The sequence below is a fragment of the Neorhizobium sp. P12A genome, from assembly GCF_008365395.1.
Taxonomy (GTDB): domain Bacteria; phylum Pseudomonadota; class Alphaproteobacteria; order Rhizobiales; family Rhizobiaceae; genus Rhizobium.
The window spans coordinates 1-52821 of sequence record NZ_QOVX01000028.1; the positions used below are offsets into that span (position 1 = coordinate 1).

The following is a 52821-nucleotide window of genomic DNA, read 5'->3' on the forward strand; positions in this document are numbered from 1 at the left end:
ATTGCGCGCCAGCAAGGCTTTCAATGGAAGCGCGCCCAGATCGTCCGCCCGCACAGCCGCAAGCGAGCCGCCGAAGCGGCCGATGGGGGTTCGGATGTAGTCGCAAATGAAGGCTTCAGTCATTGCGCGGCCTCCCTGTCATGTTGATCTGTCGTCCTGACGGCCCTTTTCGTACGCGCATCGATATCGCGCAAGGGCCGGTCATGAAATATCAGGACAGTTGCTTGGCCTTGAGGACGGAGACGGCCATTTCGCTATTGTGAACATATTCATTGGCATCCGACTGTCTCTGCACCAGCAGGATGAACAGCAAATCCGTCAGCATGAGCTGGGCGTCGCGCGCGGTAATCGCCGAAGAGCGGACACGCTCCTCGTCACCGACAGTATAAAGACGAATGTCGGCGGCCCGCGCCAGCGGATTGTCGGAAAGACCCGTTACCGAAATCACCGTGGCGTTCCTCTGGCTTGCCAGCTCGGCAATGCGCAAGGTCTCGATGCTCGCGCCCGAATAGGAAAGTGCAAACAGAACGTCGCCCGATCCAAGCGTCGAGGCATTGGCCATCTGCACATGGCTATCGCTGTCATGGAGGACATTTCGGCCGAGCTTCATCAGCTTGTAGGAGAAGTCGCGGGCCACCAGCGAGGAGGCGCCGACGCCCGCGAGATGAATGCGACGCGCCTCGTTGAGCGTCGTGAGTGCTGCGTCGATGTCCTGCTCGTTGTTGACGGCGATCGTCTGCTGCATCGATTGCAGCTTGCTGCCGATCAGCTTCTGCAGGATCGTGAGATATCCGTCGCCCGCTTCGATCGTTCCGTGGATCATGCCGGCCGGCGCCTGCCATTCCTGCGCCTTGGCCTCGCTGACGGCGAGTTTCAGTTCCTGATAGCCCGCGTAACCAAGCTTCTGGCTGAACTTCACCACGCTCGACTGACTGCGGCCTGTTTCGGCCGCCAGAGCAGCGGACGAAAGCCGCAGCATCTGATCGGGGTTCTCGACAATGAACTGGCCGATCTGGCGATCCGCCGGCGCCATCACGTCGAGATTAGCACTGATCTTCTTCAGGATAGACATTCGCCCCTTCGCGATGCCGCTGCCGGTTTTGGCTTGATGATCGCGCAGTCACCATAACATCGGAACCGAAGCCGGCAAACCATGATCTGGAATAAAAAATTCCTCTCCTATTGACAGAAAGGAATGACCCAATAATCATTCCCTTCCGAGGAATCCCATCGGTGTTCCCTCTACCTTCCTCCTGGTGGAACTCATATTCATGGAAAGATTGCGGATCATCGGCGGAAAAAGCCTACAGGGTGCAGTGACGATTTCCGGCGCAAAGAATGCTGCCTTGCCGCAGATTGCGGCCGCCCTTCTCAGCCCCTACCCGGTGGAGCTGACCAATCTTCCGGCTGTCACCGATGTCGAAAACATGCTGGGTGTGGTGCGGCTTCACGGCGCCGACGTGACCGGATCCGCGCACAGCACGACGATCGATGCAAGCGCGATCGTATCGAAGGAAACGTCCTACGACACGGTGCGCAAGATGCGGGCCACCGTTCTGGTCCTGGCGCCGCTGCTTGCGCGCTTCGGCGAGGCGCGCGTCTCCTTGCCCGGAGGCTGTGCGATCGGCGCGCGACCTGTCGATATTCACATCAAGGCGCTCGCGAGCCTCGGCGCCGATATTGCGATAGAAAACGGCCTGATTGTCGCGTCGGCACCCTCCGGTCTCACCGGAACAAGGATCGTCCTGAGCTCGCCCTCGGTCGGCGCAACCGAAACCGCCATGATGGCCGCCACAACGGCAAAAGGCGAGACGGAAATCCTGAACGCCGCCCGAGAGCCTGAAGTAGCCGACCTTGCCGCCTGTCTTGTCGCGATGGGCGCCCGGATCGAGGGAGCAGGCACGCATCGGATTCTTATAGAGGGCAACACGACATGGCGACCCGCCAAACACCACGGAATCCCTGACCGGATCGAAGCCGGGACCTATGCAGTCGCGGCCGCGATCACGGGCGGCAGGCTGGAACTGATCAACGCTCGCCTCGACCATCTTGCCTCGGTCGTGCAGGTGCTGGAGACCGTTGGCGTCAGCCTGTGGCCGAGCGATCGCGGGCTGGTCGTCTCGCGGGATGGACCGCTGAAAGCGACGGATCTCACCACGGAACCCTATCCGGGCTTCCCCACCGATCTGCAGGCGCAATTCATGGCCCTCGCCTGCTGTGCCGACGGCGCTTCTCTTATCCGCGAAACGGTGTTCGAAAACCGCTTCATGCATGTTCCGGAACTGATGCGTCTCGGCGCCAATATCAAACTGCAGGGAACGACCGCACTTGTACGGGGCGGCAATGCCCTTAGGGGCGCCCAGGTCATGGCAACCGATCTGCGCGCTTCCGTGTCGCTCGTTCTGGCGGGACTGGTGTCGGAGGGCGAAACGATCGTCAACCGCGTCTACCATCTCGACCGCGGCTATGAACAGCTGGACCGCAAGCTGCGTCTCTGCGGCGCCGACATCGAGCGGCTGAGCCCATGAGCGAGGCACCCGATCGTCCGATATATTTTCTCGGCGTCGACGGCGGCGGAACGGGCTGTCGGGCCCGGATCGAGGATCACTCGGGTACCGTGTTAGGACAGGGCCTTTCCGGTCCGGCCACGACCCGGCTCGGGATTGAGGAGGCATGGGCTTCGATCGCAAGAGCCTTTAGTGCTGCTATCGAGGAGTCAGGGTTCGCCGATGGCCAGATCGCTCGCACGCATGTCGGCATCGGCCTTGCCGGCATCGGCCGCAAAGGTGCGCTGGAAGCATTGAAGGCGATTCCTCATCGTTTCGCCGGCATCGAATTTGTCAGCGATGGAATGGGGGCCTGCCTCGGCGCTCATTCGGGCAAGGACGGCGCGATCGTCATTGCCGGAACAGGCTCGATCGGTCTCGGCTTCGTGGATGGACATGATCTGCGCGTCGGCGGCTATGGCTTTCCCATCTCCGATGACGGAAGCGGCGCCGAACTCGGACTGAAGGCGGTGCAGGCGGCGTTGCGCGCCCATGACGGTCGCCAGGAATGCACGGCCTTGCTGGCAGAGATCATGCAGCGGTTCCAGAACGATCCGATGGAGGCAGTCGCATGGATGGATCGGTCGTCGGCGACCGACTATGCCGCACTCGCGCCGATGGTGATGCGCCATGCCGACCAGGGCGACGCCGCGGCCCGCCGCATCGTCCAAGGTGCCGCCGAGCATATCGACACTCTGGTCCGCGCTCTTTTCGACAAGGGCGCGCCGCGCGTGTCGCTTCTCGGAGGACTGGCCAGTCCACTGGAGCCATGGCTTTCCCCTGATGTCCGCCGTCGCTTGAAGCCCGCAGACGGCGACGCCGTGTCGGGCGCAATCATACTTGCCAGGAAATCACAGCCAGCTTCCTAGTCGGTCGAGGTAAGGCTTTCATCGTCGCCGATTTGGAATATATTATTCCTTTTCGTGTTGACATAAGGAATAGACGATCCTAAGACTTTAACGAAAGGGAAATGGGAGAGGAGCAGAGGCGGACGGCCAGCGACGGTGACGTCGCAGGGCGGGATAAAGCATCAGCCGTGATCTCGTAAATCGCCGGATCGGCGCCAATTTATTGTGAGCGGACAAGTGCTTGCGTGCCTCGCTTTACAATCTTCATTTGTCCAAGATGACAATTCGAGAACAGGTCGATGACTGAGCAAAGGTTGATATCCGAGTTGGAAAAGCTGGTTTCGGAAGGCCGGAACCCCAATACGATGCATATCGACCTATTGCCGACATTCGACATCCTGCGCGAGATCAACTACGAGGATCGCGGCGTCCCTGTAGCCGTCGAAAAGGTCATTCCAGAAATTGCCGCCGTCGTCGACGAGATCGTGAACGCCTTCCAGAAAGGCGGCAGGCTTGTCTATATGGGTGCCGGCACCAGCGGTCGGCTTGGCGTCCTGGATGCCTCGGAATGCCCGCCGACCTTCAGCGTACCGGATACGATGGTCGTTGGCCTCATTGCAGGCGGCCCGGACGCGCTGCGGCGCTCGATCGAAGGGGCGGAAGACGATCCGGCGCTTGGCAAACAGGCGCTTGAAGAGATAAATCTGACCAACAAGGACGTGGTCGTCGGCATCGCCGTTAGCGGCCGCACGCCCTATGTGATCGGCGGATTGAACTATGCCAGGAGCGTCGGCGCAAAGACGGTGGCACTCTCTTGCAATCCCAACTCGGTCATAGCCGGCATTGCGGATCTTGCCATTTCTCCGGTCGTCGGCCCTGAAATTTTGACCGGCTCGACGCGGCTGAAGTCCGGCACGGCGCAGAAGCTCATTTTGAACATGCTGACGACGGCCAGCATGATCCGCATCGGCAAGAGCTACCAGAACCTGATGGTCGACGTGAATGCGAGCAACCAGAAGCTCGTCGCCCGCGCCTCAAGGATTGTCATGCAGGCGACCGGCTGCACGCCTGCGGAAGCGCGGCGTGTTCTCGACCTGACAGGCAATGACGTGAAACTTGCCATTTTCATCGAAATAACCGGCGCAGGCATTGAAGAAGCGCGCGACGCATTGCAAAACGCTGGAGGATTCCTGCGAAAGGCGATCAGCGCCAAGATCGTTTAAGCTGTTCGGGCATTCGTCAACATAGACATAAGCGGCAGCATAGCCGCAGGATCAACGAAGGTGCAGAGGGTGAGAAAAATGAGAAGGCATTTCGCAGGTAAGATGATGTCGTGCATCGCGCTGGCAGCGCTGATGGGTGTCGCAACCGTGTCTACCCCCGCAGCCGCCGCAACGCTGCGCCTGGCCTGGTCGCAGGATGCAACGGGCCTCGACCCGCACAAGCAGACTGCCTTTTCCTCGCTGAGATTGCTCGAACTCATCTATGAACCGCTCGTCAGGCTCGACAGCAATCTGCAGATCGCTCCGGCCATCGCGCAGTCCTGGGATTTCTCCGCCGAGGGAAAGGACCTGACCTTCAAGCTTGACCCGAAGGCCAAGTTTCAGAACGGCGCTGCGGTAACGTCTGCCGACGTGAAGGCTTCCTTCCAGCGCATTCTCGACCAGGCGACAGGGGCAGCGGCGCGCGCCAACTTCCTGTCGATATCGGGTATCGATACCCCTGACGTGACAACCGTCGTCTTCCATCTGTCGCAGCCCGATGTTCCGATCCTGACGGCGATGTCCAACATCAACGCGGCCATCGTTCCGGCGGCTGATATCACGGCCGGCACGATCGGTACCAAGGCGATCGGCTCCGGTCCCTTCAAGCTCGACAGCTGGGTTCCGAATTCCAAGGAAGTACTGTCCGCCAACAAGGATTGGGCCGGTGGCGCAGTCGGCGTCGATGGCATCAACGTCAGCGTTCTGCCGGATGAAACCGCGATCCTGGCTGCAATGCGCACCAAGCAGGTCGACTTCGCGCTTCTGAACGACCCGCTGGTTGCCACGCTCGTTCCCAAGGAACCGAGCCTGGTGCTGACGCGCACACCCGTTCTTTCCTACAATGTCCTGCAGCTCAATCCCGCGCACAAGCCGATGGACACGCTCGCCGTGCGTCAGGCGATCTCCTGCGCCATCGACCGCCAGGACGTTCTCGACACGGCCGCCCTTGGCGAGGGCAAGGTGACCGGACCGCTCACCATGCCTGCCTATGCCGCCGATCCAAGCCAGCTTTTCTGCTACAAGCGCGACGTTGAAAAGGCCAAGAAGCTCATGTCGGATGCCGGCTTCGCCAACGGCTTTTCCGCAACCGTCATCGCCGCAACCGGCGAGCCGCCGACTGCCGCTTCCGAAGCACAGGTCATCCAGGCGCAACTCGCCGAAATCGGCATCAAGCTCGATATCAAGCTGATGGAATTGAATGTCTATGTCGACGCCTGGCTGAAGGGCAATTTCGACATGGCTGTTGCGCTCAACGGCGGCAGTGCTGATCCCTACACGATGTACAACCGCTACTGGACGAAGAACGGCAACCTGCAGAAGGTCGCGAACTATACCGACGATACGCTCGACAGCCTGCTGCAGAAGGGCCGCGCTGAAACCGACCCCGCCAAGCGCAAGGCGATCTTTGCCGACTTCGAAAAGCACATTGCCGAAGTGTCCCCCTGGGTCTGGCTCTACACGTCCTATGGCTACACCGCCGCCCAGAAGAACATCGAAGGCTTCGTGCCGTCTCCGACGGGTTCTCTCTTCGGCCTCAGCAAGGTCTCCATCAAGTCCTGATCCGATCAGGGCTCGAGTGCGAACGGTCGCGAGGTTTATGGTCCCATGAATTATCTGGCCCGCCGGTTGGCGACCTTTCCGCTGGTCATGATTGGGGTTTCGATCCTCGTATTCGTTGCGATCCGCCTTGTGCCGGGCGACGCCATCACGGCGATGCTCGGCACGGAGGCCGGTCTTCTGACGCCTGAGCAGCGGGCGTCGCTGGCCGCCTATTTCGGCATCGACCAATCCTGGTTCATCCAGTACTGGCGCTGGCTGCTCGGCGTGCTTCAGGGCAATCTCGGCATTTCCGTCACCTACGGAAAGCCGGTGCTGGGGGTCATCATCGAGCGTTTTCCGCTGACGCTTGAGCTGGCGCTGCTTTCGATGATCATCGCCCTGTTGGTCGGGCTTCCCGCCGGCGTGTTTGCGGCCACTCACAAGGAAAAATTCTCCGATCTCGGCGTCCGGGTCATCGCGATGATCGGTCAGTCGACCCCGAATTTCGTGTTGGGATTGCTGATCATCTATGCGCTTTCAGCCGGCTTCGGTGTACTGCCGACCATGGGGGCGTTCACGCCGCCCTGGGAAGACCCGATCGGCAATCTCGGGCAGATGATCTTGCCTGCCATCACCCTTGGCTTTGCTTTCGCCGCATCGGTAACGCGGATTTCGCGCTCCGCCATGCTCGATGTGCTGAGCGACGACTATGTCAGGACCGCACGCAGCCGTGGCGTTCCGGCGCGCGGCGTCATCTGGCGGCACGCGCTGCCGAATGCGCTGATCCCGGTCGTCACCTTGAGCGGCGTCGAGTTCGGATATCTCCTCGGCGGGGCGGTGCTGGTCGAGCAGATCTATGCGCTTCCGGGCCTCGGACGCCTCGTGCTCGATGCCATCCTGCAGCGCGACTATGCGCTGGTTCAGGGCTGTGTCCTCTTCATCGCCTTCAATTTCATGGTCATCAACCTCCTCGTCGACCTTGCCTATGTCGCGCTCGACCCGCGTGTCCGCTTGGGGGAAGGCTGATGCGTATCCTTCGTGCAATCCTTAGCCATATGAGCGGCAGGATCGGCGGTGTGATCGTCCTGATCTATCTCGTCGTCGCCATCCTCGGGATGCTCGGTGTGACGCCCCATAATCCACTGACGCAGAACCGGATCGACCGCCTGCATGCGCCGAGCGTGGTCTACTGGATGGGCACCGACCTCTTCGGCCGCGATGTGGCAAGCCGCCTGATGCAGGGGATCGGCCAGTCCTTCACGATTGCCTTCCTCTCCGTTGCCCTCGCAAGCCTGATCGGCACCATACTTGGGCTGACTGCCGCCTGGTTCGGCAAGCGCTGGGATGGCATCATCATGCGCCTCATGGACGTGCTGCTTGCCTTCCCGGCTATCCTTCTTGCCCTGCTCATCATTGCGATCGTCGGCCCGGGAACCTGGACCAGCGTTACCGCCATCGCCATCGTCTATACGCCGATCTTCACCCGCGTCGTCCGTGGCCCGGCCCTGTCACTTAAGGCCCGCGATTTCGTCGATGCCGCCCGCACCTTCGGCAGCAGGAAACGCTATATCCTGACGCGGCATCTCCTTCTCAATCTGGTCGCGCCGCTGACCGTGCAGGTCACGCTTGCGCTTGCATGGTCGCTGCTCACGGAGGCAGGCCTCAGTTTCCTCGGTCTCGGCACGCAACCGCCAGCCGCCTCGCTCGGGCTGATGCTCAGCGACAGCCGCAACCTGATGGAGACCGCACCCTGGCTGCTGATCTTCCCCGGCGTGGCGATCATGATCAGCATTTTGGGCTTCAACCTGCTGGGCGATGCGTTGCGCGATATTCTCGACCCCAAAATGCGGAGGACGGCATCGTGAACCCGCTCCTTTCCGTTTCCGACCTGCGCGTTGGCTTCGGCCGCAATCCTGAAGCGAACGAGATCGTGCGCGGCGTGAGCTTCGATCTCGCGGGAGGCGAGACGCTGGCCATCGTCGGTGAATCCGGCTCCGGCAAATCGGTCACTGCTCTTTCCATCAACCGCCTGGTCGACTTCAATGGCGGCCGCATCATCGGCGGATCGATCAAGCTGAAGCGCTCCGACAATAGCCTTCTCGATCTGACGACGGCGAGCGAACCACAGCTCGAGAAAATCCGCGGCGCCGAGATCGGCATGATCTTTCAGGAGCCGATGACATCGCTCAATCCCGTGCTGACCATCGGCCGGCAGATCGAGGAATCCTTCCGGCTGCATCGCGGACTGAGCGGCCGCCAGGCAACAGCGGCAGCCAAGGATGCGCTGGACCGCGTGCGGATTCCGGATGCGGCGCGCAGGCTGAAATATTGCCCCAACCAGCTCTCCGGCGGCATGCTGCAACGGGTGATGATCGCAACCGCGCTTGCCTGCAATCCGCGTCTTCTGATCGCCGATGAGCCGACGACGGCGCTCGACGTCACGGTCCAGGCGCAGATCATGGCACTGCTTGCCGAGCTGAAGCGCGAGACCGACATGTCGATGATCTTCATCACCCACGATATCGGCCTGGTTGCGGGGATCGCCGACAAGGTCATGGTCATGCAGGGCGGCACAGCGGTCGAGCAGGGCGAATTGAACCAGGTGCTGGATCACCCAAACCATCCCTATACCCAACATCTCCTGCATTCCGTTCCGCATTTCGCGGCCGGACGTGCGACACGGGAAGACTTCAAACGTGATGAGACAAAGATCGTCGCCCCGGCCCTTGCGGTCGACGGCCTGACCGTTCGTTTCCCGGTGTCCTCGGGTCTGTTCAGAAGACAGGCAGGGCAGGTTCATGCCGTCGAGAATGTGTGCTTCGACCTTGTGCCCGGCGAAACGCTTGCCATCGTCGGCGAGAGCGGTTCCGGCAAATCGACGACCGCGCGCGCTATCCTTGGGCTGGTCAAATCCACGCGGGGCAAATTTTCCGCCCATGCCGAAAGGGCATCCCGAACGGGTCAGCGTCCGGTACAGATGGTTTTCCAGAACCCCTATGCATCGCTCAATCCTAGGCTTCGCGTCGACGGCATTTTGGCCGAGCCCGTGATCGCCGCAGGTGAACGCCTTTCGACCAAGACGCGGGAGCGCATGGCCATGCTTCTGAAGCGCGTCGGCCTGCCGGAAAACAGCCTTGAGCGATATCCGCACGAATTTTCGGGCGGCCAGCGCCAGCGGCTTTGCATTGCCCGCGCGCTCATGCTCAATCCGTCCGTGCTTGTGCTGGATGAGGCAGTATCCGCGCTTGACGTGTCGGTGCAGGCCAAGGTTCTCGAACTGCTGATCGACCTGCAGCGCGAATATCGGCTTGCCTACCTCTTCATATCGCATGACATGGCTGTGGTGGAACGCATTGCCCATCGGATCGCCGTGATCTATTCAGGCGAGATCGTCGAAATCGGCGATGCGGCATCGGTGCTCTCGGAGCCAAAGCACTCCTACACGAAGAGGCTGATTTCCGCCGTGCCGACCATCGATCGCCGCAATGAGAACTTCACCTTGGATACGCGGCAGGTTCCCTCGCTGGTGCGCCCGATCGGCTTTGAACCCGCTCCAGCGGACTGGAAGCAATTCGGAGCGGACCACATGGCGCAGGCCGAAGGCTGAGGCCAGCCAATCGGGGGAGAGGAAGGAAGGCCATGGGCACAGTCGATCAAACCGAATACGAAGCCGATGCCGATCTCATCAAGCTCTTCGACCGGGCCTTTGAACCTTTGGAGGCAGCCATTGCCGCCTCGCGTATTCCCGGCGGCGTGCTTGGAATTGTCGATCTGAAGCGCGGACGCCTCATCCGCGCCGTCGGCTCCGCGCAAATCGTTCCCATCAGAAGGCCGATGCAGACCGACACCTGGTTCGACCTCGCATCCCTGACCAAGGTCATCTTCACGACGCCGCGTATTCTGGCGCTGGCTGAAGCCGGCATCATCGACCTGGATGCACCGCTTGTCTCGGTCCTACCGGATCTGCGCCAATATGATCCGAACGCCTGGGAACGGAGAGTGACATTCCGCCAGTGCCTCGGTCATCAGACGCCGTTTCCGGCAGTCGAGCCGATCTATACCTACGGCCAGGATCCGGATTTGCTGCGGGCCTTCATCCTGCAGCGGGAATGGCGGGCCGGGCCGCCGGTTTACTCCGACATCAATTTTATCCTGCTTGGTTTTGCGCTGGAGAGGCTGGAGCAAAAGACCTTTCGGGAGCTGGATCCCGGCGCGGGCTTCGCCTTCTCCGCGGCCCCGGAAATGTCCGCGGCAACAGAGGATTGTACCTGGCGTCACCGCGTTCTCTGCGGCGAAGTGCACGACGACAATTGCTCGGCGCTGCGCGGATCCGGCCATGCCGGATTGTTCGGCACGGCGGCATCCGTCCTTGATTTTGCGGAGGGACTGCTCAACTGCACCGGGGCCTCGAAGCAGTCCATCGCGCTGATGCGAACGCCTCTGTCGTCGACACGCACGCATGGCTGGGAGCGCCCTTACGAAAACTGGTCCGGCGGAGATCTCTGCTCGCTCGAAACCATCGGCCATACCGGCTTTACCGGCACCGGCCTCTGGGTGGATTTCGCCAAGGGCAGAGCCTGGACATTGCTGACCAACCGTATCCATCCGACCCGTCATTTCGACAGCGGCATCCTGCCGCTTCGTCAGGCGGTCGGCAATCGCATCAACGAATCCTAGGAGCTTGATCATGGAACCAATCTGGGCCGTCGGCCTGATGACCGGCACCGTTCTCGACGGCAATATCGATGTCGCCCTGATCAAGACGGATGGCGAGCGCATCGAAAGCTTTGGCCCCTATGCCCTGATGCCCTACGAGCAATCTGTTAGGACCCTGCTGGAGAAGACGCTGGCAGAAGCAAGGACTTGGAATTTCAATGGACCCGAGCCCTCAATCTTCCGCGAAGCCGAGGAAGCTTTAAGCCGAGCCCAATCCGCCGCCGTCAGGGAATTCGTCGAAGCAAACGGCATGACCATGGCGGATATCGGCATCGTCGGCTTTCACGGTCAGACCGTGCTGCACCGCGCACCCCAGAAGGATCGGCTCGGACAGACACGCCAGCTTGGTGACGGTGAATTGATGAGCTCACTTCTCGGCACCAAGGTCGCCTATGACTTCCGCTCGGCCGACATGCGGGCCGGCGGTCAGGGCGCACCGCTCTCCGCCGCCTATCATGCGGCACTCCTTCACCAGGCCGATGCCAGCGGCGACAGCGCAATCCTCAACCTCGGCGGCGTTGCCAACATCACCTGGTGGGACGGCGGCGAGAATTTCATTGCCTTCGATACCGGCCCGGCAAACGCGCCACTGAACGACTTCGTCAAATCCCTCGGCCTCGGCGATATGGACTATGACGGCGCGCTCGGGCGGGCGGGCAAGGTCGACGAGGCGCGGTTGTCCAAGCTGCTTGAGCACCCCTATCTCAGCGCACCCTATCCGAAGTCGCTGGACCGTTTCGATTTTACCGCTTCGATGGCCGACGGCCTCGGCGCCGAGGATGGGGCAGCGCTGCTTTCCGCCTTCACGGCCTCGGCGGTCGGCAAGGCGCTCGATCTGCTGCCCCGCCGCCCGAAGAAGCTCGTCGTCAGCGGTGGCGGTCGCCATAACCCGACGATCATGGCGATGCTGGCCGAACGCGCCGGTGTGGAAACCACCTTGGCGGAAACGCTCGGCTGGCGCGGCGACGCCGTCGAGGCGGAATGCTTTGCCTATCTTGCGGTTCGCGTTCTGAGAGGCCTGCCGATCAGCTTCCCGGCAACCACGGGCGTGCCGGCGCCGATGCAAGGCGGCCGCCTCGCTGGCTAGCGGCGAGTGCCGATCTGGCTCATTCCGAACAATTCCGCGCGAAATTGGGACATGCCGGGCGGCATGCCGCCAAAAGATGCGCCGAAATTTTTACGCTAGCGGCAGTCGTGACCGGATCAAGCTGCAAATCGGCGAACCATAGCTGATGGATCATGTTGGTCGGATGCTACCGTACCTTTGGAGGAACGTACGGGAGGTATCTGATGCAACAGAGGAAGTGTAAATGACCCAAACGATTTTAAACGCCTTGGGCGAGCCACTTTATTATAGCGGAACCTCAACGGCCTGGTTTTCCGCAACCGGATCCGGTGCGCAGCTTTACGGAACCGCCGGTAACGACTCCATGTGGGGCGACAGTTCGGTCAACGTCACGATGATCGGCGGCACCGGAGATGACATCTATTATCTCTATTCCGATATCAACCATGCCTCTGAGGCAGCTAATGGCGGTGTCGACACGATCAACACTTGGATGGACTATACGTTGCCGGCCAATTTCGAAAACCTTGTTGTAACCGGCGATAACAGGCACGCATTCGGCAACGCCGAAGACAACATCATTACCGGCGGGACTGGCAGCCAGACTATCGACGGCGGCGCCGGCAATGACGTTCTGACCGGCGGCGGAGGCGCCGACACTTTCATCTTCACCAAGGGCAACGGAAGCGATCTGATCACGGATTTCGGCGCTGACGATACGGTCCGGTTGAACCAATACGGCTTCAGCTCATTCGACCAGCTGGCCAGCCATCTTACCCAGCAGGGCGCAAATCTGCACCTCGACCTTGGTGGCGGCGAAAGCCTTGTCTTCGCCAACAAGACCGCGGCAGACCTGCATGCCAATCAGTTCGATCTCAGCATCGATCTTTCCCATCTGACGCCAACCTTTTCTGATGATTTCAACACGCTGTCGCTGAGGAACGGCTCCACCGGCACGTGGGATCCGAAATTCTTCTGGGCGCCCGACAAGGGGAGCACGCTCAACGTCGGCGAACTGGAATGGTACGTCAATCCATCCTATGCCCCGACGGCCTCGGCAAATCCGTTCTCCGTCGAAAACGGCGTACTGACCATATCGGCGAAGCCGACGACGGACCCGATGAAATGGGCGCTGGACGGCCATGAATATACGTCCGGCTTGCTGACGACGCACTCCACCTTCTCCCAGACTTATGGCTACTTTGAAATGCGCGCCGACATGCCGGAAAACCAGGGCGCATGGCCGGCTTTCTGGCTGCTGCCGGAAGACGGTTCCTGGCCGCCGGAATTGGACGTGGTGGAAATGCGTGGGCAGGATCCAACGACGGTCAATGTGACGGCTCATACGAACGAGACCGGGCAGCACACGATGGAATCGACAGCGGTCAAGGTTCCGAGCACGGCCGGTTTTCACAATTACGGTGTGCTCTGGGATGCGGACCAGATCGTCTGGTATTTCGACGACGTTGCCGTTGCCCATGCAGCCACCCCCGCAGACATGCACAAGCCCATGTATATGCTTGTCAATCTCGCGGTCGGCGGTCCGGCGGGCGACCCGGGGGATGGCATGAAGGACGGGGCACAGATGAAGATCGACTACATCCATGCCTATTCGCTTGACGACCCGACTGTCAGCGCACTTGCGAATACGACGCATACGTCGGACTGGCACATCTAGCGCCAAAACAAGCGGTGTGGCGGCATAGGCCGCCACACCGTTCTTCGTTCATTCCTCGCGAAACGCCCTGTGCATCTGATCGGTCAAAGGCTTCGTGAGATATGCCATTACGGTTCGCCGACCCGTTTGCAAAAACGCCTCGATCGGCATGCCCGGAACCGGCGTCAGCTTTCCAAGGCGGCTCCATTCCGAGACGGGGATTTCGGCGCGAACGATATAGTAGCTCTGGCCCGAATGTTGGTCGGTCGTGAGATCGGCCGAAACCTCGCTGACGCGTGCGTTAAGCTCAGGTGTCGCACGCTGGTTGAACACGGAAAGCCTCAGGATGACAGGCTGGCCGACCGCGACCTGATCGATATCCCGCGGCGAGAGTTTCAGTTCTGCTACGAGCGCATCCTTGTCCGGAACGATCCGCAAGATCGTTTCCCCCGGCCCGACCACGGCGCCAGCGGAATGGACGGTCAAGTGATCGACGATACCGGCCTGCGGTGCACGTATGTCGATGCGCTTCAGGTCATCCTCTGCAGCCGTCAGCCGCTCAAGGAATTGCCCCTCGTCGCTTTGCGCCTGCCGGAGCTGATCTGAGACCTCGCTGCCGTGATCGTCGTCGACCTGGATGATCTGAAGCTCGGTCTCCGTTATTTTTCCGTGCGCCTGCGCGATTTCGGAGACGAGCGTGCCGAGTTCTCCCGTCACGCTCGCACTCTCCCTTTGCAGCGCATATACCTTCGTCGCCGCAACGCTGCCCTGATCGGACAGGCGCTGGAGGCTCGCCAACTCCTTGTTGACAAGATCGACTTCGATCTGCTTGCCCTTTTGCTGCGCGATTAGCCCATCGATTTCCTGGTTCAGCTGGCCGATCCTTTCGTGCAGTTGGGCCTTGCGCCCTTGTTGCGACGCCATCCGGTCGTTGAACAGGCGCTGCTCACCGGCCATCATGCTCGCAACCTCGGACTCTCCAGCCTTGGCAAGCAGCGCGGCGGGAAAGGTGATCGTCTCCTTGCCGTCGCGTTCTGCGACCAGCCGCGCCGTTCTGGCAGCCAGTTCGTTCAGTCGCTTGCGCACGATCGCAAGGCTCGTCCGGGTCTGGGTATCGTCGAGATGGATCAGGATCTGGCCGACATCCACATGATCGCCGTTGCCGACATTGATTGTGCTGACGATGCCCCCCTTGAGGTGTTGAACGGGTTTTACATAGCTGCTGACGACGAGCGTGCCTGACGCAATGACTGCGCCCGAAATCCGGACCGTCGCGGCAAGCCCGCCCATCACTCCGAAAAGAAGCAGCACTGTCGCAAGAGCAAGCATTGAGAGGCGGCGAATGGCTCGTTCCGAGGCCGAGATTGGTGCGAAAATCATGCGCTTGGCTCCTCTCCGGCAACAAGTAGACGGATAGGTCCGGGCATCAGCGATGGCCTCGTTGTATTTCTGAGAACGGCGTCCTTAGGTCCGAACGCCTGCATCTGCCCGTCAGTCATGACCAGCACCTTGTCGGCCGCGGCAAGGGCGCTGGGCCGATGGGCGACGACGATGGCGATGCCGCCGCGGGCGCGCACGCCAAGCAAGGCCGATGTCAAGGCCGCCTCGCCATCGGCATCCAGGTTAGAATTCGGCTCATCGAGCACGACAAGAAAGGGATCGCCGTAGAGTGCCCGGGCAAGCGCGATGCGCTGCCGCTGGCCGGCGGAAAGCCGGGCGCCGCCCTCGCCGATCAGCGTATCGAAGCCGTCGCTCAACTGCACGACCATTTCATATATGCCGGCGGACTTCGCGGCCGATATGATCGCCTCAGACGTCGCCTGCTCGTCGAAACGGGAGATGTTTTCCGCAATGGAGCCCTCGAACAGGCCGACGTCCTGCGGAAGATAGCCGACATGCCGACCGATATCCGACCGCTTCCATTGCGACAGAGCAGCCTGATCAAGGCGGACCGTTCCGATAACAGTGGGCCATAACCCGACAACAGCCCTGACAAGGGACGATTTGCCCGAGGCGCTTGGGCCGATGACGCCGAGCACTGTTCCGGCCGATACCTTGAAGGAAACGTTGCGAACGATCAATTCGCGGCTGCCCGGCGAAGCGATACTGACATTTTCAAGCGTCAGTTCCCTAGTCGGGTTCGGCAACGCAATGCCCCGATGCTCTGTCGGCATCTGCTCCAGCAGTTTGCGAAGGCGTGTCCAGCTCTGCCGGGCGGAGACGAAGGCGCGCCACTGGCCGATCGCGAGCTCGACCGGAGCAAGGGCCCGGCTCACCAGGATCGAGCTTGCGATCATGATGCCACCGGTTGCTTCCTGCCTGATGACCAGTATTGCCCCGACACCGAGTACGGTCGACTGAAGCATCATCCGCAGAATTTTCGATGCGATGGCGAGGCTGCCGACAACGTTTCCGGCGGAGAGTTGGCTTCTGCGATAATTCCCGCTCATGGCATTCCACTTGCCCACCAGCCGGCCACTGAAACCCATCGCGACAACCGCCTCCCAGTTGCGGCGCGCACTTTCGGCAAAGGCAAGGCGCTCTGTCGAAAGTCGGGCGGATTCGAGATTGGGGCGCTGCGACAGCACCTCGGCAAGAACCGTCAAAACAATGAGAACGACAGTTCCCGCGAGCGCCGCAAAGCCGATCCAGAAATGAAACAGGAAACACAGAACCAGATAGAGCGGAATCCAGGGCAGGTCGAATAGAGCCGTTGGGCCGACCCCGGAAAGGAACGACCGCACCTGATCAAGGTCGCGGACGGGCTGCAGCCCACTCCCCCCATTCTGCGTCCACGTCGCCGGAAAGATGAGGGAGTCGAAGACACTTCCGCTCAATCGCTCGTCCAGGGACATACCGATCCGCGAAAGCAGCATAGTGCGCAATAGTTCCAGCACGCCCTGAAATGCAAAAAGCGTGGCAGCGATGATTGCCAACCCGGCAAGCGTCGGAAGGCTGCGGCCGGGAATAACCCGGTCGTAGACCTGTAGCATGAAGAAGGAGCCTGTTAGCGCCAGCACATTTATGGCGGCGCTGGCGGCAGCGAGACTGAGGCAGGCTTGCCGAAGTGAAGAGAGAACGGCGGCAAAGAAAGTGGAAGGCAGTCTTCTTGAAGAAGCAATCACGCAGCTTCAATCCTTTTTTTGTCAGCCTCGTGCCGGCAAGCTATTGTAATCTCGGCACGAGTGCGGCGGTCTCTATCACGCCGGTCGCTTAGAAAACGAACACGAGACGTGACGCTAGGTCGAGGCGGCGATGCCGCCGGCGGAGTCGGTTCGTCAGGCTTCGCACTTTGGACGGCGCGGCCTCGCAAATAGTTTCCACGTCTTAGCAAGTTAAGAAAGTCACAAAAATTGCGATTGAACTCGGCCTTAACGCTTCGCCAAAAATCGCGATCGATGTCTCAAATTGATACAGGTTCCGCCTTAGCGGCCGTCCGGCTGGCTAAGGTCGACCAAGTTTGGAGCATGCTGCCCTCTATCGGATCATGACGATCTGCCGTTGAGCGTCAGCCGACGACGTCAGAAATCACGCGACAGCCGGATAATTCAGGCGATCGGCTTCGCGTTCGAATTCCGCAAGAGGCTCATAGTCGGCATCGGAAAGAACGGCGAACTCTGTGAGCGAAAGCGTGGCGCGGGTTTCTGCAAGCGCCGGATCGGTGACCGCCTTTTCGAGCACGCGCCTCAGGCCGGCGACTTCCTCGTCGGAGGCGTTCGCCCGGGTAATCAAGGGCAGTCCCGGCCCCCTGGCGGTCTGCGAGAGCACGCGGATGCCGGAAAGCGCCTGCGGATCGAAACGCTGAACATTGCCATATGTGATGCAGTCGATGGCGGCCACGTCCGCCTCGCCTGTCCTCACGGCATCGATGCTGCTGCGATGGCCGCCGGTCGCGATGACTGAGGAGAGAAACGGTCGCCCCCCGGCAATCGGCGCGATTGCAGCACGAAATAGATTGGCACCGGAATTGCTGCCCGGATCATTGATCGCTGCCCTGGCGCCGCGCAAATCCTCCAGTGAACGCACCTCGGAGCCGCTGCGCACAATGATAAAACTGCACATGTTCGGCCCGTCGCAGCCGGCATGCGAATAGGCCGGCGTTGCCACGAGACGCACCTTACCGCGCAGATGCCTTACATAGGGATAGCCGCAGGTTTGGGCGAGCAGTAGGTCTGGATGGAGCCACGCTTCGTTATAGGGCAACTCCGCATCCAGTGCCTCTGGCACATCCGCAAAACCTTCCTGCCGCAGACCGTCACGGAGGAAATTCCATAGGGCATTGGTGGCAGCGGCAACAGGCGGAGAGGTTGTGTACATGGCAAGGCTTGCGAGACGCATTCAGGCTCTTTCACGTTCCGGCAGAGACGCTTGAAGTCGATATCTAACCCGCGCCGACTGTCAATCCTGCATGACGTGTCTCGCAACGATGACACACTCGCCAATGTCGAGATTGGGCAATGGAGCGTCGAGTTTTTCCAGGAGATCTTGAATAGCTTACGTCTCGTCGGCAGGCGGCTCCCAGCCGAAGACGCTGCGCCCGCCGAAGGCTGCCGATTGACGGAATTCGCCCGCAACGATTTCCTTGAGATCCGGGCCGGTCACATAGCGCTCGAGCTGACGCGACTGGTCATCCAGTCGCCTCAGAGCCTGCAACTCCTCCTCACGCCCCAGCTTGCCCTTCAAGACTGCCGACTTCATCACTTTGATCGTCTCGTCATAGACTTTCAGCGGCACCGGAAAAGGATGACGATCCTTGCCACCATGGGCGAGCGAAAAACGAGCCGGATCGGAGAAACGGCAGGGAGCGCCATGCACGACTTCAGCGACCATCGCCAACGCCTTCACAGTGCGGGCGCCCACTCCCGGCGTGAGCAGCAATTCCTCAAAGTCCCGCGGTCCGCGGTCGGCGGCAGCGGCAAGATTGCTATGCAAGCGCTTCATGTTGACGTCGCTTTCCCTGACATCGTGATGGGCCGGCATGATCAGGTGCGGCAGAAGCGGCTGCTCGGGAAGAGGCAATGCGCTCCTGGCGTCAATGGCGAGAGCGGCAGCTTCGCGCACAATTCGATCAGGACCGAGCGTGGCCAAAAGGTCCAGTTGTCCCCGGCGGGACCGTTCGGCTCGCACGTCGGCAAGATTGATGATCTCGCCCTGGGTCCGGCCTTCGATTGCGCTATGGGGCGAATCGACGAAGCTTTTCAAACCCTCTGACAGCCAATGGTATCGTCGCGCCTGCCGCTTGTCCTCGTTCATTCCTTGCTGGACAACGACCCAATGCCCATCGTCTGTCACGATGAAGCCATGGAGATAAAGATCGAAGCCATCCTGCAGAGCCGCGCTGTCGACCTTGGCCACTAGCCGGCTGACATTGGCGAGCCGGTTGCCATCCAGACCGACGCGGTCGCCGATCGAAAGGAGCTCGCCCGGCGTCTTGCGCGATTGCGCGCCACGTCCGCCGCAGACATGGATGCCGAGCTCTCCGGATAGCGGCGTCAGTCCCCGCTTCAGGGCACCGAGCACGCTGGTGGTAATCCCGGAAGAATGCCAGTCCATCCCCATGACGGCGCCGAAGGATTGAAACCAGAAGGGATGAGCAAGACGGCGCAGCAATTCGTCGCGACCATAGTGGATGACGATCGCCTCGGTCATGACGGCGCCGAGCTTGGTCATGCGGTCGCCGAGCCATTTCGGCACCCTGCCTCCATGGAGTGGAAGGTCCGCACTGCCTGATCTGTTTGCCATATTGCCTATCTGTGGTGACTATCCCGCGATTATAAGCGGGGTTCGCTGAAATAATACGGTAGATCGCAACAAATCCGGGCAACGGAATACTATTGCGCCGCTGCCGGCGTGACGCGCCAGATGGTATTGCCGACATCGTCGGCGACCAGCAGCGCGCCTTTGAGATCGATGGCGACGCCGACCGGCCGGCCCATCGCCTTTCCGTCGGCCCCGACGAAGCCGGTCAGGATATCGCGTGGCGGACCGGAGGGTTTCCCGTCCGTGAAGGGTACGTAGATGACCTTGTAGCCGCTCCGGGGCCTGCGGTTCCAGGAGCCATGCTGGCCGACGAAAGCACCGCCGACATAGGCCTTGCCGAAGAGATTGCTGGTGTTAAAGGTCAGTCCAAGCGAGGCCGTGTGGGGACCGAGCGCATAGTCCGGCATGGTGGCCTTCGCAACCATGTCCGGGTCCTGCGGCTTGACGCGGCCGTCGACGTGCTGACCGAAATAGCTGTATGGCCAGCCATAGAACGCGCCGTCCTTTAGCGAAGTCATGTAATCAGGAACGAGATCGCTGCCGAGTTCGTCGCGCTCGTTGACTGCTACCCACAGCTCACCGCTCTGAGGCTGCCATGACAATCCGTTCGGATTGCGCAGTCCGGTCGCAAACGGCCTGATCTGACGCGTCGCCAGATCGATCTCGATCACGCGGGCACGGTCGCCTTCGACCTCGAGGCCGTTCTCGCCGACATTGCTGTTCGATCCAACCGTGGCATAGAGCTTCTTGCCATCAGGGCTGGCGATCACATCCTTGGTCCAGTGATGATTGATCGGGCCGGCCGGGAGATCGACAATCTTTTCGCCTGGCGCAGTGATCTCGGTTTCTCCATCCTTGTAGTGATAGGCCATGATGGAATCGGTGTTGGCGACGTAGAAAATGCCGTTCGACAGCGTCATTCCGAAAGGCGAATTCAGTCCCTTCAGGAAAATCGTGCGCAACTCGGCGACGCCATTGCCGTCAGCATCTCTGAGCAGCGTTATCCGGTTGGCGCTCTCTACCTTCGCGCCCACCTGCTTCATGACCAGCCCCGCAATCCAATGCTTGAGACTGAAGCCGGTATCGTCATGTTCCGCCGGCTCGTTGCTCTCTGCGACAAGCACATCGCCGTTCGGCAGCACATGCAGCCACCGCGGATGATCGAGCCCCCTCGCGAAGGCTTCAACCTTGAGCCCGTCACCGACTTTCGGCGTCACGCCATCAGGCCATGCGGATGCCGGCGCCGCATTGACGGTGGGGATGAGAGTGCGATTGGGACCGGGCAGGGTCGGCGATGGCCCATAACCCTGCTCGATAGGAACGGTTGCGGATTCACGCTGGAAAAGGAAAAGGCCCGTAACCCCCGCAGCCGCGAGAAAGAGAAGGATGGCGATAGCGCCAACAAGCCTTTTCATGCAAAAATCTCCTGCCATGCCTCGAAAAAGCAACTCTCGGCTTAAGATTTCCCCATCACTTGCGGTCGTCAATCACAGATCAAAAACTTTCATCCTTGCAGTCGAGCGCAACGATTGATTTGAAGCAGAGCTTTGCCTATGAAGCCAAAAACAACATTGGGAGGACTATCAATGCGATCGATACTGCTTGCGCTTGCAGCCACCTTGGCCCTGTCGGTCTCGGCAAAGGCCGCCGACACCGTAACCGTCGCCATCACGGCGATCGTCGAACATCCGGCCCTCGATGCGGCCCGCAAGGGCGTTCTCGATGCGCTGACGGCAGCCGGCTACAAGGAGGGACAGAACCTGAAGTTCGTCTTCCAGTCGGCGCAGGGCAACCCCGCGACGGCGGCCCAGATTGCCCGTCAGTTCGCCGGCGACAATCCGAACGTCATCGTGCCGATCTCCACGCCGTCTGCCCAGGCGGTCGTCTCGGCGACCCACGACATTCCGGTCGTCTTCACCGCTGTTACCGATCCGGTCGGCGCGCAGCTCGTCAAGAGCCTGGACAAGCCCGGCGGCAACGTCACCGGCCTTTCCGACATGTCGCCGGTCGGCGAGCATCTCGCTCTGATCAAGGAGATCCTGCCGAACGTCAAAAAGATCGGCTATCTCTATAATGCCGGTGAAGCGAATTCGGTATCGCTGCTCGCCGTCCTCAAGGCCGAAGCAGCAAAGGCCGGCGTGACCGTCGTCGAATCCGCAGCCGCCAAGTCTGCAGACGTTCAGGGCGCCGCTCGTGCGCTCGTCGGCCGCGCGGATGCGATCTACATCCCGACCGACAACACGATCATCTCGGCGCTCGAAGGTGCTGTCGCCGTTGCCGAGGAAGCAAAGCTGCCGCTGTTCACCGCCGATACGGACTCCGTCTCGCGCGGCTCGATCGCCGCTCTCGGCTTCAATTACTACGACGTCGGCAAGCAGACGGGTGATATCGTCGTGCGTATCCTCAAGGGCGAAAATCCGGGCGACATCCCGGTCAAGATCGCCTCCGGCAGCGATCTCGTCGTCAACAAGGCGTCTGCCGCAAAGATGGGCGTGACCGTTCCTGACAGCGTGTTGAAGCGCGCTTCCAAGGTTATCGAATAACGCCTGGCGACTGCCGCTATCGATAAAATACAGCCGTTTCCGTTTTCCGACGGGAACGGCTGATGGTATTAAGAGCTTACTTCCCGAAGGCCGGGAAGGGATGAAGGGCGAACAACTTGAGTCAGATCGCATTCTGGGGAGCTGTTGAACTGGGGCTGGTCTATGCCTTTGTCGCACTCGGCGTCTACCTAGCCTTCCGTGTCCTGGATTTCCCGGACCTAACCGTCGACGGATCCTTTCCTTTGGGCGCCGCAGTCACGGCAGTGCTGATCACCGCCGGCGTCAATGCGTGGCTGGCCGCCCTCGTTGCCATGGCGGCAGGTTCTGCTGCCGGCCTTGTCACGGCGATGCTCAACGTCCGCTTCCGCATTCTCAATCTGCTGGCATCGATCCTGACCATGATCGCGCTTTTCTCGGTCAATCTGAGGGTGATGGGCAAACCCAATGTCGCGCTGATCAACGCCGACACGATGATCAGTCCGTTCTTCGGCCATGGCCTTAGGGATTTCTACGTGCGCCCGCTCTTCGTGGGCGTTCTGGTTGTTGTCGCCGTCATTGTGGTCTGGCGTTTTCTCGAAAGCGATGCCGGGCTTGCCATGCGCGCAACGGGCGCCAATGCACGCATGGCCCGCGCGCAAGGCGTGGATACCAGTCGCCAGATCTATCTCGGCATGGCGATCTCGAACGCGCTGGTTGCCCTCGGCGGTTCGCTTTTTGCCCAGACCAACGGCTTTGCCGATGTGACATCGGGTATCGGCACGATCGTCGTCGGTCTTGCCGCTGTCATCATCGGCGAAACGCTGCTTGGTCGCCGCGGTCTGCTGATTGCCCTGATCGGCTGCGTGCTCGGCTCTATCCTCTACCGTATCGCTATCCAGCTTGCCCTCTCGTCTGATGTCCTGGGTTTGCAGGCCTCGGATCTGAATTTCGTGACGGCTTTCCTGGTCACAGTCGCACTCGTTCTGCCCCGGCTTCGCCGCGGAGGTGCCGCAGCATGATCAATCTGAAGAATATCAAGGTCGTCTTCGGACGCGGCACACCTCTGCAGAAACAGGCGCTGAACGGCGTCAACCTGACGATCGAGGAAGGCTCCTTCGTCACCGTCATCGGCTCGAACGGCGCGGGCAAATCAACCTTGCTCGGTGTGCTGGCCGGCGACGTGCTGGCAACAGAAGGCCAGGTATTGATCGGCAATACCGATGTCACGCGCAAGACCACGTCTGCGCGCGCTGGCCTGGTGGCCCGCGTTTTTCAGGACCCACTGGCGGGCAGCTGCGGTGCTCTCTCCATCGAGGAGAACCTGGCGCTTGCGGCGAGACGTGGAGAACGGCGCGGCCTGGTGCCGGCGCTCGGCGCAAAGCGGCGCGACCATTTTCGCGCCCGAATTGCGGAGCTCAACCTCGGTCTCGAGAACCGCATGAAGGACCGCATGGACCTTCTCTCGGGCGGTCAGCGGCAGGCGGTATCGCTTGTCATGGCGACCTTGGCCGGATCGGAAGTGCTGCTGCTTGACGAGCATACGGCAGCCCTCGACCCTGGCATGGCTGAGTTCATCATGACCCTCACGCAGAAGATCGTCTCGGAGCGAAAGCTGACGACATTGATGGTGACACACTCGATGCGCCAGGCGCTCGATTACGGCCACAGGACGATCATGCTGCACGGCGGCGAGCTTGTTCTCGACGTCCATGGCGATAACCGCAAGACGCTCACGGTCGAAGACCTGATCGACATGTTCCGCAAGATGCGCGGCCAGACCTTGGACGACGACGCCCTTCTGATCGGCTAGCACGCATTTGCGATGTCGATCGGCCGGTCGGCGTCTGTGATACCTAGGCCTGCTTAGTTGAGCCGCCTGCAGCCGTCTCGCGAGCAGTCGTTATTGCCGCGCGGGCGCCTGCTCGAAGCTGGGCGCTGTCGCCGCCAGCGATGACGAAGTGAAAGCCGAGCTTCAGGAGCTGACCTGCCCTGACCCCGTCGCTGCCGAACGCACAGATGAACTTGCCATGATGCTGGCAGCGCTCCAGCGCCTGAGCCATGACACGATCGATTTCGGCCGAGTTCGGGGCAAGTGCTGCACCGTCCGATAGCGCGATCGAAAGATCAGAGGGGCCGATGAAGATACCGTCTATGCCGTCGACGGCAAGAATTTCATCGATGGCCTCAAGCGCTGCGCGCGTTTCGACCATGGCGATCGTGACTGTTAGCTGGTTGGCTGATTTGAGGTAGGCATCCGGCGAAAGACCGTTGTAGTTGAGCGCCAGCGCCGGTCCCCAGCTCCGTTCGCCGAGCGGCAGATACTTCGTCGCCTTGACGAACTGCTCCGCATCGCTGGCCGAATTGATCATCGGCGCGATGATGCCGGAAGCGCCGGCATCGAGAAGGCGCGAGGCGGAGGCGAAATCGCCGACCGGAATGCGTGCTACGGCCGGCTTGCCGGCAAGACGAACCTGACCGATAGCGGTGGCCGCGGAGGCGATGTCCCACATCCCGTGCTGCAGGTCGATCACGACAGCATCGAACGGCTCCTGGGCAAAGAAATTTGCAAGAAGCGGGTCGGGGATCCCGATCCAGGCGGAGATCATGCCGTCGGTCTTACGCTTCTTTAGCTTTTCGGCAAACGCCTCACTAGTCGATGTGCTGATCATGCCCTTCTCCTCCGTTCGGCCAGTCCTCTGCGTTGTGATATTGCCTGTGCTGGATAATTTGCGCGAGGACCAAGCGCCTCCATGCGATAATATGCTGCAGCCTCATCATATCGGGTCCGGCACAAGATCGATACCGGTCGCGGAGCTGCTCAAGCGGATGCGCTCCCTGTCTTAAAAAAAACGTGCGTTTCCTTCTATTATGGCATGAGTGCCTATGGTTTAGTCTCCCCCATCCTGAATCAGCGAGACCTTGATCATGTCCTCCGAATCCAGTCGCAGCTTTCAAACGCCCCGCCGTGAAGAGCTTGGTCTCTTCACGCTGAACAACGAAGCCGGCCTGTCGGTATCAGCATTGCCGAATGGCACCCTGTTTTCGATCGATTATGGCGATCCCAAGGGATCCGTCATGATAAACCAGGTGCTCGGCTCGCCGATCTATGGTGGTATCGGACGGCTCTATCTGCGGATTGGCGGGGCTGAACCCCGCGTTGCGCAAATCGTCGGCCCAAAGGCGGCGGTCCAGTTCAGCAAGGATGCAGGTGGTTTTTCCTGGACCGGCGAGACCAGCGGCGTTCGCCACACCGTCCGGCTGGAGCTGCTTCCGAAGGAGGCGACCTGGTTCTGGCGCGTTTCACTTGAAAACCAGGGCAAGACGGCTGTACCGGCCGATCTCATCCTCGTACAGGATGTCGGCCTCGGCGACCGCGGCTTCCTGATGAACAGCGAGGCCTATGCCTCGCAGTATGTCGATCATCATATTGCCGTGCATCCGACCTTCGGCGCCGTCATCATGAACCGCCAGAACCTGAAGCAAGGCGGCGGACGCAGTCCCTGGTTGGCCCAGGGCTGCATCGACGGATCGGCAGCCTATGCGACCGATGCGATCCAGCTGGTTTTTCCGGCGGGCAGCAACGACGGTGAGATGGTTCCGGCTTTCGGCACCAGCCTGCCGAGCGAGCGCCGCCAGCATGAAGTCGCCTGCCCCACGATACAGTCGAAGACGCTGACGCTTGCGCCCGGCAAAGCCGTCTCCACTGCATTTTTCGCGCTGTTCCTTGCGGACCATCCAGAAGCATCCAGCGATGCCGATCTTTCGCGTCTCGATGGGATCTCGCAAGCTGCGAAGACGCCCGTAACTGCAAGCACCGCCGAGACAGTTACTGTCCGCAGCCTCGTGCAGGACGCACCGCTGGCGCAGGCATCGTCGCTGGACGAGGCGGCGATTGGGCGGCTCTATCCGGCCCGGCAGCTGGAGGAGCGTGTCGATGGCCGGTTGCTTTCCTTCTTCGTCCCCGATGGCCTTCAGAACCGTCATATCGTCTTGCGCGACAAGGAACTGATCGTTGCGCGGCGGCACGGCTCGATCGTGCGCAGCGGCCACAACATGTTGCTCGACGACAAGACGCTGGCTGCGACCTGCTGGATGCAAGGCATCTTCGCGGCACAGCTGACGATCGGCAATACCTCATTCCACAAGCTGTTTTCCGTTTCGCGCGATCCCTACAATCTGACGCGCGCAAGCGGCCTGCGCATCCTCGTCGAGACAGCGCAGGGCTGGCAGCTGCTCGGCGTGCCGTCCGTCTTCGACATGGGCCTCAGCGATTGCCGCTGGATATACAAACTTGCAGACAGCACCATCACCGTGACGGCAATCGCTTCCGGAGACGATCCGGCGATGCAATGGACGGTCAATGTCGAGGGTAATCCTTGCCGCTTCCTGGTCTTCGGCCAACTGGTGCTTGGCGAGCGCGAATATGAGGCAAGCAGCCGCATCGAATTCGAGGCCGGACGGAAGAGCGTTACCTTCACGCCGGACCCGAACTGGCTCTGGGGCCAGCGTTACCCCGAGGCCTCCTACTCGCTGGTAACGTCGACGCCTGACGCGATCGAGGTCATCGGTGGCGACGAGCTTCTCTATACGGATGGCGTCGCTCGCAACGGTCCCTTCGTTGCACTCAGATCCCACGCGACGCGGACGCTGACCTTCGCAGTCACCGGCTCGATGACCGATGCCGGAGAAGCCAGAGATCTCGCCCAGCGCTATGCGGCCGGCGTGGACAGCAAAGCTATGCTGGAGCCAGCAATGCGCTTCTGGGACCATGTCACGCGCGGCTTCCAACTTACGGGCACAGGGGAGCATGCGGCTGCCCAGGCGACGATGGTCCCATGGCTTGCGCATGATGCCCTCGTGCATCTCACCGTGCCGCATGGTCTTGAGCAATATACGGGCGCTGCGTGGGGCACCCGCGATGTGTGCCAGGGACCGATCGAGTTCTTGCTGGCCTATGAACATGATGCCGAGGTCAAGGACATCCTGCGTACCACCTTTTCGGAGCAGTACCGCGACCGCGGAGATTGGCCGCAATGGTTCATGCTGGAGCCCTATGCCAACATCCGCGCAGGTGAAAGCCACGGCGATATCGTCGTCTGGCCGCTGAAGGCGCTTTGCGACTATCTCGAAGCGACGGACGATCTCGGCTTCCTCGACGAGGCCGTCTCATGGCGCGCCGACGACACCATGCAGAAAACGGATGAAACCGCCACCATCGCGGACCATATCGACAAACTGCTTGCGACGGTCCGCGACCGCTTCATTCCCGGCACATCGCTGATCCGATATGGCGAAGGCGACTGGAACGACTCCCTGCAGCCCGCCGACCCGCATCTGCGCGACTGGATGGTCAGCAGCTGGACAGTGTCGCTACTCTACGAGCAGGTTGTTCGCTACTCCGTCCTGATGGACCGGATCGGCAACGACCAACAGGCAAAGACGCTCGCCGAGACGGCGGCGGCGATGAAGCTGGATTTCAACCGCCACCTCATCCGCGACGGCATCGTTGCCGGCTATGGCCTGTTCGATCCGAGCCATGACGGCGTGGAGCTGCTGCTGCATCCGGAAGATCAGCGCACGGGCCTGAATTATTCCCTGATCTCGATGACACAGGCGATGATCGGCGGCCTGTTCACGCCGGAACAGCGACACAGCCATTTGAAGCTGATCGGGGAGCATCTGCTCTTCCCCGACGGCACCCGGCTCATGGAAAAGCCCGCCACCTATGCCGGCGGCCCGGAAACGCTATTCCGCCGCGCCGAATCCTCGTCCTTCTTCGGTCGCGAGATCGGCCTGATGTATGTCCACGCACATCTTCGCTATTGCGAGGCGCTTGTGATGGATGGCGACGCGGAAGAGGTCTGGAACGCGTTGGCGCTGGCCAATCCAATCGCCGTGACGGACCGTCTGCCGAATGCCTCGTTGCGCCAGCGCAATACGTATTTCAGCAGCAGCGACGCAGCCTTTCATGACCGCTACAAGGCATCAAGCGACTGGGATCGCGTCAAGAGCGGGACGATCGCCGTCGACGGCGGCTGGCGCACTTATTCGAGCGGGCCGGGACTGTTTACCAAGGGTCTCATTTCCAACGTGTTCGGCTTCAAGCGGCAATTCGGCGAGCGAATCCGTACCCCCTTGCTGCCCGCTTCGGCCGCCGTCTCCGAGATCAAGTTGGCGCTCGATCAATCCTGATCGAGTGCAGGCTAATTGAGGGGAAGGACATTCGATGGCAGGAAGCGGAAGGCTCTCTATAGACGTTCCGCTCGTGCGCAGTCTGGTGGCAAGGCAATTTCCGCAATGGGCCGACCTGCCCATACAGGCAGTCAAATGGAACGGATGGGATAACGCAACATTCCATCTCGGCGACCGCATGAAGGTGCGGTTGCCAAGCGCTGAGCGTTATGTTCCCCAAGTCGAGAAGGAACATCGCTGGCTGCCGAAGCTGGCGCCATATCTGCCGCTTCCCATCCCCGTCCCTCTGGCAACAGGCGTACCGGGTGAAGGCTATCCCTGGCCCTGGTCAATCTATGAATGGATAGATGGTGACACGGCTTCCCTCGAACACATCTGCAATCTCCCGGAATTCGCCGTCGATATCGCCGAATTCCTGATTACTCTTCAGCGGATCGACGCGACAGACGGCCCGCGTGCGGGTCAGAAGAATTTCTTTCGCGGCGGACCGTTGAGCGTCTACGATGCGGAAACCAGAGCGGCAATCAAGAGATTGCGCGACGAAATCGATGTGGGTGGAGCGACAAGCGTCTGGGATGCCGCCTTGTCGGCGGAATGGCGAGATAGGCCCGTGTGGGTGCATGGAGACGTGAGCGTCGGTAATCTCCTTGTCAGGAATGGGCGCCTGAGCGCTGTCATCGATTTTGGCAGCTGCGCGATCGGCGATCCTGCCTGCGACCTCGTTATTACGTGGACATTTCTGAGAGGCCAGAGCCGTGAAGCCTTTCGTGCGGCCATGTCAGCGGATGATGCGACATGGGCACGCGCCCGTGGCTGGGCCTTATGGAAGGCTTTGATTACATATGCCAATGGTGGCGGGGCACACCCGGCGGAAATCAGCGCTCGCCGGATCATCGAAGAGATCGTGGCCGAGCATAGGCAGGCAGCCTGATGTTTCGCATCTCGCCTGCGCTATCTGCGATCGATATATCTACTGATATCTGGAGGACAAAATGACGGACGATCACAACCATGACCACGATCACCACGCACCGATCGACTGGCGTGATAACGGCGTGAAAGTCATTCCCGGCAATTCGCTTGATCCGAATACCGCCCAGACGCCCGGCATGAACCGCGCAACCGCAATCAGCAACGCCCGGGCCGGTGCCGAGAAGATCTGGGCCGGCACGGTAACCATCCACGCCAATGCGAAGACCGGCGCACATCATCATGGCGATCTGGAAAGCATAATCTACGTCGTCAAGGGAAAGGCGCGGATGCGCTGGGGCGAAAGCCTGGAATATGTGGCTGAAGCCGGTCCCGGCGATTTCATCTATGTGCCGCCCTACGTCCCGCATCAGGAAATCAATGCCAGCCGCGACGAGACACTGGAATGCGTGCTGGTTCGCACCGGTCAGGAGCCCGTGGTCGTAAACCTCGATATAGATCCGGTCGAAAAACCGGAAGAGGTTTTATGGAAAGACCCTATCCATCGTTGAGACGGCCGGCGCCATCCGCCCCCGAGACGGCGGCAGTGCGGAAGGCACATGTCGTCAGTTCTACCCGTACTGCCGAATGGATCTAGTGCGAAGACGCTACCGTTGTTCGGACCGCCTGCACTGCACCGACCGGCAGAGTGACGGTGTGGTGAGAGACCCCATCCGCTCTTTCGGGGCGACCGGCTCTTGCGGCATGAAGCTCCTCGTCGACGACAGCTCGCATTCCCTCCTTGAACCGCTCCTGGTTGAAGTGCGTAGCATGCAAGCGAATTCGCTGGGGCCGGAAGACGGCCTCCTTTTCCTCGAACTCCTGAACTGCCGTCATCAGCGCATCGACAGATTGCTCGTAGAATAGCACACCGCTCAGATCGGGAACGACGGTTTCCAATGCCCCGCCCTGTCCGAATGCGATGACCGGCTTGCCGCTTGCCATCGCCTCGACCGGCACCATTCCGAAATCCTCCTCACCCGGAAAGATGAGAGCGCGGCAACGCGCAAGCGCGTCCTGTAGGACAGGAAACGGCGCCCTTCCCCAGAACTGAATTGTCGGTCCGGCCATCTGCTTGAGGCGGTCGATATCCTTGCCCTCGCCGATGACGACGAGGTTGCGATTTAATTTGGTGAACGCGGCCACGGCAAGATCGATGCGCTTATAGGGAACGATCTGCCCGGCGCAGAGATAGAAATCATCCGATTCATTGGACAGCTTGAAATCGCCGACGGCAACGGGTGGATAGATGACCGTTGCAGAGCGACGGTAGTATTTCTGGATGCGCGCAGCGACATGATAGGAATTCGCAACGAACCGATCCACACGCATGCTGGTGCTGACGTCCCATGACCGAAGCATGGGCGCAACAATCGGCAGCATCATGCGCGGCAGATGCCCGGCATTGGCGCGATATGTCTGGTAGTGATCCCAGAGATAACGCATCGGCGAGTGGCAGTAGCATATATGCGGCGCGTGCGGCGGCGGAATGATCCCTTTCGCCGGGCCGGATTCGCTCGATATTATCAGGTCGTAACCGCTGAGATCGAAGCTTTCCAAAGCAAAGGGCATCAAGGGGAGCAGCGATTGATAATTGCGCACTGCACCCGGGATATGTTGAAGGAAGGAGGTCTTTACGTTGCGGCTTCTGATCTTTTCGGAGACGCGCTCCTTGTCATAGACGAGCGTGAAGATGTCGGCCTCGGGATAGAGGTCGCAGAGGGCTTCTATGACTTTTTCTCCGCCCCGCATCGAGACGAGCCAGTAGTGAACGATCGCCACGCGCATGCTCGATTCTCCATTGAAGTTATCGCTTAGAAACAAAATGCAGAAGCCGTTTGACCAAGCCCCCTTACTCATGCTTCCAAGATCGAGGCGCATGCCTCTTCCTCAGGAATGCATTGCAGAGGTCTCGACGTCTTCCCTTCCCCATTCAAACTGCTTCGCGTGGGAGGACGGTCCGGCGACTGCCTCCAAGAGCTGTGAAACGCCTTCCCATGTCTCCCAAAGCACCTGCTTGCGCCTCTTCTCGCAAATGCCTTCCGCGGCGGTGCGGCAAGCAAGCTCGACCGCTGATTGCGCCGTCGTTTTCTCCAGGTCGCAAAGCCAATTTTCTCGACTGACCGACATCAGGAAGAAGCGCAATTTTCGGTCCCAGGAGAGACCAAGTGCCGGTACGCCGTAGGAATATGCTGCAATTATCGCGTGCAGCCTGTGGGCTATAAGAACATCAAGGCCGGAAATGACCGCGCAGAGCTCCTTCGGCGTACGCGGCTGCTGAAACGTGACAGCGGCCCCGCCAGCGGCAGCCAGGTAGGGCCGCAACTGCTCCAGGTAAGACACATCCTCCGGGCTGCCATTCGTAAAGACAACGGTCTGGAACCCCTTGGAGACGAATGACCGCACGAGCTCGATATACCAATCTCTCAGATAGGCCGGATCCGGCGCGGAGTTGGTGTGGTATCGGATAGCAAGATGGCTTGTCACGCCGATGCCCGCCACAGGCGACCGTCGCTCGCTGCTCTGGGACGAGCGTGGAAAGAAATCCGACGCCAGCAGGCCGGGATCGCGCACGATCCGAGCCTCGATACCAAGAGATTCGCCGAATCTCTGATCCCACAATACCTTGGACTGGTGATCCCGCATGAAGACCTTGCGCAGGAGGCTGCTTGAAAATGCCTCCCTCAACATGCTCGTGCCCTGCGATGTCCACCCCAGAGTAACGCCAGTGGCATATATGACGAATGGCAGTGACAACCGTTCCAGTTCCGCTACGGCGAAGGTGAGCTTTGTCGGGAAGTTGAGATCCAGATCCGATATGAGATTGCCGCCCCCGATCGCGGCGCCCGTTGCGCCCTTGAGGCCATCGGCATAGTGGGGACGCCACTTTCGCCGGGCCTGCGCTGCAAGCAGAGGGCGGATGATCCGATGGCGCAATGTTTTCGGCATGCGGTCGAGCGCCAGCAGGATCTGCGCGCGACCTGCGGATGCCTCGCCATAGCGCTTGCGTCCGGCGAGGTCGACCGACCAGGTATCATTGCCGGCACCCAGCGCAATAGCTGCTCTTTCCAGGCATTCCGCGATGAGGCCGTCGCCGAGATTGGGACTATACTTCACATTCAGGAGCCTGAGGCGTGGTGGCTCGTCGGTACCCCGCGCATATCGCAACCCGGCAATATCAGTCTGAACAGCCCAGGTGTCTTCCTTGCGGCCGGTGACCGATGGCAGATTGGAAACAGACGCCAAACCGGGATTGTCAGTCATGCCGGATCCTTCTGCTCTAGCAAGTTCTGATAGTGCCCGATAAGTCCATCCCGCCATTCGGTTGGGGTCGTGGCGGGTCGCACGACTGCTTCAAAGGCCCTGATGCTCATTGCCCGGATCTCCTCGCGAGGCATGTAGGCAACGCGCCGTAGCGTTGCCTGGAATGCCTCCGAATTGGTCGTATCGCAGCCTATCGCGACACCGGCTGAGACCATTTCGTCCGCCAGATATGCCTTGTCGGATAAAATGACCGGAATTCCGCTGAGCGACGCCTCCAGCGCCACGAGACCGAAAGGCTCCGGATACCGTGTCGGCAAGATAACCGCCCTCGCCTTTCGGATACGGGCGGCGATTTCCTGGTGCGTGTGCCAACCGAGGAGACGGATGGACGGGCCGTATTTAGCAAGGTTTTTTGCCAACGGCCCATTTCCGATGACATTCAACCTGATACCTGCTCCAACCGCGGCAGCAGCGACATCCTCGATTCCCTTTTCCGTGTCGAGCCGGCCGACGAAGAAGAATTCCGAATTCTCTTCGGCGCGAACCCGCTCCTTGGTGAAGGGAACGACCGGATTGCGCAGGGTATGAAGCGAAGCTTCGGGAAACCCCGAACGCTCGAAGAGCGGCGCCATTTTTTCGTGGATCAGAATGATATTGCTAAAAGGCGCTTTCCCATTCGACAGCAGAGCGTGCAATCTCGACGAACGGGCCGCCCTCCACAACTTTTGGGCGTAATTGCGCTTATCGCACTGGGTCGTGATGCACTTGAGGCTCAGTGGCTCCAGATCGCATAGCTTCTGGGAAGGATAATCGTAGAAAGCGCCATTTGGGCAGGCCAGGAAAAAATCATGCGCGTGGATAACGGTTCGAGCCGCCACCCGCGACAGCGCGACGAAAATTGCCGGCGACAATATCTTTGCCCAACCGTGAACGTGATAGATCGTGCGCGGCGTATCATGTGCCTCGATCCACCGGGCAACCATCGCCTTGGCAGCGGCATTGTGAATGCCTTTCACAATGCTCGAGCCCGGATCTGCCGTCAGAATGGATTCACCGCCGAGCGCCACCACCTCGACGGCCGGACCGGCCAATTGTGGATCGCCCTCGTCGCCGCAGATATACGTGATCGGAATGCCGAGTTGCCTAAACAGCCGCAGTGAAAGCAGCGCCAGGCCGCTGCAGCCGCCATTCGTTGCCGAAAAGTCGTTGATAATGACGACCCGGTCGATATCAGCCACGCGAACTGCCGCTTGAGCACCGTCCGCACCAACCTCATCGTCGATAACGCCGTGAAAATTGGTATGCATCATGGAAGGACGGGCGGCTTCGCCGGTGCGGCGATATTCACGCTGTACGACCATGGGCAACACTGGTTGTGACATCGGGCGATCCGTGGCTATCAGGAAGATGTTCGACTTGGAATACTCCGCCCGGCGAACCAGGCTGAGGAATCGTCCGATACTGAAAAGCCACCAATGTCGTGCTTCGGCACGATGGCTTTCCTGTAGAGGCTGACTACGTGCTGGCGCGGCTTTGCCATCTCCAGCCGGATCAACAGACCGCGTAAGCGTGCAATGCGCGTGGGTTTGTGATCGTGATTGCGCCGGGCGCCAGATCGACTATCCGACTACGCTCCCACTCTCTCAGACACCTGTTCACCTTTTCGCGCGACGCCGGCAACATGGACGCCAGTTCGTGCTGCGACAGGTTGATCGTCCTCGTCATGCATTCGGGACCGTATGATGCCTCACCGGTGCCGTACTGCGTCTCGCCGGCCGATAAGCGGAGCAGCGTATTGGCGAGGCGAGATGAAACACTCAGCTTCGCAAGATTGATGAGCCGGTCTTCCAGTTCAGTTACCCGGCGTACCACATAATATAAAAGACTTGCGCACAGGCTCGGGTCCGTCTCGACGGCATCGCGAATGAGCTTTCCATCTAGCGACCAGATTTCGCAGGAGGTCAAAGCGTGGACCTGGAAAAGCGGCTTCGTGCGCCGCAGGACATCGATCTCGCCAAATATGCTGCCGGGCATCAGCGTGTCGACCACGAATTCCCGCCCATCGAGGAGGTATGTTAGCACCTTCACGGCACCACTTTGCATAAACAGGATATGGTTCGAAGGTTCGTCCCGCTGGGAGATTAACGCGCCTTTTTCATAGCAGCGGACAGTTCGCGTCTTGAGCAGCCTCTCCGTCAAATCAGAGCCTATTACAGAAAAGAATCCACATTGACTTATACGGAGCCGATCCTGGGTGCTCTGAACATCATCCTGCATAACAATCTCCTCAACATATTGCGGAGTCACAAACGCCTAAGTTGCAGACTCTGAAGTTCAACGGGATAAATTTGGCATGACGGTTGGCACAACCCCGTAGAAGATAAAGGTGAATCTTGCCGTTGACTATGACCTTGGTCACAGACAGGGGAAGTGGAATGACGTTATGTATGGGGTGACCGATAGTAAGTGTGTAGAAAATAGGAGGTTTCGCGTGAGAAGAAATCTTCGAGAGCCTTCCGTATCCAAGCCCTCCGAGGGATATATTACGAGCAAAATAACAGGCAAAGGTATGATGAATACTTCCTTTGCGGTAGGTGGGTTATTCAAAAGGACTATGGATGTCTTTCTTGCATCTTTAGCATTATTTTTTATCCTGCCAATTCTCATCATGGTTGCACTCATCGTCAAACTTCAGGACGGCGGCCCAATCTTATTCGTGCACCAGCGAATAGGCTTCCAAGGTCGCATGTTCGGATGCCTCAAATTCCGGACTATGTGCTGCAACGCCGAGGCCCGTCTTGATCAATATCTGCACGCAAATCCGCAAGCCGCTCTTGAATGGAAAACGACGCAGAAGCTGAAGACAGACCCGCGCGTGACGGTGGCGGGCAGCGTTCTGCGCCGCCTAAGCTTTGATGAGCTGCCGCAGCTGATCAATGTCATCAAAGGTGAAATGAGCCTCGTCGGCCCACGCCCCATAACAGCCGACGAATTGCGCAGGTATGGCCGCGACGCGGTCTATTATCTGGCTGTCAGGCCCGGTCTGACAGGAGCTTGGCAGGTGAGCGGCCGAAACGACGTCTCCTATGAGGAGCGCGTCCGGCTGGATACCGACTATTGCAAGACCTGGTCCGGAGCGAAGGACATGAACATCATGCTTCGCACCTTGCCGGTTCTCTTTTTCAGACGTGGTTCCTATTGAGATGGTTGGGCCCGTTAGGGCCCCGCCGACGCAGTCTTCATTTGAATTCTCACGACAGGTCAGGACATGAGTGTTGAGCCGATCGGAATAATTGTCGCCATACTTGGAATAGCTACGATTTTCCTCGGCCTGAACTTAGGCGCCTATGTACTTTGCCTCAGTGCGCTTCTCGGTTCCGCCGCCGCTCTGCTTATGCCGGGGCTAGGCGGCACCAGTATTCAGCCGTTTCACTTCGTTCTGCTGTTTCTCGCCTTCGCGGTCGCGTTGCGGCCAAGGACGCTGTCGGCGTCCTTTTCCTCTCTTTCCTATCCGGGGCCGGGCTTCTGGTACACGCTTTTCATCATCTACGGCGTTCTGACGGCCTTCTTTCTTCCGCGAATCTTCACCGGCGTGACCCTCGTCTATTCGTTGGCACGTGGCGAAGGCATGCACGGCATTGTCGTGAACCCGCTGACACCGAATGCGAGCAATCTGACCCAGGCCGTTTACATGCTGGGCGGGCTTGCCTGTTTTGCGATCGTCGCCGGCATCAGCCGGCTGGGCGGCCTTGTCATTTTCGCGCGGGCGCTGATCGTCGCGGGCGGCGTTTGCATATTTTTCGCAATCGCCGACATGGCCACTTACCTGACCGGCACCAGCTTTCTCCTCTCGCCCATCCGCAATGCCAATTATCGCATGTTGGACGATGGTGATGTCGAGGGATTCAAGCGTATTGTCGGCTCATACACGGAAGCGGGCGCCTTTGGTTATGCGGCGCTGGCGCTGTTTTCTTTCCTCCTCATTCTCAAGCTCGAGGGCTTTCAAGCCCGCTTTCTTGGGACGATCACCGCGGCACTAGCGGTATCTCTCGTCCTGTGCACCTCGACGACTGCCTATCTGGCGACCGGGCTGACAGGGCTGATCGTGCTTGCCTTTTGCATTAGCCGCGTCTTGCAACGCAAAGCCAGCTACCGACACCTGACCTATATTGCAGCATGCCTCCTTGCCTTGCCTCTGCTCGTCATGGCCGTGATGCTGATCCCCTCCGTCTCCGAGAGCGTCAGCAACCTCATCCACGCTACGATGACCACGAAGCTGGAATCACAATCCGGCGAGGAGAGGATGCGGTGGAACCAGCAGGCGATCGCGTCCTTCTTCGATACCAGCGGAATGGGTGCGGGGCTTGGCAGCATCAGGACATCAAGCTTTCTCATTGCCCTGCTCGCCAATGTCGGCATTCCCGGGACAGTGATCTGCCTATTTTTCTTCCTCAGCCTCATCCGCTTCGTCCTCCAGCGTGACCAGAAGGAAGGACCGGACGGCATAATAGGCCTTGCCGCTCTCCTTTCCTGCATCTCCCAATTCGTCGCCGCGTCCATAGCCGCCGGCGCGATCGATCTTGGGCCGCTCTTCGGCATTACCGCCGGCCTTGCGGCCGGCTACGGCCTCGGCCCCGTTTCAAGCCTGGCACATGGCGGTCGTGATGACCGGCGTCGGCACGGCCTTCCCTGGCCTCCGCCCAATCCCGTGCTTCAATCCTCCATTGCGGCAACCATCGAAGCACCTTCTGGCATTCCGCCCCGAACCCGGGAGGTGAGCCGTGTATAATCAGCCCATTACCCTTGCCTATCCGACATCGACGGAAACCGTTCGCGAGAAGCCGCTTCAGATCAGCCGGCTCATTCGCTTCCTGTTCGACAACTGGATGCTTATTGCGGGCTGCACCGTATTCTTCTCGCTGATAATGCTGCTCTACGTCATCATCACGCCCGCCACTTACGTCGCAAGCGTGCAGCTTCTTTTCAGCCCGCAAACCGTACAGGCTGAGGGCTCTCAACGACCCTCGCTCGATGAGGCACTCGTCGAAGGCGAGTTGGAAATCGTAAAATCCAGCGATGTCCTGCGAGGCGTCATCCGGGAAATGAACTTGGATGAAGACCCGGAATTCACGGCCCGCCGCGCTTCGGTTTCAAGTGGGTTGCGCTCCCTTGCCTCTGCCATATCCTCTGGCGGTACGCCGGAGGTGAAGGTTGAGAAGACAGGTTTCAACCTCGACGATCCCACCGAAAACTACATCATTTCCGCTCTTCGGGGCCAACTCTGGGTGCGCCAGGTAGGCCAGTCGAATGTGATGGAGATAACTGCAAGCTCCATCGACCCCAAGAAGTCGGCCCAGCTCGCAAATGCGATCGCTGAACAGTATATCGCCCATGACGTGCTGATGAAATCGCAGTCCGCCCAGCAGGCGAGCGAATGGCTGGAGCAACGCGTCGCGACCCTTAGAGAGGAAGTGTTTACCGCCGACCGTGCGGTGGTCCAGTTCCAATCCTCGGGTAATCCCGGTGACCAATTCAAGCTGTCCGAGCTCAAAAGCGTCGCGGACACCTACCGGCGCCTTTACGAGACCTATCTTCTGAATTGGACGGAAGCCAAGCAGAAGATTTCCTATCCTGTATCCGACGCGATGTTTGTCTCGCGCGCGATCGTGCCGGTGTCCAAGAGCCAGCCGAAGCGTGTTCTTCTGATGGCATTTGCTGTCGTCCTTGGCCTCAGCACCGGCCTGATCGTTGCCATCATCCGACACTTTGCGAGCCGCGTCGTCACATCGATGGATCGCATCACGGTTGAGACCGCAGTGCCCTGCATCGGCGCGGTAGCGCTGGCGGGAGGCAAACCCAACCAGAACGGCCCCATATTGAGCCTGCCGCGCGTTCAGGGACTAGGCCAGGAAAATGCCGCCTGGAACCGCGGCTTCAACCGCGACCTGCGCAATCTCAAAGCGACCGTCACGGGAATGCGTCGCAGCCGCAAAGCCAATCTGATCGGCGTCGTCGGCGTGGATTCCAAGGCCGGCGCAACGACGATCGCCTACAATCTCGCAATTCTTGCCTCCTCCTCGGGCTCGAAGACGCTGCTGATCGACGCGAGCGCAGCCAACCCGACGCTGAGCAGAACCTTCACGGCGGAGCAGTCGATCGGCCTGATGGAAATGCTGGACGACAGACAGGCCTACATCGATTTCATGAGCCGGGTGGAAAGACGGCTTACGATACTTCCCGTCGGCGCGTTTCAGGATGTGACGCCGGGCGAACGGATCGGCTCCGAACGCATCGCCTTCAGCTTCGCCGACCTGAAGGATCGCTTCGATCTCATCCTCGTTGACCTTCCCTCCATGCCGGGCTCGTCCGATGCCAAGGCGGTCGCGCCGCATCTCGACGGCTCGATTATCGTGGTCCGCAGCGGCCAGACACCATTCGATGCGCTCGATCGCGCTGTTGACGCTCTTCGCGAAGTCAACGCCGAACTCCTGGGTATCGTTCTCAATGCAACTTCGTCCAGAAAGACAGGAAGGCGGTAATATGAATATCGAGCTCATTCGCAGACATCCCCAACTCAAGGATCGCCTTCGCAAGACATTGCATTCCATCGGTTATGAGACCGATGATTGGGTTCGCGTCATGCTCTATCGCGACGCCTTTGCCTTCATTCGCAAACTTGGTCCCGAAAATCTCGATGTCATGGAAGTATCGGGCGGCGTCCAATGGCAGCGCCAGTTCACATTCAAATCCTATCTGGCAACCGAATATCCCGGCTTCGACATCTGCAGCGAAACTCTTCCAGACCGTTTCGACCTCATCATCGCCGACCAGGTCTTCGAGCATCTGAAATGGCCGATGCGGGCTGCGCGCAATGTCTACGAGATGCTGCGGCCAGGCGGATATTTTATCATCGCGACACCCTTCCTGCTTCGGGTGCACGCATCGCCGATCGACTGCAACCGCTGGACCGAAACCGGTCTCTCCTGCCTCCTGCAGGAAGCCGGATTTCCCGAGGATGCGATCACGACGAAATCCTGGGGCAACCGCAGCTGCGTTCAAGCAAATTTCAAGCGCTGGCCGAAGGGCGGCTTCCTGGGATCCATGAAAAACGAGCCGGACTTTCCTGTGATGGTGTGGGCCTTCGCACGAAAACCTGCATGAACCGACGGAGTAACAACGAGTATGGGTGCTGAGTTCATATCTGACCAGGTTCTGCGATCGGCTGCAAAACAGATGCGGATCGGGATCGCAATAGCGACGGCAGGTCGCGCTGACGTCCTGCTGCAAACCATAGCTTTCATCGGACAACAGACGCGCGCACCGGACGCTATCTTCGTATGCGCGCCGAGCGAAGCCGATATAGCCGGGCTACGATCGGCATATCCGAAAATCAGCTGCCTTCTTGCGCCGAAGGGGCTGCCCCATCAGCGCAATCGCCTGATGGACGCCGCCAGCGCTATCGACGTCCTCCTTTTCCTCGATGATGACTTCATCATGGCGCCAGACTATCTCGCGGAAATGGAAGCTATTTTCCGCGAGCATTCCGAGGTCGTGATGACAACGGGACGCGTCGTGGCGGACGGCGTCACGGGAGCCGGCTTATCAGCTGACGAAGCCGAGGAACGACTTGCGGCGGCCGGCGCTCCGCGACCCGTTCCCCTGTCGGTTGTCTATAACGGCTACGGCTGCAACATGGCCGTCCGCATGGCGGTCGTCCGGACGCAGCGGCTGCGTTTCGATGAGGAACTGCCTCTCTATGCCTGGCTAGAAGATGTCGATTTCAGCCGCAGCATGGCGCCCTTTGGCTGGATCGTTCGCGTCGAGCGCGCACGCGGGGTGCACCTCGGCGTAAAATCCGGCCGGCAACCCGGCGCTCGCCTGGGATATTCGCAGATTGCCAATCCCTGCTACCTGATCGCAAAGGGAACATGCTCCTGGAAAATGGGCCTCCTGCAAATGGCAAGGAATCTCGCGGCCAACATCTACGGCACGTTGAGACAGGAGAAAGCGATAGATCGCAGAGGACGTCTGCGCGGCAACGCAATGGCCGTGATGGACCTCGTGCTGCAACGCATGACGCCGGCGCGCGCTTTGCAGCAGCAATGACCACATCGTCTATTCGAAGAATACGCTTGCACGGAAAATTTCATCCACCGCGGCTTTAACGGAGGAAATCAGATGCGTCATGCGACATGGAATGCGATCGAGGCAAATCCCTTTGCCATGCGGATCTATCAATCCTACCGACGGCTTCCGGAAGAAGTCCGGGCGCCCACCCGCTGGGTGGTGACGCCCCGCTGGCAAGCGGCCTGCGCAATCGTCAGGCGGACTGCAGGCAACGAGGTGCTTTCAGGACCGTTTCGCGGCATGAAACTCCACCTCAGCCCGCTTTCGAAGCGGCAGCTCCTAGGATATCTGCTCGGGACACAGGAACTGGAGCTGTTTCCCATCATCGAGGACATCGTCAGCCGGCCCTACAGCACCGTCATCAACATCGGCGTTGCCGACGGCTACTATGCGATCGGTCTGGCACGGCGCATGCCCTCTACGCCTGTCATCGGCTTCGAAGGCCTCCCGGAACATCATGAGCCATTCTGGCAAACCGCCCGTGCAAACGGCGTCGCCGATAGAATTACTCTCAGGGGGTTCTGCACGGCGCCGGACCTGCGCGATGCGTTGGATAGAGCTGGGCCCCGCCCCTTCATCCTTTGTGATATCGAAGGCGGCGAAAAGGAATTGCTCGACAATTCCGCCATTCCAGAACTCAACAGGGCCGATATCCTCGTCGAAACCCATGACGGCCTCGTTCGGGGATGCACCGAGCGCCTGGTCCAGCGTTTCAGTGCGACCCACGACATAAAGTCTGTCTACGCGCGCCCACGCACGATGGCTGACTTCCCCGCCAGGGAACTGCCTTTCCTGGCAAGATGGATGTCGGGCACGGCAGTCGAACTCATGAACGAGCGGCGCACAGGTGTTCAGGAATGGCTGTTCATGACACCCCGGCGGACCGGGGAGACGGACAAGCAATAGGAGGATGGCCCCCATGCGCATCCTTCTTGCCAGCGGAACTCCGCACTTGCCGCAACTTATCGGCGGCCTCGAGATCAACACGCATCACCTCGCGCTCGAACTTAACGAGCGCGGATGCAGCACGGGCGTACTCTCGAAACTCTCGCTCCGGGATTCTTTCGGCGCGATGCGTTTTGCCGCGAGTTGTGCGCAATTCAAGAATGTGGTCGTCGATCGGTCGCTGGGCTATGAGGTCTATCGTTGTCTGAGACCATGGAAGGATTTGCGCGGTCTCGTCTTGCCGCAAGTCGTGGTGATCCAGAACGGAAACATGGTGCAGATGGGCCGCGCCTTTCGAGAGAAAGGCATAGCCAGTATCGCCTATCTGCACGGACTGGAATTCGACGGAGAGTCGGGTAATTGGCCTGATAAGGCAGAGGATCTGCCATTCTCAGCCTATATCGGCAATTCACTTTTCACCGCGGCCAGGTTCAAGGCACGTTACGGCATCGATACCGCGGTCATTCCCCCCATATTTCGGCCGGATGTCTACCGGACCTATGGCGAGGGGCGGCACGTCACCTTCATCAATCCTATCCAGGCAAAGGGGCTGGACATTGCGCTCGCCGTTGCAACGCTCTGCCCTGATATCCCCTTCCTCTTTGTTCGCGCCTGGCCGCTCTCCAAGAAGGAGGAGGCAGAGCTTCAGCGGCGTCTGGCAATGCTTGCGAATGTCCGGCTGGTTGATCGCACAACGGACATGGCAAGCATCTACAAACAGACTAGAATTCTCTTCGTTCCTACCCAGTGGCAGGAGACATGGGGAAGGGTCGTCAGCGAAGCCCATTTCAGCGGCATTCCAGTGCTGTCCAGCGACCTCGGAGGTCTATCCGAATCCGTCGGCCCCGGCGGCATTCTCGTCAACGCCGACGCATCGCCGATCATCTGGGCGGAGCATCTACGCCTCCTATGGAACGACCCAACCGTCTATCAGGAAAAACGTGAAGCCGCTTTCGCCTATGCCGATCGACCGGAGATCATGGTCGATCGCCAGATGGAGCAATTTGTCGACATTACAGAGCGGGTCGCGGCATGAGACTTCAATACAGCCATCCCGCACCCGGTTTCAGTGCGCCAGTTGCCGGTTGCTCCTTAAGTGCCGGGGAAGGCCCAGGAGCGAACGTAGTCGACTTCCATGACCGATGGGCTCGGCGCCTTGTCGATTGGCCATCCGCCGCCCAATCCGAGATCGACGAGGACAGTGAAGGGAACATCGAGTTCACGCGGCGTCGCGATTGCCCAAATTTGCTTGCGATCGAGGTAGAACCGAATTCTATCCGGCTGGACGGCAACGCCGTAAGTATGAAAGTCGGTGGTCAGGCTTCCGCTCGGCACCGCGACGCGTTGATGAAAGCTCTGGCTGAGCGAGGGGGTCTTGTGATCCCAAATGTGCAACGACGCCACGTACTGTCCCGGAAACTGGCCGTAGTACTCGACGACATCAAGTTCGATCCCCTTCTTTTCTGTATTGCTGACCAGCCAGAAGGCGGGCCACATGCCGTCGCCCGCAGGAAAGCGGGCACGCATTTCGAAATAACCGTATTTCTGCTTGAACCCATTTCCCTTCTGATCGGTCGAGGACAGCAGCCCGGAGCGCCACTTTCCGTCGTCGCCCTTTCGTGCTTCGATCCGGAGCATCCCGTCGCGGGTGGTGAAGGGGAAATCCGGGCCAGGGTCGGTAAAGCGCGCATCGCCGAAGTCACCGTTCCAGGGGGTGTGCGCAATCCATCGCGTTCCCGGTCCCCATGCGGATACATCAAGCTTATCGAAGTTTTCGTCAAAAGTCGGGGTCAGGGAAGTCGGATCGATGGGCGCCGATTGCGCAGTCGCCGGACTGTCCGGTCCGGTTACGATCAAATTGACGCCAATGTATATAACCAAGGCTGCGATCGCACTCTTTACAAGAACCGACCTCATTTTCAATCCCCGCTCACTGCGTCCATGCATTCATCCGCATCGTATAACAGATCACATGATATATCCATCATATTATTCGAGAAATCTAAGAAAAAAAGAAAGTATTGAGGACGAATATGCTGGCTATATTTGCAAAAAGATCGATGTACTCGGCCATATCTGGCTTTGCAACTGTTTTTGCTACTTTCATTAGCGGAATCATTGCCGCCAACCTGCTCGGTGTCGAAGGAACCGGTCTCGTCGCATTCGCCGTTTGGCTGGCGCTCATAGCGTCACAGGTTGTCGATGGCGGGACGTCGCTGTGCGTCGGCCGCTTTACGGCAGATCTGCATGGTCAGGGAGATAAGGCCGCCGCCTATTCGCTTTCCGGCAGGCTCGCCCGTCGTCTCCTGCTCTACAATGCCATGGGTATCGCGGCATTCGCTGTGTTCTACTTTGCAGATCCAGGGACGGCGACAGATTCCCTTCGTCGGCTCTTTGGCGAAACGGATGGCGATGCCGCGACCAATCTCGTTTTCTTTGTCGCGCTGCTGACCTTCACACAGTCCTTTGCGACATTCGGAATGGCGCATTATCGAGGCTCGCAGGATTTTGTAACGCCCGCGGCTGTGTCGTTCGTCTCGATGGTCGCTCAAATCGTCTGCGTCTATCTCGGCGCTTTCTTGTTCCATGTTCCAGGCGCGATTGCGGGCTATATCGCTGGGCAGATCTTGCTCACGGTCGCTGGCGCTAAGCTGATGACGCGAAACGGCACGGTGACGGCCGAGCTCATCAGCGAAACCCGCACATACGGGCGTTATTCCTGGGCAGCCAATCTCTGCAATACCTTCGTCTGGTCGAGGATCGAGATCCTCTTCCTTCAGAGCTTCTGGGGCTATCGCGAGGTCGGCTTGTTCAGCGTCGCATTGGCACTGTCGGCGATAGCGTCGCAGGGCCCGCTCCTCCTGACGGGCGCTTTTCTTCCGATGCTCGCGGAGAAGCATGGGCAGAAGGACAGGCAAGGTCTTCAGATGGCTTTCGCCAGCGGTACGCGTTTCCTGGCCATAGCAGCTTTCCCTGCCTGCTTCGGAATGGCGGCCATTGTTCCAACCCTCGTCCAGCTCCTCTATGGACCATCTTTTGCACCGGCAATTCCCGCCGCCACGATCATCGCGACGGCAGCAGCCTTCTCGATAACAACAGTCATCGGCACACATCTGGTGAATGCGCTTGCCCGCAGCGACGTCATATTCGTTACCTCGCTCATCGGCGCTGCGCTGTCGATCGCCGGAGGCTTTCTTCTCATCCCGCATTATGGGTTGCTCGGTGCTGCCATATCTCGAACGGCAACACAGCTCGCGATGATCGGCATAGGGCTCTGGTTCATCACCACCCGACTGCGTTTCTCCTATCCCTTTGCGGCACTTCTGCGCATCCTTCTGGCGGCCTTGGTCGCCTCGCTGGCAGCCTTCGTGGTCGTCACGCTTGTTCCGGGATTTCATGGCCTGGTCTTGGCCATCCTGGGCGCTGCCTTCGTGTACGCACTGTGCCTGCGTTTCTTCGGCGCCGTCGACCCGCAGGACATTGCGGTGGCACATCGGCTGATCGCGGCATTGCCTCCGCGCTTTGCCGCAATGGCAAATATCCTCCTGTCCTTTATCGACCCGAGCTCCGCGCCGGGCCGAATTGTAACGCCACGACCATAGGTGAGACGATGAGTACGCATTTCTCCGCTACCAAGTTCGCAACGCCCGATATGGCGAGGACGCCGACGCCTTCCGCCCTCAGCAAACGGTCCCTCTGGAACGCGATGCTTGGCCTCATCGTCTTCGCCGGTCTAACGGCAGGCGCGGGACAAGCCCTGGCTGACAGCTACCAGCTGGTGACGCAGGACAAGATCAAGCTGCGGGTCGTTGAATGGCGCTCCGGTGAGGGGGATTACAAGAGCTGGGAGGCTCTGGACGGCGAGTACGTCGTCAACCAGTCCGGGTCGGTCTCAATTCCGCTCGTCGGCGAAGTGCCGGCGACCGGCCTGACGACGGAAAGTCTCGCGGCGAAAATCGCCTATGCCCTCCAGCAGCGCGCCGGTCTGGCAAACAAGCCGTTCATTTCAGTCGAAATCTCACAATATGGTCCCATCTACCTGCTTGGCGCAGTCCATTCGCCAGGCCAGTATCCCTACAATCCCGATCTGACCGTCATGAAGGCGATCAGCCTGGCGGGTGGCTTTGAAAAAGATGGCGAAGGCCGTAGCGCACAGATCAATCGCGACCGCATCCAAGCAACCGGCACGCTGGGCGATGCCGAACTGGACTATAATACCCTGCTGATGCGGGAGTCACGACTACGCGCCGAGATGGCCGGAAAGGACAACTTCGATACCCCAGCGACCCTAACGAAGACCGATGGCGCCGAAGAGCTTCATGCGGAGGAACTCAACCTTATGAAGTTTCGCCGGGTTGAGCTCGATAGCAAGATTGCCTCTGCCGAGGATCTCGGCAAGCTCTATTCCAACAGCATCGATACTCTGCAAAGCAAGATCCAAGCCCAGGAACACCAGGTGTCGCTGTTCGAGAAGCAACTGGCGACTGTGGCCACGCTGGTGGACAAGGGTCTGACGGTGAGTTCGCGCCAGTTCGAACTCGACCAGGCTCACTCCGATGCGGAGAGCAAGCTGCTCGATCTGGAATTTCAGCTGGTCCAGTCCCGCCAATCCCTCGCGGAGAACAAGCGGGACGCGGCCACTGTCGTCAATTCCATGAACTCACAGATTCAGGACGAACTCAGCACGACCCTCCGCGAGATCGCGAAGTCTGATTTGCAGATGCGCGTCTCCCAGGCTCTGCTCAACCAGACCAATCAGGAGAGCCAGCAACAATCGAGCGCGCTGGACAATAACGCCAACAGCCCGCCGAAAATCATGATCGCGCGACAGAACGACAAGGGCGAGACCGAACGGTTCGAAGCCACGCCCGACACACCCATCAAACCGCGGGACCTGATCGAGGTGAATGTCGAGGGATCGTTTTAGATATCAGGCGGCTAACGCCATGTGAATGCCTTGAGTGCGGTCGAGATGAATTAGGTACACCAAGGCTTATGCGAACCCGACGGCTGCGCCAAACCTTCGCTGACCATCTGCATGCCGATCGAGCGGCCTTGCCGGTAGATCGTTCTGAATTTGAGCCCGTCCTTGTCGACTTCGGAAGAGCCTGCCTGCAGAGTGAAGGCTCCGTCATTCAGCAACGCGAGCAATCTTAGCTTCGCAGCCGTTCCCCTGTTCTTGGCTTCCGGACATGCCGGCGGGTTTATCTCGGGCGTGTCGATATCGGCAATGCGGATCTTCACGCCGCGTACCCAGAACGTGTCGCCGTCGACCACGCAGTTGAAATGCGGGCCATCGCCGCAAAAGCCGAAGCTTTCGGATGCCGTCGCAGGGGCCGGTGTCGGCGAGGGCCTGGGGATGGAAACCGGCACGACAGGGATGGAGGCTGACGGGATAGGCGCCGGCGGCTCCGGCAAGGACGGCGCTCGCATGGCGGCAACGTGAACCGGCGCGAGTGCCGGCTTTTCCGCAGGGGCACGCGGAGCAATTGATGCGGTCGCGACGCGCTCCGTGGCGATAAGCTTCGGCTTCAGCGCCGGCCAGTGATCATAGGCGACGATACCGCCAATCGCGAGAGCGGCTCCGGCATACCAGGGCATCAGGCTACCGCTTGCGCTGATCTTGCCTCTGCCAGACGATTTCCGTCGATTTCCGCGCTTCGCCGCCATGGTGACTGACTCCCGACTCGTTTTGAGCCGGATTATTGCGCCTAAGTGTTTCCGAAAGGTTGGCGTCCGCCTTGTCCACAGGCCATCTGTCAGGGAAGGCGGAAACGTCCCTTAAAACGGCTTCGTTGCGCCAGTCTCGGTTTTGTCGACGCTCGGGTCGGTGAGACGGCTAAGGCAGGACGTAAATGTCGCATGAAGCGGATAGATACGCGACGTAGGCAGGACCCAATCCGGTTCGGTACCCGCAAAGTCAAGATCGAGATCCACCGTTCCCGCCACAGCCGATCGAATAATCGCCTTAAGGCTTCCTTTGGGGTTTTCTCCATTCGGGTTCATCAGACGCAGGCTTGTTTTGCTGACCCCAACCGCGGGCATGGTCATCGAGCTCTTGCGGCCTTTGATGACCACTTGCGTCGACAGATTTTCGGGGAGATTCCAAGCGGCGTTTGAAACGACCCAGCTATCGTCGTTTTTCATACCCTCGCGAAACTCGGCTGTCTTTCCGGTCTCGCTGTCCCAGACGAGAGAACAATAATTCTGCGAGCCCTCGGTCACATATCCGACCGACCATTGGCTTGCCGAGCCCAGCCACTCCGTCGCGGCATTCGCGCTAAATGGCGCTGCAGCGCATAAAAAACTCACAAGAACAGCTTTTGCAAAACGATTGTTTAAAGTGCGCATTCGTCCAAACCTTCAGGCAATGACCGCAAACAAACGACAATGTCGACAACGTTGGCGCCAATGTTAGCAGTAGGAAGTTTCGGATTGATGAGCGCTGCAATGGCTGCCCCACGCTTCTCGCCGCGGGGCAGCCCAAGGCAGTCAATGCCCGTGATTACTCCGCAGCCTGCAAAGCCGGCTGAATTGCCTCCGGATCGCCGGACAATTGGCCGGCCATCGCGGCTGCAAACTTTGTCTGATCCAGCTCGTTCTCCCAACGGGCGACGACGACTGTCGCAACGGCATTCCCGACCAGGTTGGTCAGCGCACGGCATTCAGACATGAAGCGGTCGATACCGAGGATGAGCGCCATCCCCGCAATCGGAACCGAGGGAATGACCGACAGCGTGGCGGCAAGCGTGATGAAGCCCGCGCCGGTAATGCCGGCCGCACCCTTGGAACTCAGCATCGCAACGAGCAGCAGCAGCACCTGATCGCCAAGCGTCAACGGCGTATCCGTCGCCTGGGCGATGAAGAGGGCTGCCAGCGTCATGTAGATGTTCGTGCCGTCGAGGTTGAAGGAATAGCCGGTCGGAATGACGAGACCGACGACGGAGCGCTTGCAGCCGGCGCGTTCCATCTTGTTCATCAGCCCCGGCAGGGCAGCCTCGGAAGAAGACGTACCGAGCACGAGCAGCAGTTCTTCCTTGATGTAACGGATCAGCGCTAGGATCGAGAAGCCGTTATAGCGGGCAACCGCACCCAGCACGACGAGAACGAACAGCAGCGAGGTGAGGTAGAAAGTGCCGATCAGGAAGGCGAGATTGGCGATCGTGGCGATACCGTATTTTCCGATGGTGAAGGCCATGGCACCGAAGGCGCCGATGGGCGCGAACTTCATCAGGATCGAGACCAGTCGGAAAATCGGCGCGGTCAGCACCTGCAGGAAATCCAGCACCGGCTTGCCGCGCTCGCCGACGGCACCGAGTGCGATACCGAAGACGACGGAGAAGAACAGCACCTGCAGAATATCGCCCTTGGCAAAGGCTCCGACGATGGTGTCGGGAATGATATTCATCAGGAAGCCGACGACCGTGGCGTCATGGGCCTGGGCAGCGTAGTTGTTTACCGCCTTGGTATCGAGCGTCGCCGGATTGATGTGCATGCCGGCGCCCGGCTGCAATATGTTCGAAACGAGAAGGCCGACCACGAGCGCCAGCGTGGAGAAGACGAGAAAATAAATCAACGACTTGCCAACGACGCGACCGAACTTCTTGAGGTCCGCCATGCCGGCAATGCCAGTCGACACCGTCAGGAAGATGACCGGAGCGATTACCATGCGGACGAGCTTGATGAAGGCATCGCCGAGCGGCTGCATCGAGGCGCCGATCGAAGGATAGAAATGGCCGAGCAGGATGCCGGCGGCGATGGCGACGAGCACCTGCACGTAAAGATGCCGGTAAAGGGGAGTTTTGCCGCGCTCGCCGGCGGCGTTGATTGCAATATCCATGATTTCCTCCACTGCGCCCGGGCGCTCTTGCTGCCGCGGACAGTTACGATATCGGCAGCCCCCGACTGCTCCTGCTTGAGTTGCAATGGGTGTGCCAACTCCTCGGAAGAGCAGTAGTGCTTTGAAAATAAACGATATAATGTCCGGACATCAGTCATCGCGCCGGCAAACGTGCGGTTTTCCGCACAGAGCGATTTACTAAATGTGCGAGTTTATGCACAATGCGCGAATGCTAGATCGAACAGGACAGAAACAACTCTGGACACCTGAACAACTCGGCAGACGAACCCGGCTTATCTGGCTCGTTTTTGCCGCACTGTCGGCGGTTGCCATCGGGATCGCTCTTTACGGCGCGGGTGTCTACGGTCGGCTGCTGGCGATGGAAGCGCTCGAAAACCAGGGACGCACGGACGCGAACCTTAAGGTCGCCTTGCTGCGCGCCGTTCTGGAGGGTCCTCGCGCTCTGCCGCTTCTGCTGGCGGATGACCAGCAGGTTCGCGACACGCTGCTCGCGCCGGGAAACGACGCCGTCGTCGCGCTCGACCGCAAGCTTGAAGGTCTCGTGGCCGATACCCGCGCCTCCGTCCTCTATGTCACCGGCACGAATGGCATTGCGATTGCTTCCAGCAACTGGCAGGAGCCTCTGAGCTTCGTCGGAAACGACTATTCCTTCCGTGATTATTTCAGGCACGCGATGGAGACGGGAACGGCCGAGCATTTCGCGCTCGGCAATGTCAGCAATCGCCCCGGCCTTTATATTTCGCGACGGGTCGGCGATGCGGCAAAGCCGCTTGGCGTCGTCGTCGTCAAGATGGAATTCGAGCAGCTGGAATCCGATTGGCGGGATGCGGCACGCCCGGTCTATGTCACCGACGAGCACGGTGTCGTGCTGATCACCAGCATTCCCTCCTGGCGTTTCATGGCCGCAGCGCCAATTCCGGCCGAAAGCCTCGCCACCATTCGAAAAAGCCTGCAATTCGGCGACGCTCCGCTCCTGCCCTTGCCGATCAAACAACAGGCCGGAAGCCCCGATGCATCGGTTGTCCACGTTATCATGCCCGGCGGAAAGGAGGGGGAGTTTCTGCGTCTTCGCGCGGCCGTTCCCTCAACCTCCTGGCAACTCGAATATCTCGTCCCGACCGAAGCGGTCACCGCCTCAGCCGTTCGTGAAGCGCGGTTCCTCACGCTGGCAGTCCTGGTGCCGCTCCTGGCAATCGTTGGCTTCCTACTCTGGCGTCGGCGGTCTGCCGTCATGAGAATAGCAACCGATCGCGCAGCACGCGCGGAGCTTGAACGCCGTGTCCTCGAGCGAACCGAGGATTTAAGCCGTGCCCGCGACCACCTCCAGGCCGAGATCGCGGATCACCAGGCGACCGAAGCAAGGCTGCAGGTCGTTCAGCAGGAACTTGTTCAGGCAAATCGGCTGGCGATCCTCGGTCAGGTCGCGGCCGGCGTCGCCCACGAGATCAACCAGCCGGTCGCGACCATCCGCGCCTATGCGGACAATGCCCGGATCTTTCTGCAACGACAGCAACCGACCTCCGCCGACGAGAATCTTGGCGCAATCGCCTCGCTCACAGAGCGGATCGGAACAATAACCGAGGAATTGAAAGCTTTTGCGCGCAAGGGCCGGACCGCCGCCGAGCCGGTCGCCTTTCGCGGGGTCCTCGAAGGCGCTGTCGTGCTATTGCGAAGCCGCTTTGCCGGAAGGCTCGATGCCTTGAAAATCGAACTGCCGCCGCCTGAACTCGAAGTCATAGGAAACCGCGTCCGGCTGGAGCAGGTGCTGATCAATCTTTTCCAGAATGCGCTGGAAGCGCTTGAAGGTCACGAGAATGCGCGCGTCGGGGTCTTTTGCCGGGAGAGTAAGAGCGAGGTAGCGGTCACGATCGCCGACAACGGACCGGGCATTCCGCACGAAATCCTCGATTCTCTCTTCACGCCGTTCAATACCTCGAAGGAAAAGGGGCTGGGCCTCGGTCTGGTCATCTCGAAGGACATCGTGACCGATTACGGCGGCCGTATCGATGTCGAAAGCGACAACAGCGGAACCCGCTTTACGATCCATCTCCTGAAGGCACCTCAATGAGCGACGCAATTCCCGTTTTTCTGATTGATGACGACAAGGATCTTCTCAGGGCGACGACGCAGACGCTAGAGCTTGCCGGGTTTTCGGTGTCCCCATTCCATTCCGCGGTCGAGGCGCTGCGAGCGCTGCGGGCAGACTTTGCCGGCGTTATCGTCTCCGATATCCGCATGCCGCAGATCGACGGATTGCAGCTTTTCGATCGTGTGCGCCAACTCGACGAGGACCTGCCGGTCATCCTCGTCACGGGGCACGGCGATATTCCGATGGCGGTAAAGGCCATCCAGGATGGGGCCTATGATTTCATCGCCAAGCCATTCGCGGCAGATCGTCTGGTCCAGAGCGTTCGGCGGGCGGCGGAAAAGCGACGGCTGATTCTCGACAACCGATCGCTGCGCGAGGCTGCAGATCAGGCGCAGGGTGGACTGCCGCTGATCGGGCAAACGCCGGCCATGGAGCGCCTGCGGCGCACTTTGCAGCAAATCGCCGATACGGATGTCGATGTGCTTGTGACCGGCGAGACCGGCAGTGGCAAGGAAGTGGTTGCGAGCCTGCTGCATCGCTGGAGCCGTCGCGCCAAGGGCAATTTCGTGGCGCTGAACTGTGGCGCCCTGCCGGAAACGGTGATCGAAAGCGAACTCTTCGGCCATGAGGCCGGCGCCTTTACCGGCGCGCAGAAGAAACGTATCGGTCGCATCGAGCATTCGAGCGGCGGCACACTCTTCCTGGACGAAATCGAGAGCATGCCGGCGTCGACTCAGGTGCAGATGCTACGGGTGCTGGAAATGCGCGAAGTCACGCCGCTCGGCACCAACGAGGTTCGGCCGGTCGATCTGCGGATCGTTGCCGCAGCCAAGATAGACCTCGGCGATCCGCGCCAGCGGGGCGATTTTCGCGAAGATCTCTATTATCGCCTCAATGTCGTGACGATCACAATTCCGCCGCTACGCGACCGGCGCGACGACATTCCCCTGCTCTTCAGCTATTTCGCCGAACGCGCCGCATTGAAGTTCAAGCGGCCGATCCCCGCGATCTCTCACGATCTGCACCTCTATATGCAGAACCATACGTGGCCGGGCAACGTGCGGGAACTGTCGCATTTCGCGGAACGCTTCATATTGGGCATCGAGCCCACGACAGATACAGGCCCTGGCGAGAACCAGAGCGTCGAGGATAAGCTGCCACTGCCTCTGCGCATAGAACGGTATGAAGCCGAGATCATCCGCAGGACTTTGGAGTCCAATGGTGGGGACGTTCGTCGAACGATCGAAATTCTCGGCATTCCACGCAAGACATTCTACGACAAGCTCCAGCGCCACGGGATCGTCCGCGGAGACTTCGCAAAGATGTCGGCCGACTAGCTAGTGCCCATCCATAAACGCCTGTTTTTCTGCGGTTTTGAAAGGTTGTTTGCCGGCTGCCATCGTTTTTTTGGACGAGTGATGGCAGAGAGCGCGCAGATTATGGCCCGAAGAGCGA

The 52821-nt window shown here is 59.8% G+C and carries 42 protein-coding genes and 1 pseudogene; 27 read left to right on the forward strand and 16 right to left on the reverse strand.

What is annotated here, in order from left to right; translation table 11 throughout:
• A pseudogene (locus DTW90_RS33690) lies at positions 1–123 on the reverse strand (3-oxoadipyl-CoA thiolase); the annotation flags it as partial.
• Between the two features lie 88 nt (positions 124–211).
• The gene (locus DTW90_RS33695) at positions 212–1072 is read right to left on the reverse strand and encodes a MurR/RpiR family transcriptional regulator (protein ID WP_132523346.1); all 861 of its coding nucleotides are present in this window, start codon (positions 1070–1072) and stop codon (positions 212–214) included.
• A gap of 199 nt (positions 1073–1271) precedes the next feature.
• Here DTW90_RS33695 and murA point away from each other — a divergent pair, with 199 nt between their 5' ends.
• From murA to DTW90_RS33745, 10 genes are all read left to right on the forward strand, one after another.
• A complete protein-coding gene (gene murA / locus DTW90_RS33700) occupies positions 1272–2528 on the forward strand; it encodes a UDP-N-acetylglucosamine 1-carboxyvinyltransferase (RefSeq protein WP_132523348.1) in 1257 nt (418 codons plus the stop codon).
• Positions 2525–3415, forward strand: a complete 891-nt coding sequence (locus DTW90_RS33705; RefSeq protein ID WP_149344192.1) for an N-acetylglucosamine kinase — start codon at positions 2525–2527, stop codon at positions 3413–3415. The genes murA and DTW90_RS33705 overlap by 4 nt, the downstream gene beginning before the upstream one ends.
• Before the next feature lie 278 nt (positions 3416–3693).
• Positions 3694–4617 carry an N-acetylmuramic acid 6-phosphate etherase gene (gene murQ, locus DTW90_RS33710; protein WP_132523352.1) on the forward strand — a complete coding sequence of 308 codons (924 nt, stop codon included), beginning with the start codon at positions 3694–3696 and terminating at the stop codon, positions 4615–4617.
• Between the two features lie 78 nt (positions 4618–4695).
• Positions 4696–6219, forward strand: a complete 1524-nt coding sequence (locus DTW90_RS33715; protein ID WP_149344194.1) for an ABC transporter substrate-binding protein — start codon at positions 4696–4698, stop codon at positions 6217–6219.
• Between the two features lie 45 nt (positions 6220–6264).
• Positions 6265–7224 (forward strand): ABC transporter permease, encoded by a 960-nt coding sequence (locus DTW90_RS33720; protein WP_132523356.1) that lies wholly within the window; start codon positions 6265–6267, stop codon positions 7222–7224.
• Positions 7224–8063 carry an ABC transporter permease gene (locus DTW90_RS33725; RefSeq protein WP_132523358.1) on the forward strand — a complete coding sequence of 280 codons (840 nt, stop codon included), beginning with the start codon at positions 7224–7226 and terminating at the stop codon, positions 8061–8063. Before DTW90_RS33720 ends, DTW90_RS33725 begins: the two co-directional genes overlap by 1 nt.
• Entirely contained in the window at positions 8060–9805 is a 1746-nt protein-coding gene (locus DTW90_RS33730) for an ABC transporter ATP-binding protein (RefSeq protein ID WP_132523360.1), read from the forward strand. Before DTW90_RS33725 ends, DTW90_RS33730 begins: the two co-directional genes overlap by 4 nt.
• A gap of 32 nt (positions 9806–9837) precedes the next feature.
• Complete coding sequence (locus DTW90_RS33735; RefSeq protein ID WP_132523362.1) at positions 9838–10875, forward strand: serine hydrolase; 1038 nt, start codon at positions 9838–9840, stop codon at positions 10873–10875.
• Between the two features lie 10 nt (positions 10876–10885).
• Positions 10886–12001, forward strand: a complete 1116-nt coding sequence (locus DTW90_RS33740) for an anhydro-N-acetylmuramic acid kinase (protein ID WP_149344196.1) — start codon at positions 10886–10888, stop codon at positions 11999–12001.
• 223 nt (positions 12002–12224) lie between these two features.
• Positions 12225–13658: a family 16 glycosylhydrolase gene (locus DTW90_RS33745; protein ID WP_132523366.1), complete on the forward strand. Its 1434-nt coding sequence runs from the start codon at positions 12225–12227 to the stop codon at positions 13656–13658.
• 48 nt (positions 13659–13706) lie between these two features.
• On the opposite strand, the gene DTW90_RS33750 is transcribed toward DTW90_RS33745, so the two are convergent.
• The 5 genes from DTW90_RS33750 to DTW90_RS33770 all read right to left on the reverse strand — a co-directional run bounded on the left by DTW90_RS33750 (position 13707) and on the right by DTW90_RS33770 (position 20812).
• On the reverse strand, positions 13707–15017 hold the full coding sequence (locus tag DTW90_RS33750) for an HlyD family type I secretion periplasmic adaptor subunit (RefSeq protein WP_132523368.1): 1311 nt from the start codon (positions 15015–15017) through the stop codon (positions 13707–13709).
• Positions 15014–16762, reverse strand: coding sequence for a type I secretion system permease/ATPase (locus DTW90_RS33755; RefSeq protein WP_149344198.1), 1749 nt, complete (start codon positions 16760–16762; stop codon positions 15014–15016). The genes DTW90_RS33750 and DTW90_RS33755 overlap by 4 nt, the downstream gene beginning before the upstream one ends.
• 403 nt (positions 16763–17165) lie before the next feature.
• Complete coding sequence (locus DTW90_RS33760) at positions 17166–17975, reverse strand: PhnD/SsuA/transferrin family substrate-binding protein (protein WP_132523372.1); 810 nt, start codon at positions 17973–17975, stop codon at positions 17166–17168.
• A gap of 156 nt (positions 17976–18131) precedes the next feature.
• On the reverse strand, positions 18132–19379 hold the full coding sequence (locus tag DTW90_RS33765) for a DUF763 domain-containing protein (RefSeq protein ID WP_132523374.1): 1248 nt from the start codon (positions 19377–19379) through the stop codon (positions 18132–18134).
• An 89-nt stretch (positions 19380–19468) separates the two neighbouring features.
• A complete protein-coding gene (locus tag DTW90_RS33770) occupies positions 19469–20812 on the reverse strand; it encodes a sorbosone dehydrogenase family protein (protein WP_149344200.1) in 1344 nt (447 codons plus the stop codon).
• 171 nt (positions 20813–20983) lie between these two features.
• Here DTW90_RS33770 and DTW90_RS33775 point away from each other — a divergent pair, with 171 nt between their 5' ends.
• The 3 genes from DTW90_RS33775 to DTW90_RS33785 all read left to right on the forward strand — a co-directional run bounded on the left by DTW90_RS33775 (position 20984) and on the right by DTW90_RS33785 (position 23729).
• Positions 20984–21940: an ABC transporter substrate-binding protein gene (locus DTW90_RS33775; protein WP_132523378.1), complete on the forward strand. Its 957-nt coding sequence runs from the start codon at positions 20984–20986 to the stop codon at positions 21938–21940.
• Between the two features lie 116 nt (positions 21941–22056).
• Positions 22057–22938, forward strand: a complete 882-nt coding sequence (locus DTW90_RS33780) for an ABC transporter permease (protein WP_132523380.1) — start codon at positions 22057–22059, stop codon at positions 22936–22938.
• The gene (locus DTW90_RS33785) at positions 22935–23729 is read left to right on the forward strand and encodes an ABC transporter ATP-binding protein (protein WP_132523382.1); all 795 of its coding nucleotides are present in this window, start codon (positions 22935–22937) and stop codon (positions 23727–23729) included. Before DTW90_RS33780 ends, DTW90_RS33785 begins: the two co-directional genes overlap by 4 nt.
• 43 nt (positions 23730–23772) lie before the next feature.
• Here the strand turns inward: DTW90_RS33785 and DTW90_RS33790 are convergent, their stop codons facing one another.
• The gene (locus DTW90_RS33790; RefSeq protein ID WP_188080151.1) at positions 23773–24585 is read right to left on the reverse strand and encodes an aldolase/citrate lyase family protein; all 813 of its coding nucleotides are present in this window, start codon (positions 24583–24585) and stop codon (positions 23773–23775) included.
• Between the two features lie 259 nt (positions 24586–24844).
• On the opposite strand from DTW90_RS33790, the gene DTW90_RS33795 reads away from it, so the two are divergent.
• The 3 genes from DTW90_RS33795 to DTW90_RS33805 all read left to right on the forward strand — a co-directional run bounded on the left by DTW90_RS33795 (position 24845) and on the right by DTW90_RS33805 (position 29592).
• On the forward strand, positions 24845–28111 hold the full coding sequence (locus DTW90_RS33795; RefSeq protein ID WP_149344203.1) for a cellobiose phosphorylase: 3267 nt from the start codon (positions 24845–24847) through the stop codon (positions 28109–28111).
• Between the two features lie 34 nt (positions 28112–28145).
• Positions 28146–29042 carry an aminoglycoside phosphotransferase family protein gene (locus DTW90_RS33800; protein WP_149344205.1) on the forward strand — a complete coding sequence of 299 codons (897 nt, stop codon included), beginning with the start codon at positions 28146–28148 and terminating at the stop codon, positions 29040–29042.
• A 61-nt stretch (positions 29043–29103) separates the two neighbouring features.
• Positions 29104–29592 (forward strand): cupin domain-containing protein, encoded by a 489-nt coding sequence (locus tag DTW90_RS33805; RefSeq protein WP_132523390.1) that lies wholly within the window; start codon positions 29104–29106, stop codon positions 29590–29592.
• Between the two features lie 82 nt (positions 29593–29674).
• Here DTW90_RS33805 and DTW90_RS33810 read toward each other — a convergent pair whose 3' ends face one another.
• The 4 genes from DTW90_RS33810 to DTW90_RS33825 form a co-directional block, all read right to left on the reverse strand.
• Positions 29675–30868, reverse strand: a complete 1194-nt coding sequence (locus DTW90_RS33810; RefSeq protein WP_132523392.1) for a glycosyltransferase — start codon at positions 30866–30868, stop codon at positions 29675–29677.
• A 102-nt stretch (positions 30869–30970) separates the two neighbouring features.
• Positions 30971–32344: a polysaccharide pyruvyl transferase family protein gene (locus tag DTW90_RS33815; protein WP_188080149.1), complete on the reverse strand. Its 1374-nt coding sequence runs from the start codon at positions 32342–32344 to the stop codon at positions 30971–30973.
• The gene (locus DTW90_RS33820) at positions 32341–33726 is read right to left on the reverse strand and encodes a glycosyltransferase family 4 protein (RefSeq protein WP_132523396.1); all 1386 of its coding nucleotides are present in this window, start codon (positions 33724–33726) and stop codon (positions 32341–32343) included. Before DTW90_RS33820 ends, DTW90_RS33815 begins: the two co-directional genes overlap by 4 nt.
• A 169-nt stretch (positions 33727–33895) precedes the next feature.
• Positions 33896–34621: a Crp/Fnr family transcriptional regulator gene (locus DTW90_RS33825; protein ID WP_132523398.1), complete on the reverse strand. Its 726-nt coding sequence runs from the start codon at positions 34619–34621 to the stop codon at positions 33896–33898.
• A gap of 292 nt (positions 34622–34913) precedes the next feature.
• On the opposite strand from DTW90_RS33825, the gene DTW90_RS33830 reads away from it, so the two are divergent.
• The 7 genes from DTW90_RS33830 to DTW90_RS33860 all read left to right on the forward strand — a co-directional run bounded on the left by DTW90_RS33830 (position 34914) and on the right by DTW90_RS33860 (position 42452).
• A complete protein-coding gene (locus DTW90_RS33830) occupies positions 34914–35546 on the forward strand; it encodes a sugar transferase (protein WP_132523399.1) in 633 nt (210 codons plus the stop codon).
• 66 nt (positions 35547–35612) lie between these two features.
• Entirely contained in the window at positions 35613–37133 is a 1521-nt protein-coding gene (locus tag DTW90_RS33835; RefSeq protein WP_149344209.1) for a hypothetical protein, read from the forward strand.
• Complete coding sequence (locus DTW90_RS33840) at positions 37126–38883, forward strand: Wzz/FepE/Etk N-terminal domain-containing protein (protein WP_132523401.1); 1758 nt, start codon at positions 37126–37128, stop codon at positions 38881–38883. The genes DTW90_RS33835 and DTW90_RS33840 overlap by 8 nt, the downstream gene beginning before the upstream one ends.
• Before the next feature lies 1 nt (position 38884).
• Entirely contained in the window at positions 38885–39505 is a 621-nt protein-coding gene (locus DTW90_RS33845; RefSeq protein ID WP_132523402.1) for a methyltransferase domain-containing protein, read from the forward strand.
• A gap of 21 nt (positions 39506–39526) precedes the next feature.
• Positions 39527–40450, forward strand: a complete 924-nt coding sequence (locus tag DTW90_RS33850; protein ID WP_132523403.1) for a glycosyltransferase — start codon at positions 39527–39529, stop codon at positions 40448–40450.
• A gap of 72 nt (positions 40451–40522) precedes the next feature.
• The gene (locus DTW90_RS33855; protein ID WP_132523404.1) at positions 40523–41377 is read left to right on the forward strand and encodes a hypothetical protein; all 855 of its coding nucleotides are present in this window, start codon (positions 40523–40525) and stop codon (positions 41375–41377) included.
• 13 nt (positions 41378–41390) lie between these two features.
• Positions 41391–42452: a glycosyltransferase gene (locus DTW90_RS33860; RefSeq protein WP_165927825.1), complete on the forward strand. Its 1062-nt coding sequence runs from the start codon at positions 41391–41393 to the stop codon at positions 42450–42452.
• A gap of 56 nt (positions 42453–42508) precedes the next feature.
• Here the strand turns inward: DTW90_RS33860 and DTW90_RS33865 are convergent, their stop codons facing one another.
• Positions 42509–43333, reverse strand: a complete 825-nt coding sequence (locus tag DTW90_RS33865) for a glycoside hydrolase family 16 protein (protein ID WP_132523406.1) — start codon at positions 43331–43333, stop codon at positions 42509–42511.
• Positions 43334–43476: 143 nt separating this feature from the next.
• On the opposite strand from DTW90_RS33865, the gene DTW90_RS33870 reads away from it, so the two are divergent.
• Positions 43477–45018, forward strand: a complete 1542-nt coding sequence (locus tag DTW90_RS33870) for a polysaccharide biosynthesis C-terminal domain-containing protein (RefSeq protein ID WP_188080150.1) — start codon at positions 43477–43479, stop codon at positions 45016–45018.
• Positions 45019–45026: 8 nt separating this feature from the next.
• On the forward strand, positions 45027–46343 hold the full coding sequence (locus DTW90_RS33875) for a polysaccharide biosynthesis/export family protein (RefSeq protein ID WP_149344213.1): 1317 nt from the start codon (positions 45027–45029) through the stop codon (positions 46341–46343).
• A gap of 50 nt (positions 46344–46393) precedes the next feature.
• Here DTW90_RS33875 and DTW90_RS33880 read toward each other — a convergent pair whose 3' ends face one another.
• The 3 genes from DTW90_RS33880 to DTW90_RS33890 form a co-directional block, all read right to left on the reverse strand.
• A complete protein-coding gene (locus tag DTW90_RS33880; protein WP_149344215.1) occupies positions 46394–47086 on the reverse strand; it encodes a thermonuclease family protein in 693 nt (230 codons plus the stop codon).
• A gap of 111 nt (positions 47087–47197) precedes the next feature.
• Complete coding sequence (locus DTW90_RS33885) at positions 47198–47767, reverse strand: hypothetical protein (RefSeq protein ID WP_149344217.1); 570 nt, start codon at positions 47765–47767, stop codon at positions 47198–47200.
• Between the two features lie 154 nt (positions 47768–47921).
• Positions 47922–49256, reverse strand: a complete 1335-nt coding sequence (locus tag DTW90_RS33890; RefSeq protein WP_132523411.1) for a dicarboxylate/amino acid:cation symporter — start codon at positions 49254–49256, stop codon at positions 47922–47924.
• A 214-nt stretch (positions 49257–49470) separates the two neighbouring features.
• Here DTW90_RS33890 and DTW90_RS33895 point away from each other — a divergent pair, with 214 nt between their 5' ends.
• Both DTW90_RS33895 and DTW90_RS33900 read left to right on the forward strand, forming a co-directional pair.
• Entirely contained in the window at positions 49471–51345 is a 1875-nt protein-coding gene (locus DTW90_RS33895; RefSeq protein ID WP_149344221.1) for a sensor histidine kinase, read from the forward strand.
• Positions 51342–52703 (forward strand): sigma-54 dependent transcriptional regulator, encoded by a 1362-nt coding sequence (locus DTW90_RS33900; RefSeq protein WP_149344219.1) that lies wholly within the window; start codon positions 51342–51344, stop codon positions 52701–52703. The genes DTW90_RS33895 and DTW90_RS33900 overlap by 4 nt, the downstream gene beginning before the upstream one ends.
• Positions 52704–52821 lie beyond the last annotated feature (118 nt).

Bases quoted from the DNA above. Each gene is read 5' to 3' on its own strand.
- DTW90_RS33850 (WP_132523403.1), top strand. From the start codon at position 39,527: ATGGGTGCTGAGTTCATATCTGACCAGGTTCTGCGATCGGCTGCAAAA.
- DTW90_RS33720 (WP_132523356.1), top strand. From the start codon at position 6,265: ATGAATTATCTGGCCCGCCGGTTGGCGACCTTTCCGCTGGTCATGATT.
- DTW90_RS33825 (WP_132523398.1), bottom strand. From the start codon at position 34,621: ATGCAGGATGATGTTCAGAGCACCCAGGATCGGCTCCGTATAAGTCAA.
- DTW90_RS33715 (WP_149344194.1), top strand. From the start codon at position 4,696: ATGAGAAGGCATTTCGCAGGTAAGATGATGTCGTGCATCGCGCTGGCA.
- DTW90_RS33765 (WP_132523374.1), bottom strand. From the start codon at position 19,379: ATGGCAAACAGATCAGGCAGTGCGGACCTTCCACTCCATGGAGGCAGG.
- DTW90_RS33870 (WP_188080150.1), top strand. From the start codon at position 43,477: ATGTACTCGGCCATATCTGGCTTTGCAACTGTTTTTGCTACTTTCATT.
- DTW90_RS33815 (WP_188080149.1), bottom strand. From the start codon at position 32,344: ATGACTGACAATCCCGGTTTGGCGTCTGTTTCCAATCTGCCATCGGTC.
- DTW90_RS33705 (WP_149344192.1), top strand. From the start codon at position 2,525: ATGAGCGAGGCACCCGATCGTCCGATATATTTTCTCGGCGTCGACGGC.
- DTW90_RS33775 (WP_132523378.1), top strand. From the start codon at position 20,984: ATGCGATCGATACTGCTTGCGCTTGCAGCCACCTTGGCCCTGTCGGTC.
- DTW90_RS33885 (WP_149344217.1), bottom strand. From the start codon at position 47,767: ATGCGCACTTTAAACAATCGTTTTGCAAAAGCTGTTCTTGTGAGTTTT.
- DTW90_RS33875 (WP_149344213.1), top strand. From the start codon at position 45,027: ATGAGTACGCATTTCTCCGCTACCAAGTTCGCAACGCCCGATATGGCG.
- DTW90_RS33900 (WP_149344219.1), top strand. From the start codon at position 51,342: ATGAGCGACGCAATTCCCGTTTTTCTGATTGATGACGACAAGGATCTT.
- DTW90_RS33735 (WP_132523362.1), top strand. From the start codon at position 9,838: ATGGGCACAGTCGATCAAACCGAATACGAAGCCGATGCCGATCTCATC.
- DTW90_RS33890 (WP_132523411.1), bottom strand. From the start codon at position 49,256: ATGGATATTGCAATCAACGCCGCCGGCGAGCGCGGCAAAACTCCCCTT.
- DTW90_RS33855 (WP_132523404.1), top strand. From the start codon at position 40,523: ATGCGTCATGCGACATGGAATGCGATCGAGGCAAATCCCTTTGCCATG.
- DTW90_RS33830 (WP_132523399.1), top strand. From the start codon at position 34,914: ATGATGAATACTTCCTTTGCGGTAGGTGGGTTATTCAAAAGGACTATG.
- DTW90_RS33820 (WP_132523396.1), bottom strand. From the start codon at position 33,726: ATGTCACAACCAGTGTTGCCCATGGTCGTACAGCGTGAATATCGCCGC.
- DTW90_RS33880 (WP_149344215.1), bottom strand. From the start codon at position 47,086: ATGGCGGCGAAGCGCGGAAATCGACGGAAATCGTCTGGCAGAGGCAAG.
- DTW90_RS33865 (WP_132523406.1), bottom strand. From the start codon at position 43,333: ATGAGGTCGGTTCTTGTAAAGAGTGCGATCGCAGCCTTGGTTATATAC.
- DTW90_RS33760 (WP_132523372.1), bottom strand. From the start codon at position 17,975: ATGCGTCTCGCAAGCCTTGCCATGTACACAACCTCTCCGCCTGTTGCC.
- murA (WP_132523348.1), top strand. From the start codon at position 1,272: ATGGAAAGATTGCGGATCATCGGCGGAAAAAGCCTACAGGGTGCAGTG.
- DTW90_RS33835 (WP_149344209.1), top strand. From the start codon at position 35,613: ATGAGTGTTGAGCCGATCGGAATAATTGTCGCCATACTTGGAATAGCT.
- DTW90_RS33895 (WP_149344221.1), top strand. From the start codon at position 49,471: ATGCACAATGCGCGAATGCTAGATCGAACAGGACAGAAACAACTCTGG.
- DTW90_RS33695 (WP_132523346.1), bottom strand. From the start codon at position 1,072: ATGTCTATCCTGAAGAAGATCAGTGCTAATCTCGACGTGATGGCGCCG.
- DTW90_RS33750 (WP_132523368.1), bottom strand. From the start codon at position 15,017: ATGATTTTCGCACCAATCTCGGCCTCGGAACGAGCCATTCGCCGCCTC.
- DTW90_RS33805 (WP_132523390.1), top strand. From the start codon at position 29,104: ATGACGGACGATCACAACCATGACCACGATCACCACGCACCGATCGAC.
- DTW90_RS33800 (WP_149344205.1), top strand. From the start codon at position 28,146: ATGGCAGGAAGCGGAAGGCTCTCTATAGACGTTCCGCTCGTGCGCAGT.
- DTW90_RS33860 (WP_165927825.1), top strand. From the start codon at position 41,391: ATGCGCATCCTTCTTGCCAGCGGAACTCCGCACTTGCCGCAACTTATC.
- DTW90_RS33725 (WP_132523358.1), top strand. From the start codon at position 7,224: ATGCGTATCCTTCGTGCAATCCTTAGCCATATGAGCGGCAGGATCGGC.
- DTW90_RS33740 (WP_149344196.1), top strand. From the start codon at position 10,886: ATGGAACCAATCTGGGCCGTCGGCCTGATGACCGGCACCGTTCTCGAC.
- DTW90_RS33845 (WP_132523402.1), top strand. From the start codon at position 38,885: ATGAATATCGAGCTCATTCGCAGACATCCCCAACTCAAGGATCGCCTT.
- murQ (WP_132523352.1), top strand. From the start codon at position 3,694: ATGACTGAGCAAAGGTTGATATCCGAGTTGGAAAAGCTGGTTTCGGAA.
- DTW90_RS33795 (WP_149344203.1), top strand. From the start codon at position 24,845: ATGTCCTCCGAATCCAGTCGCAGCTTTCAAACGCCCCGCCGTGAAGAG.
- DTW90_RS33745 (WP_132523366.1), top strand. From the start codon at position 12,225: ATGACCCAAACGATTTTAAACGCCTTGGGCGAGCCACTTTATTATAGC.
- DTW90_RS33785 (WP_132523382.1), top strand. From the start codon at position 22,935: ATGATCAATCTGAAGAATATCAAGGTCGTCTTCGGACGCGGCACACCT.
- DTW90_RS33770 (WP_149344200.1), bottom strand. From the start codon at position 20,812: ATGAAAAGGCTTGTTGGCGCTATCGCCATCCTTCTCTTTCTCGCGGCT.
- DTW90_RS33810 (WP_132523392.1), bottom strand. From the start codon at position 30,868: ATGCGCGTGGCGATCGTTCACTACTGGCTCGTCTCGATGCGGGGCGGA.